55 protein-coding genes and 1 riboswitch (2 of these 56 cut by a window edge) are annotated in these 55300 nt (G+C 73.4%); of the genes, 27 read left to right on the top strand and 28 right to left on the bottom strand.

Features of this window, described 5'->3' with window-relative positions; genetic code table 11:
- Positions 1-222: the end of a DUF3830 family protein gene (locus JT1_RS14830; protein WP_068328166.1), read on the top strand. 273 nt of this gene lie to the left of the window's left edge; the window shows 222 of its 495 coding nt (coding positions 274-495); its start codon lies off the left edge, out of view; its stop codon occupies positions 220-222.
- A 72-nt stretch (positions 223-294) separates the two neighbouring features.
- Here JT1_RS14830 and JT1_RS14825 read toward each other — a convergent pair whose 3' ends face one another.
- Positions 295-1665: an amidase gene (locus tag JT1_RS14825; protein ID WP_068328160.1), complete on the bottom strand. Its 1371-nt coding sequence runs from the start codon at positions 1663-1665 to the stop codon at positions 295-297.
- Complete coding sequence (locus JT1_RS14820; protein ID WP_068328157.1) at positions 1662-2651, bottom strand: D-2-hydroxyacid dehydrogenase; 990 nt, start codon at positions 2649-2651, stop codon at positions 1662-1664. The genes JT1_RS14825 and JT1_RS14820 overlap by 4 nt, the downstream gene beginning before the upstream one ends.
- Before the next feature lie 70 nt (positions 2652-2721).
- Between JT1_RS14820 and JT1_RS14815 the strand changes: the two genes are divergently transcribed.
- The 3 genes from JT1_RS14815 to JT1_RS14805 are packed head-to-tail and all read left to right on the top strand — an operon-like array spanning position 2722 to position 4851.
- The gene (locus tag JT1_RS14815; protein WP_068328146.1) at positions 2722-3468 is read left to right on the top strand and encodes a maleate cis-trans isomerase family protein; all 747 of its coding nucleotides are present in this window, start codon (positions 2722-2724) and stop codon (positions 3466-3468) included.
- Positions 3465-4196 carry a maleate cis-trans isomerase family protein gene (locus JT1_RS14810; protein ID WP_211596852.1) on the top strand — a complete coding sequence of 244 codons (732 nt, stop codon included), beginning with the start codon at positions 3465-3467 and terminating at the stop codon, positions 4194-4196. The genes JT1_RS14815 and JT1_RS14810 overlap by 4 nt, the downstream gene beginning before the upstream one ends.
- On the top strand, positions 4183-4851 hold the full coding sequence (locus JT1_RS14805) for a GntR family transcriptional regulator (RefSeq protein ID WP_068328140.1): 669 nt from the start codon (positions 4183-4185) through the stop codon (positions 4849-4851). Before JT1_RS14810 ends, JT1_RS14805 begins: the two co-directional genes overlap by 14 nt.
- Positions 4852-4919: 68 nt before the next feature.
- Here the strand turns inward: JT1_RS14805 and JT1_RS14800 are convergent, their stop codons facing one another.
- Positions 4920-6122, bottom strand: coding sequence for a Glu/Leu/Phe/Val dehydrogenase dimerization domain-containing protein (locus JT1_RS14800; RefSeq protein WP_068328139.1), 1203 nt, complete (start codon positions 6120-6122; stop codon positions 4920-4922).
- A gap of 129 nt (positions 6123-6251) precedes the next feature.
- Here JT1_RS14800 and JT1_RS14795 point away from each other — a divergent pair, with 129 nt between their 5' ends.
- Complete coding sequence (locus JT1_RS14795) at positions 6252-7193, top strand: LysR family transcriptional regulator (protein WP_068328138.1); 942 nt, start codon at positions 6252-6254, stop codon at positions 7191-7193.
- Here JT1_RS14795 and JT1_RS14790 read toward each other — a convergent pair.
- The 3 genes from JT1_RS14790 to JT1_RS14780 are packed head-to-tail and all read right to left on the bottom strand — an operon-like array spanning position 7190 to position 9092.
- Complete coding sequence (locus JT1_RS14790; RefSeq protein ID WP_068328132.1) at positions 7190-7816, bottom strand: DUF998 domain-containing protein; 627 nt, start codon at positions 7814-7816, stop codon at positions 7190-7192. The two genes, JT1_RS14795 and JT1_RS14790, sit on opposite strands and share 4 nt — an antisense overlap.
- On the bottom strand, positions 7813-8157 hold the full coding sequence (locus tag JT1_RS14785) for a hypothetical protein (RefSeq protein WP_068328129.1): 345 nt from the start codon (positions 8155-8157) through the stop codon (positions 7813-7815). The genes JT1_RS14790 and JT1_RS14785 overlap by 4 nt, the downstream gene beginning before the upstream one ends.
- Positions 8154-9092: an alpha/beta hydrolase gene (locus tag JT1_RS14780; RefSeq protein WP_068328126.1), complete on the bottom strand. Its 939-nt coding sequence runs from the start codon at positions 9090-9092 to the stop codon at positions 8154-8156. The genes JT1_RS14785 and JT1_RS14780 overlap by 4 nt, the downstream gene beginning before the upstream one ends.
- Before the next feature lie 90 nt (positions 9093-9182).
- Between JT1_RS14780 and JT1_RS14775 the strand changes: the two genes are divergently transcribed.
- From JT1_RS14775 to JT1_RS14765, 3 genes are read left to right on the top strand one after another with little or no spacing between them, the layout of a single operon-like run.
- Complete coding sequence (locus JT1_RS14775; protein WP_068328122.1) at positions 9183-9824, top strand: thioredoxin-like domain-containing protein; 642 nt, start codon at positions 9183-9185, stop codon at positions 9822-9824.
- Positions 9821-10453: a DUF305 domain-containing protein gene (locus tag JT1_RS14770; RefSeq protein WP_068328116.1), complete on the top strand. Its 633-nt coding sequence runs from the start codon at positions 9821-9823 to the stop codon at positions 10451-10453. The genes JT1_RS14775 and JT1_RS14770 overlap by 4 nt, the downstream gene beginning before the upstream one ends.
- A 5-nt stretch (positions 10454-10458) precedes the next feature.
- On the top strand, positions 10459-11502 hold the full coding sequence (locus JT1_RS14765; RefSeq protein WP_068328114.1) for a threonine ammonia-lyase: 1044 nt from the start codon (positions 10459-10461) through the stop codon (positions 11500-11502).
- On the opposite strand, the gene JT1_RS14760 is transcribed toward JT1_RS14765, so the two are convergent.
- The 3 genes from JT1_RS14760 to JT1_RS14750 form a co-directional block, all read right to left on the bottom strand.
- Positions 11451-11999 (bottom strand): GNAT family N-acetyltransferase, encoded by a 549-nt coding sequence (locus JT1_RS14760; RefSeq protein ID WP_068328112.1) that lies wholly within the window; start codon positions 11997-11999, stop codon positions 11451-11453. The genes JT1_RS14765 and JT1_RS14760 overlap by 52 nt on opposite strands.
- Before the next feature lie 66 nt (positions 12000-12065).
- Positions 12066-12389, bottom strand: coding sequence for a PIN domain-containing protein (locus JT1_RS14755; RefSeq protein ID WP_218005608.1), 324 nt, complete (start codon positions 12387-12389; stop codon positions 12066-12068).
- Positions 12386-12634, bottom strand: coding sequence for a type II toxin-antitoxin system Phd/YefM family antitoxin (locus JT1_RS14750; protein ID WP_068328110.1), 249 nt, complete (start codon positions 12632-12634; stop codon positions 12386-12388). Before JT1_RS14750 ends, JT1_RS14755 begins: the two co-directional genes overlap by 4 nt.
- A gap of 94 nt (positions 12635-12728) precedes the next feature.
- Between JT1_RS14750 and recC the strand changes: the two genes are divergently transcribed.
- The 3 genes from recC to recD are packed head-to-tail and all read left to right on the top strand — an operon-like array spanning position 12729 to position 21504.
- A complete protein-coding gene (gene recC / locus JT1_RS14745; protein WP_068328098.1) occupies positions 12729-16367 on the top strand; it encodes an exodeoxyribonuclease V subunit gamma in 3639 nt (1212 codons plus the stop codon).
- Between the two features lie 14 nt (positions 16368-16381).
- Complete coding sequence (locus JT1_RS14740) at positions 16382-19732, top strand: UvrD-helicase domain-containing protein (protein WP_068329343.1); 3351 nt, start codon at positions 16382-16384, stop codon at positions 19730-19732.
- Entirely contained in the window at positions 19729-21504 is a 1776-nt protein-coding gene (recD, locus tag JT1_RS14735) for an exodeoxyribonuclease V subunit alpha (RefSeq protein ID WP_068328091.1), read from the top strand. Before JT1_RS14740 ends, recD begins: the two co-directional genes overlap by 4 nt.
- 27 nt (positions 21505-21531) lie before the next feature.
- On the opposite strand, the gene JT1_RS14730 is transcribed toward recD, so the two are convergent.
- The 4 genes from JT1_RS14730 to JT1_RS14715 all read right to left on the bottom strand — a co-directional run bounded on the left by JT1_RS14730 (position 21532) and on the right by JT1_RS14715 (position 25024).
- Positions 21532-22026 carry an ASCH domain-containing protein gene (locus tag JT1_RS14730; RefSeq protein WP_068328089.1) on the bottom strand — a complete coding sequence of 165 codons (495 nt, stop codon included), beginning with the start codon at positions 22024-22026 and terminating at the stop codon, positions 21532-21534.
- Positions 22027-22052: 26 nt separating this feature from the next.
- The gene (locus JT1_RS14725) at positions 22053-22559 is read right to left on the bottom strand and encodes a hypothetical protein (RefSeq protein ID WP_068328087.1); all 507 of its coding nucleotides are present in this window, start codon (positions 22557-22559) and stop codon (positions 22053-22055) included.
- A 217-nt stretch (positions 22560-22776) separates the two neighbouring features.
- Positions 22777-23574 carry a M57 family metalloprotease gene (locus JT1_RS14720; RefSeq protein WP_068328082.1) on the bottom strand — a complete coding sequence of 266 codons (798 nt, stop codon included), beginning with the start codon at positions 23572-23574 and terminating at the stop codon, positions 22777-22779.
- A 454-nt stretch (positions 23575-24028) separates the two neighbouring features.
- Complete coding sequence (locus tag JT1_RS14715) at positions 24029-25024, bottom strand: LLM class flavin-dependent oxidoreductase (protein ID WP_068329342.1); 996 nt, start codon at positions 25022-25024, stop codon at positions 24029-24031.
- Between the two features lie 92 nt (positions 25025-25116).
- Here JT1_RS14715 and JT1_RS14710 point away from each other — a divergent pair, with 92 nt between their 5' ends.
- From JT1_RS14710 to JT1_RS14700, 3 genes are all read left to right on the top strand, one after another.
- A complete protein-coding gene (locus JT1_RS14710) occupies positions 25117-25635 on the top strand; it encodes a SprT-like domain-containing protein (RefSeq protein WP_068328074.1) in 519 nt (172 codons plus the stop codon).
- Positions 25636-25720: 85 nt separating this feature from the next.
- Positions 25721-25942, top strand: a complete 222-nt coding sequence (locus JT1_RS14705; RefSeq protein WP_068329341.1) for a mycoredoxin — start codon at positions 25721-25723, stop codon at positions 25940-25942.
- Between the two features lie 2 nt (positions 25943-25944).
- A complete protein-coding gene (locus JT1_RS14700) occupies positions 25945-26739 on the top strand; it encodes a GTPase domain-containing protein (RefSeq protein WP_068328071.1) in 795 nt (264 codons plus the stop codon).
- Between the two features lie 13 nt (positions 26740-26752).
- Here JT1_RS14700 and JT1_RS14695 read toward each other — a convergent pair whose 3' ends face one another.
- The 5 genes from JT1_RS14695 to JT1_RS14675 are packed head-to-tail and all read right to left on the bottom strand — an operon-like array spanning position 26753 to position 32418.
- Positions 26753-28021 (bottom strand): SAM-dependent methyltransferase, encoded by a 1269-nt coding sequence (locus JT1_RS14695; protein ID WP_068328066.1) that lies wholly within the window; start codon positions 28019-28021, stop codon positions 26753-26755.
- Positions 28018-29400 (bottom strand): FAD-binding oxidoreductase, encoded by a 1383-nt coding sequence (locus JT1_RS14690; RefSeq protein WP_068329337.1) that lies wholly within the window; start codon positions 29398-29400, stop codon positions 28018-28020. Before JT1_RS14690 ends, JT1_RS14695 begins: the two co-directional genes overlap by 4 nt.
- A gap of 12 nt (positions 29401-29412) precedes the next feature.
- Positions 29413-30111, bottom strand: a complete 699-nt coding sequence (locus tag JT1_RS19005; RefSeq protein WP_068328064.1) for an alpha/beta hydrolase — start codon at positions 30109-30111, stop codon at positions 29413-29415.
- Entirely contained in the window at positions 30112-31374 is a 1263-nt protein-coding gene (locus JT1_RS14680) for a glutaminase (RefSeq protein ID WP_068328061.1), read from the bottom strand.
- A gap of 12 nt (positions 31375-31386) precedes the next feature.
- Positions 31387-32418: an Lrp/AsnC family transcriptional regulator gene (locus JT1_RS14675; protein WP_068328049.1), complete on the bottom strand. Its 1032-nt coding sequence runs from the start codon at positions 32416-32418 to the stop codon at positions 31387-31389.
- Between the two features lie 120 nt (positions 32419-32538).
- On the opposite strand from JT1_RS14675, the gene JT1_RS14670 reads away from it, so the two are divergent.
- Positions 32539-33765 carry a M20 metallopeptidase family protein gene (locus JT1_RS14670; protein WP_068328038.1) on the top strand — a complete coding sequence of 409 codons (1227 nt, stop codon included), beginning with the start codon at positions 32539-32541 and terminating at the stop codon, positions 33763-33765.
- Positions 33765-35075, top strand: a complete 1311-nt coding sequence (locus tag JT1_RS14665) for an MFS transporter (protein WP_255218336.1) — start codon at positions 33765-33767, stop codon at positions 35073-35075. The genes JT1_RS14670 and JT1_RS14665 overlap by 1 nt, the downstream gene beginning before the upstream one ends.
- Here the strand turns inward: JT1_RS14665 and JT1_RS14660 are convergent.
- The 4 genes from JT1_RS14660 to JT1_RS14645 form a co-directional block, all read right to left on the bottom strand.
- Positions 35064-35738, bottom strand: coding sequence for a MerR family transcriptional regulator (locus JT1_RS14660; RefSeq protein WP_174522860.1), 675 nt, complete (start codon positions 35736-35738; stop codon positions 35064-35066). The two genes, JT1_RS14665 and JT1_RS14660, sit on opposite strands and share 12 nt — an antisense overlap.
- Before the next feature lie 5 nt (positions 35739-35743).
- The gene (locus tag JT1_RS14655; protein WP_082807698.1) at positions 35744-36919 is read right to left on the bottom strand and encodes an endonuclease; all 1176 of its coding nucleotides are present in this window, start codon (positions 36917-36919) and stop codon (positions 35744-35746) included.
- Positions 36920-37037: 118 nt separating this feature from the next.
- Positions 37038-38075: an NAD(P)-dependent alcohol dehydrogenase gene (locus tag JT1_RS14650; protein WP_068328033.1), complete on the bottom strand. Its 1038-nt coding sequence runs from the start codon at positions 38073-38075 to the stop codon at positions 37038-37040.
- Between the two features lie 39 nt (positions 38076-38114).
- Entirely contained in the window at positions 38115-38612 is a 498-nt protein-coding gene (locus JT1_RS14645) for a MarR family winged helix-turn-helix transcriptional regulator (RefSeq protein ID WP_255218335.1), read from the bottom strand.
- 78 nt (positions 38613-38690) lie between these two features.
- On the opposite strand from JT1_RS14645, the gene JT1_RS14640 reads away from it, so the two are divergent.
- Positions 38691-39326, top strand: a complete 636-nt coding sequence (locus JT1_RS14640) for a maleylpyruvate isomerase family mycothiol-dependent enzyme (RefSeq protein ID WP_068328030.1) — start codon at positions 38691-38693, stop codon at positions 39324-39326.
- A gap of 27 nt (positions 39327-39353) precedes the next feature.
- Here JT1_RS14640 and JT1_RS14635 read toward each other — a convergent pair whose 3' ends face one another.
- Both JT1_RS14635 and JT1_RS14630 read right to left on the bottom strand, forming a co-directional pair.
- Positions 39354-40520, bottom strand: coding sequence for an amidohydrolase (locus tag JT1_RS14635; protein ID WP_211596855.1), 1167 nt, complete (start codon positions 40518-40520; stop codon positions 39354-39356).
- Positions 40517-41536 (bottom strand): pyridoxal-phosphate dependent enzyme, encoded by a 1020-nt coding sequence (locus tag JT1_RS14630; protein WP_068328028.1) that lies wholly within the window; start codon positions 41534-41536, stop codon positions 40517-40519. The genes JT1_RS14635 and JT1_RS14630 overlap by 4 nt, the downstream gene beginning before the upstream one ends.
- A 91-nt stretch (positions 41537-41627) precedes the next feature.
- Here JT1_RS14630 and JT1_RS14625 point away from each other — a divergent pair, with 91 nt between their 5' ends.
- Complete coding sequence (locus JT1_RS14625; RefSeq protein ID WP_169702022.1) at positions 41628-42011, top strand: hypothetical protein; 384 nt, start codon at positions 41628-41630, stop codon at positions 42009-42011.
- A 15-nt stretch (positions 42012-42026) separates the two neighbouring features.
- Here the strand turns inward: JT1_RS14625 and JT1_RS14620 are convergent, their stop codons facing one another.
- On the bottom strand, positions 42027-42434 hold the full coding sequence (locus JT1_RS14620) for an NUDIX hydrolase (protein WP_082807697.1): 408 nt from the start codon (positions 42432-42434) through the stop codon (positions 42027-42029).
- Positions 42435-42516: 82 nt separating this feature from the next.
- On the opposite strand from JT1_RS14620, the gene JT1_RS14615 reads away from it, so the two are divergent.
- From JT1_RS14615 to JT1_RS14585, 7 genes are all read left to right on the top strand, one after another.
- Positions 42517-43191 (top strand): GTP pyrophosphokinase, encoded by a 675-nt coding sequence (locus tag JT1_RS14615; protein ID WP_068328023.1) that lies wholly within the window; start codon positions 42517-42519, stop codon positions 43189-43191.
- A gap of 88 nt (positions 43192-43279) precedes the next feature.
- A riboswitch (cyclic di-AMP (ydaO/yuaA leader) is annotated at positions 43280-43467 on the top strand.
- The gene (locus JT1_RS14610; protein WP_068328021.1) at positions 43465-44466 is read left to right on the top strand and encodes a C40 family peptidase; all 1002 of its coding nucleotides are present in this window, start codon (positions 43465-43467) and stop codon (positions 44464-44466) included. It overlaps the preceding riboswitch by 3 nt.
- A 23-nt stretch (positions 44467-44489) precedes the next feature.
- Positions 44490-45536 (top strand): DNA polymerase IV, encoded by a 1047-nt coding sequence (locus JT1_RS14605; RefSeq protein WP_068328019.1) that lies wholly within the window; start codon positions 44490-44492, stop codon positions 45534-45536.
- Positions 45537-45568: 32 nt separating this feature from the next.
- Positions 45569-46213: a class I SAM-dependent methyltransferase gene (locus JT1_RS14600; RefSeq protein WP_068328016.1), complete on the top strand. Its 645-nt coding sequence runs from the start codon at positions 45569-45571 to the stop codon at positions 46211-46213.
- A gap of 1 nt (position 46214) precedes the next feature.
- Complete coding sequence (locus JT1_RS14595; protein WP_068328013.1) at positions 46215-47405, top strand: winged helix DNA-binding domain-containing protein; 1191 nt, start codon at positions 46215-46217, stop codon at positions 47403-47405.
- A gap of 23 nt (positions 47406-47428) precedes the next feature.
- Positions 47429-47851, top strand: coding sequence for an ankyrin repeat domain-containing protein (locus JT1_RS14590; protein WP_068328010.1), 423 nt, complete (start codon positions 47429-47431; stop codon positions 47849-47851).
- A gap of 30 nt (positions 47852-47881) precedes the next feature.
- Positions 47882-49297, top strand: coding sequence for a dihydrolipoyl dehydrogenase family protein (locus JT1_RS14585; RefSeq protein WP_068328007.1), 1416 nt, complete (start codon positions 47882-47884; stop codon positions 49295-49297).
- 6 nt (positions 49298-49303) lie between these two features.
- On the opposite strand, the gene JT1_RS14580 is transcribed toward JT1_RS14585, so the two are convergent.
- Complete coding sequence (locus JT1_RS14580) at positions 49304-50065, bottom strand: HEAT repeat domain-containing protein (protein ID WP_068328002.1); 762 nt, start codon at positions 50063-50065, stop codon at positions 49304-49306.
- Between the two features lie 56 nt (positions 50066-50121).
- Between JT1_RS14580 and JT1_RS14575 the strand changes: the two genes are divergently transcribed.
- Together JT1_RS14575 and JT1_RS14570 are read left to right on the top strand one after the other, a co-directional pair.
- On the top strand, positions 50122-50466 hold the full coding sequence (locus JT1_RS14575; protein WP_068328000.1) for a DUF2200 domain-containing protein: 345 nt from the start codon (positions 50122-50124) through the stop codon (positions 50464-50466).
- 186 nt (positions 50467-50652) lie between these two features.
- Positions 50653-51138, top strand: a complete 486-nt coding sequence (locus JT1_RS14570; RefSeq protein WP_068327997.1) for a pyridoxamine 5'-phosphate oxidase family protein — start codon at positions 50653-50655, stop codon at positions 51136-51138.
- Positions 51139-51176: 38 nt separating this feature from the next.
- On the opposite strand, the gene JT1_RS14565 is transcribed toward JT1_RS14570, so the two are convergent.
- Positions 51177-54461, bottom strand: coding sequence for a DEAD/DEAH box helicase (locus tag JT1_RS14565; RefSeq protein ID WP_068329311.1), 3285 nt, complete (start codon positions 54459-54461; stop codon positions 51177-51179).
- A 200-nt stretch (positions 54462-54661) separates the two neighbouring features.
- A protein-coding gene (locus tag JT1_RS18745) for an HNH endonuclease signature motif containing protein (protein ID WP_068327994.1) crosses the window boundary here: on the bottom strand, positions 54662-55300 show its final stretch. 738 nt of this gene lie beyond the right edge of the window; 639 of the gene's 1377 nt are visible here — the last part of the coding sequence; its start codon lies off the right edge, out of view; the stop codon is at positions 54662-54664.

Raw genomic sequence — 55300 nt, 5'->3', positions numbered from 1 at the left:
TACGGGTACGACCCGGGGTCGACGGCGCACGCCGAGCAGGGCGCCACCGACCTGGCGATCTTCTACGGCCGCAACAACCTGCTCATCAACGGCGACCTGGGCTGGGTGCCCGGCTCGGTCTTCGGCGCGATCGAGGAGGGGCTCACCGAGATGGCCGAGGCCTGCAACGACCTGTGGCGCCACGGGTTCGCCGGGGAGCGACTGGTCTTCGCCCGGGGGTGAGCCCCCCATCGGGTGGAGGTATGCGCGCGGATGTTTCTCCGGCGCGTTCACCTCCACCCAGCGCGAAGGGGGTCAGCCCGCGAGGACGCCCTCGACCCACCGCGCAGCGGCCAGGACCAGGTCGTCCGAGTGCCGCGGGCCGACGATCTGCAGTCCCACGGGCAGTCCCGCCGCGGTCGTGCCGCACGGGATGCTGATCGCTGGCTGCTGGGTCATGTTGAAGGGGTAGGTGAAGGGGGTCCAGTCGGGCCAGCCGCGCAGGCCGCTGCCCGGCGGCACGTCGTGCCCGGCCTCGAAGGCGACGATCGGCATCGTCGGGGTGAGCAGCAGGTTGTGCCGCTCGTGGAAGGCGCCCATCGTGATGCCGAGCTGCGCCGCCACGGCCCGCGCCTGGAGGTACTCGACACCGGAGCTGGTCTCCCCTTCGTCCCAGATGCGGCCGAGGCCGGGGTCGACCGTCTCGCGCGCACCGGGCATCCCGCGCAGGAGCGTCGCGGCACCGGTCGCCCAGAGCAGCTCGAAGGCCTCCCGCGGGTCCCCGAAGCCCGGGTCCTCGGCCTCGACGACCATCCCCGCGGCAGCGATCCGCGCGACGGCGGCATCGACGATCGAGCCGACCTCGTCGTCGACCTGCGCCCAGCCGAGGTCCCGCGAGTAGGCCACGTGCAGCCCGGTGAGGTCACGGGCCAGCTCACCGCGGAAGGTCCGAGTCGGTGGCGCGAGCGAGGTGGGGTCGCGCGGGTCGGGCATCGAGAGGATGTCCATGAGCACGGCCGCGTCCTCGACCGTGCGGGTCATCGGACCCGCGTGCGCGAGGGGGCCGAAGGGGCTCGCGGGGAACATCGGGATCCGCCCGTGCGTGGGCTTGAAGCCGACGATCCCGCAGAAGGACGCGGGGATCCGCACGCTGCCGCCGCCGTCCGTCCCCACCGCGACCGGGCCCATGCCGGCCGCGACCGCCGCAGCCGCGCCCCCCGACGACCCCCCGGCGGTCGTCGAGGGGTCGGCCGGGTTGCGGGTGATGCCGGTCAGGGGTGAGTCGGTGACGCCCTTCCACGCGAGCTCGGGCGTCGTCGTCTTGCCGACGAAGACCATCCCGTCCGCGCGCAGCCGGGCCGCGACGGGCGAGTCGACCGTCCACGGCTGGTCCGGGTCGATCGCCCTGGAGCCGCGAAGGGTGGGCCACCCCTCGGTGAGGAAGATGTCCTTGATCGAGATGGGCACCCCGTCGAGCAGGCCCTGCGGGTGCCCGGCACGCCACCGCTCCTCCGCGGCGCGCGCCTGGACGAGGGCCGACTCGCGGTCGACGAGGCAGAAGGCGTTGATCTCACCGTCGGCCGCCTCGATCCGGTCGAGGACCGCGTCGGTCGCCTCGACCGGGGAGAGCTCGCCGGACCCGTAGGCGGCGACGAGCTCGACGGCGGTCATCTCGGTGGGGTTCATGCACGGCTCCCGTCGGTCGGTACGTAGCCCAGCGAGGTGTCGACGACGTGGAGCAGCGGCTCCTCGTCGACCCACCGGGCGAAGTTGTCGGCGAAGAGGCGCACGAGCTCCTCGCGCCACCCGACGAAGTCCCCCGAGCTGTGCGGCGTGATGTGCACGCCCGGCATGTCCCACAGGGGGTGGTCGGCAGGGAGCGGCTCGGTGTCGAGGACGTCGAGGACGGCGCCGGCGATGTCCCCTTCGCGCAGGGCATCCACGAGGTCGTCGGTGACGACGGACTCGCCGCGCCCGACGTTGATGAGGCGGGCGTGGTCGGGCATCACGCGGAAGGCGGCGGCGTCGAACATGCCGCGCGTCGCGTCGGTGAGCGGGGCGATGCAGACGACCCAGTCGGCCGCGGCGAGCGCGTGGTGCAGCTCCTCCTGCGCGGTGACGGTCCCGAAGTCGGGGTCGTCGGTGCGGGCGCGGCGCCCCGACCCGCTCACCTGCATGCCGACCGCCCGCAGCAGCCGGGCGATGGCGCGCCCGATCCGGCCGGTGCCGACGACGAGGACGCGGGAGCCCGCGACCCGCTCGGACTCGCGGTGGACCCAGCGGTGCGCCTGCTGCAGCTCCCAGGAGCGCGGCAGGTCCTTGGCGATGCTCACGACCTGCCCGAGCACGTACTCGGCGATGGCCTCGTCGAAGACCCCGCGCGAGTTGGTCAGCACCACGTCGCTGCCGCGCACCTCCGGCGAGAGGATCGCGTCGACGCCCGTGGAGGCGACGTGGATCCACCTCAGGGCGTCGGCCGCGTGCCAGGCCTGGGGGATGGCGCTGGAGAAGAAGTCGTAGGCGAAGAGCACGTCCGCCCCCGCGAGCGCCTCCGGCAGCTCCTCGGCGCTCGCGTAGCGCACCTCGCGCGCCCGCTCGCGGACCGGCGCCATCGCCTGCTCGCTCGGGAGATCACCGTCGTGGAGCACCACGACCACGGACTGCCTGGGCATGTTGACAACGTATGAGCGGGTTCCTAGATTGTCAACAATCTGGCAATCCCGGTCGAAGGGAGGTCCTCGCGTGGAGCTGACCGGCACCGAGTACGACGGTCCGCTGGCCCAGCGCGGCATCGGGGTCATCGCCCCCTTCGACCTCGCCCTCGAGCGGGAGCTGTGGCGGTGGGCGCCGCTGGAGGTGAGCTTCCACCTGGCGCGCACCCCCTTCGAGCCGGTCCCGGTGAGCCTGGAGATGGCGCAGCGTGTCTCGGACGTGGCGGCGCTGCAGGCGGCGACCCGTGAGCTGCTCGGGGTCGAGCCGGAGGTCGTGGCCTACCTGTGCAGCTCGGGCAGCTTCGTCCACGGGCGCGAAGGTGAGGTCGCCCTCGGTGACGCGATCCGCGCGGCAGGCGCCCCCGACGCCGTGACCTCCTCCGGTGCCCTCGCCGAGGCGGTGACCGCCCTCGGACTACGGCACGTCTCGGTCATCACGCCCTACGACCAGCCGCTCACCGAGCGGCTCGTCGGCTTCCTCGGCGAGCTCGGGGTCGAGGTCGTCACGGCCCAGCACCTCGGGCTCGGCGGCGGCATCTGGCGGGTCAACTACCGCACCGTGGCCGAGCTCGTCTGCGCCGCGGACGACCCCGCGAGCGAGGCGCTCTTCGTCTCGTGCACCAACCTGCCGACCTACGACATCATCGGTCCGCTCGAGCGGGACCTCGGCAAACCGGTGCTCACCGCCAACCAGCTGACCGTGTGGGCCTGTCTGGCCCGCATGGGGCTGCCGACGACGGGGCCGGGCCGATGGCTCCGGGAGGTGTTCGGCCCGTGAGCGCACCCACTGCCGGGATCATCTACCCGGACCACGCGGCCGAGGACGAGTACCCCTGGGCTGCCGCGCTGCTCGGCGTGCACCTGCCCGTCACGCACGTCTACGGCACCGACCTGCACGCCGTGCCCGAGCTGCTCGACCTCGGCCGGCCGGACCGCCTCGCCGCGGGCGCTGCGGCGCTGGCCGAGCACGCGCCCCAGTCGGTGGTCTGGGCGTGCACGTCGGGCAGCTTCGTCTACGGGCCGGAGGGTGCGCAGCAGCAGATCGACCAGCTCGCCGCTGCGACAGGCGTGCCCGCATCGAGCACGAGCGCGGCCTTCGTCGCGGCCCTCGCCGACCTCGGCCTCACCCGGGTCGCGGTCGCCGCGAGCTACCCGCGCGAGGTGGCCGCCCTCTTCGTGGACTACCTCGCGGCCGCGGGCATCGAGGTCGTCGCGATGGGCAGCGCCGGCATCGACACGGCCGCGGAGGTGGGGGGCCTGGCCCCCGAGCAGGTCCTCGAGCTCGCCGTCGCCCACGACCGTCCCGAGGCGCAGACGCTCCTCGTGCCCGACACGGCGATGCGTACCCTCGCGGTCATCCCCGACCTCGAGGCGCGGCTGGGCAAGCCGGTGCTCACCGCCAACCAGGTGACGATCTGGCAGGCGTTGGCCCTCGCCGGGTCGAGGCCCACGTCCTCCGTGCTGGGGGCCCTCTTCGCGCAAAGGCAGGACCATGCCCGTCAGTGACCTGACCCCCAACCCGCGCCGCTCGACGGTCGAGTACCTCGCCGACGAGCTGCGCGGCGCCGTCATGACCGGGCGCCTCGAGCCGGGTGAGCAGCTCGGCGAGGCGGACCTGGCCGCGCACTTCGAGGTCTCGCGCGGCCCGCTGCGCGAGGCCATGCAGCGCCTCGTCTCCGAGGGCATCCTCCACGCGATCACCAACCGCGGCGTCTTCGTCAGCGAGCTGACCCTCGAGGACGTGCGCGACGTCTACCGGACCCGCTCGGTCATCGAGCGGGGCGCCCTCGAGGTCGTCCTCGACGAGGGCCGCCGCGAGGCCACCGCCGGCGAGCTCGACGAGGTCGTCCGGCGGATGCGTCAGGCCGCCGCGAAGGGGGACGGCCCGGCCGTCTCGGACGCCGACCAGCACTTCCACGAGGTGCTCGTCGAGGCCTCCGCCAGCCCGCGCCTCATCCGGGCGATGCGCACCCTGCTCGTCGAGACCCGGATGTGCCTGGGCGAGCTGCGCACGACCTACACCGAGCTCGAGACCCAGGTCGACGAGCACGAGGCCCTGCGCCGCACGATCCTCGAGGCGACCCCTGCCCGCGCCAAGGCGGCGCTGCAGGCCCACCTCGACGATGCCGTCGAGCGGCTCGTCGCCAAGCGCACGCCCTGACCGCGCCGACACTCGGGTGATGGCTCCTATCCGGACCGGATAGGAGCCATCACCCGAGTGTCAGGACGTCAGGGGATGACGATCTGGGCGCCCTCGAGCAGCCGCAGGTTGGTCGCGGCGAGTGCGAAGGCGGTGTCGCGCATCGGCGTGCCCTCCTGCCTCCACGCCCGGGCGAGCACCGCGACCTTCGAGCGCATCTCGGTCGACAGCCGCCGGAAAGAGTCCTGCGGATCGGTCCCGACCTGCCCCTGGAGCAGCCACCAGGCCCAGGCCGCGGCCCCCGTGTTGGCGATGAAGTCCGGCACGACCGGGATGCCGCGCGCGGTGAGCGTGTCCTCGGCCCCCCAGGTGGTCGCGGCGTTGGCGGCCTCGACGACGACGCGGGCGGCCACCCCTTCGACGTTGTCCTCACGGATCGCGTACGAGACCGCCGCCGGCACGAAGACGTCCGCGGTGATCTGCAGGATCGCGTCGCGGTCGAGCTGCTGCACGTGGGACGGCACCCGCGAGCGGTCGATCTCCCCGTACTGGTCGCGCAGGTCGAGCAGCGTCGGGATGTCCAGCCCGGCGGGGTCGACGAGCGTGCCGCGCGCGTCGGCGATCGCCGTGACCCGGGCGCCCGCCTCGTGCAGGTACCACGCGGCGCCGCCACCCATCGTCCCGATGCCCTGGATCGTGACCTCGGTCTCGGGCACCGCCCAGTCGAACCCCTCGGCGACGCCGAGGCAGGCCTGCGCCACGCCGTAGCCGCCGATGATGTCGCCGAGCGGCAGCCCGTCGGTCATGACCGCCAGTCCCGCGTGCACCCGCTCGAGGGTCGCCTCTGGGTCCGGGGAGCGGGTGATCGCCGCGTGGAAGGACTGCGACAGGCCGATCTCCTCGAAGACGTCGTCGATGAGCTGCTGGGTCACGCCGAGGTCCTCCGCGGTGACCCAGTGGCCGTCGAGCCACGGGCGCATCGCGTCGAAGAACCTCGAGAGGACACCGAAGGCCCGCGGGTCCTTCGGGTCGAAGTCGATGCCCCCCTTCGCCCCGCCGACCGGCAGACCGAAGGCGGCCGTCTTGGTCGCCATCCCGCGCGCCAGGTCCGCGACCTCGTCCCGCGTGCAGCCGGGACGCATCCGGGTGCCACCCGTCGCGATGCCGCAGACGAGGGTGTGGACGACGAGGTACCCGTGGGCCCCGGTCACCGGATCGACCCAGGTGACCTCGTGGGCCGCGGCGTGGTCGACGAAGGCGTGGGACGGGTCGGTGCTGTGGGTGAGGGTCACGGGGAACCACCTTCTGCGTCAGGAGCGATGGCCCCAGCGTCAGCGTGTGACGCCGTTGACGTCCAGTTACGGAAGGTGCGCCTGATCGTGCACCTTCTGTGCACGATCCGCGCCGCCTACTGTGGGCGGATGGAGCTGTCCCTGCGACGACTGCAGATGCTGCGCGAGCTGCACCGGCGCGGCACGATCACCGCTGCCGCCCAGGCCCTGCACTACAGCCCCTCCGGCGTCTCCCAGCAGCTCGCCCAGCTCGAGCGCGAGGTGGGCGTCAAGCTCATCGAGAAGCACGGTCGGCGGGTGCAGCTCACCGAGCTCGGCCTCCTCCTGTCCGAGCACGCCGAGGAGATCCTCGGCTCCGTCGAGCGGGCGACCGCGGCCATCGAGCAGGCCCAGTCCGGCATCACCGCGCGCCTCACCGTGGGCGTGTGGGCGTCGGTCGCCTCCGGCCTGCTGCCGCGGGCCCTCTCGGCGCTGGCGCTCGAGCACCCCGGCATCGCGGTGCGCACCACCGAGCTCGTCCCGGAGGAGACCGCCGACGCGGTGCGCGACGGGCTGCTCGACATGTCCTTCGTCATCGACTACTCGGGCCACCCCGTCGACTGGGACCCCGCGGTCCAGCGGTCGGTCGTCGCCGTCGAGCGGCTGCACGCAGCCGTCCCCGAGGGTGTCCTGCCCGGCGACAGCGTCTCCCTCACCGAGCTGGCCGAGTACCCGTGGATCCTCTCGGGGCCCCGGTCGCACTTCGGCCGCGCGGTCCGGGTGGAGTGCCACGCGCACGGTTTCGAGCCGCGCATCGTGCACACCGTCGAGGAGCAGTTCACCGCCCTGGCGATGATCGCCGGCGGCCTCGGGGTCTCCCTCGTCTCCGACCTCGGCCTGACGCTGCTGCCGCCGGGCGTCGACGTCGTGCCGCTCGAGGAGACGATCCTGCGCACGGTCTCGGTCGCGCACCGGGCCAGCTCGACGCCGCGCCCGTCGATCGACCTCTTCGTCGAGGCGGTGCGCACGGCTGCGGACGAGCAGGGCCTCACCGTCGCTGGCGTGCCCCCGGAAGAGGCGAGACCCTCCTAGGGCTGGGCGGGCGGGCGGGCGTGCAGCAGGAGCACTGCCCCGGCCACGACCTGCCAGACGATGACCGCGTCGACCGCGAGCCGCTCGGCCAGCCCGAAGCCGACCACCCCGGTCCACATCAGGACGATCCCCGCGCACGACACGAGCGCGCAGACCGCGGCCCAGCCGGCGAGGGCCGGGTACCGGCGCGCGAGGGCGATCGTCAGCGCGACGAGCAGCAGCGTGCCGCCGACGATCGCGAGCACCGCGCCGGTCCCGTGCCCGTTGGCCCGGTCGGAGGTCAGGCCCGTGGGCACGAGACCGACGACGACGACCCCGAGCCCGTGCACGACGGCGAGAGGGAGCACCGCCCAGCGCCACCGCGGGACCCACGGGGCGAGGACGAGCGCGGCGAGCGCGACCCGCACACCCGAGACGACGAAGGTCGCGTTCATCGCCCCGTGCCGCGTCGACTCGGCGCGGTCGGCATCGGTCCACATGACCTCGGGCACGCCGAGCGCGCTGATCGCGTCACGGGTCCAGCTGTACGGACGCCCCTGCCAGCCGCCGACGGCCCAGGCCTCGCCGAGCAGGTAGAGCACGGCGAGCAGGAGCAGCAGCCCGCCGAGCCGCAGTCGCGTCACGCGTCGGGCGAAGGGGGGCTCGCCGGCGGCTGGTCGCCGCCCGGCTCCTGCCCGCCCGGCTTCTGGTCGGCCACGAGGTCGACGCCCGCGGCCAGCCCCGAGCGCACCTTGCCGAGGAACCCGGCGCCCGTGCCACCGGTCACCCGAGCGACCTCGCTCTCGGCGCGATCGAGGAACCCGTGGGCCTGCTCGCGGTGGTCGGCGGCGAAGGTCCCGACGAGTCCCACCGCGTCCTGGGCGATCTTCGCCGCGGCCGCACCGGCCTCGCCGAGCCGCCGCTCGAGCTCGAGGTCCTCGATGGCCCGGCGGGCATCACGCTTGTCCTCGGTCACGTCAGTCACACTCCCTTCGTCACGGGCAGGTGGGCATCGAGCCAGCCGATGACGTCCGCCGTGACCTCGTCGCGGTTGATCTCGTTGAGCAGCTCGTGCCGGGCACCGGGGAAGATCTCCACGGTGACGTCCCGGACGCCGCCGGCACTGAAGGCCTCGGCCACGGCACGCGCGCCGCGGCCGTCCTTGCCGCCGACGGGGTCGTCGGAGCCGGAGACCACGAGCAGCGGCAGGTCGTGCGGGACCCGGGCGGCGAGGCCCTGCAGGCGACCGACCCCGCCCAGCAGGTCGGCGAAGAACCCGGCGGTGAAGACCTCGCCGCAGCGCGGGTCGTCGACGTACTTGCGCACCTCGGCCGGGTCGCGGGAGAGCCAGGCGAAGTCGCCCTCGTCCTTGAAGGGCTTGTTGTAGGCGCCGAAGGTCAGCGCGTCCATGAGCCGGGACGTCGTGCGGCGACCGCGGATGCGCGCCTGCAGGGTCGCGACCACCTGGCCGACCTTGCCGAGGAGGCCCGGGTCGCCGGCGGTGCCGGAGAGGACCGCGCCGGCGAGGGTGTGCCCGTACCTGGTGATGTAGTCGCGGCCGAGGAGCGAACCCATGGAGTGCCCGAAGAAGAAGACGGGCAGGTCGGGGTGCCGCTCGGCGATGGCGTCCGAGATCGCGTGCAGGTCCTCGACGACCGTGTCCCAACCGTTGTCGTCGGCGTAGTAGCCGCGGTCCTCGACACCGCTCGAGGTCTCCCCATGTCCTCGGTGGTCGTGCATCCACACCGCGTAGCCGGCGTCGGTGAGGGCCTGCGCGAAGCGCTCGTAGCGACCCGAGTGCTCGGCCATGCCGTGGGCCATCTGCACGACCCCCTTCGCCTGCGCGTCCGGGAGCCAGATGCGGACGAAGAGCGGCAGACCGTCCTGCGGGGAGGTGATGGTGGTCGTCTCGGAGCGCATGGCGCCAGACTAGTGGCGAGAGCCCCCAGTGGACTTTCAGTTGACGGTGCAATAATCGGCCCAGACCCGCCCCCCGACCCCGAGGGACCCATGAGCAGCAAGAAGTCCACCAACCTCTCCGCCCGCGAGGCCAAGCTCGCCGAGGCCCGCAAGGCTCAGCAGTCGGCCGACCGCCGCCGGTCGCTCCTCCTCGCCGGCGCCGCCGGCCTGGTGATCGTCTTCATCGCCGGCGCCGTCCTCTGGGCGATCCTCGGTGAGCGCGACGAGCGCGCGGCCGCGGGCGACCTCGGGTCCGTCAAGACCTTCGACTACAAGGGCGGCAACCACGTCAACGGCCGGGTCGACTACAAGGAGTCGCCGCCGGTCGGGGGCGAGCACAACGGCGTCTGGCTCAACTGCGGCACCTATGACGAGGCGGTGCCCGACGAGCACGCGGTCCACTCGCTCGAGCACGGTGCCGTCTGGATCACCTACGACCCGTCCCTGCCCGAGGCCGACGTCGACAAGCTCGACGACACCCTGCCGGACACGTACACCATCCTCTCCCCGTACGAGGGCGACATGCCGAGCAAGATCGTCCTGTCCGCCTGGGGCACCCAGCTCGCCGTCGACTCGGCGGACGACCCGCGGATCAAGGGCTTCATCAAGGAGTACCGCCAGGGGCCGCAGACCCCTGAGCCCGGCGCCGCCTGCACCGGCGGGGTGACCCCCGAGACGAGCCTCGTCAAGTGACCCCCCGGGTCGTCCTCGCCGCCGTCGTCGCGCTGGCCGTCGGGCTCGTCGCCGGGCTGCTCGTCAGCCGCGCCGGCGGGGACGACCTGCCGGCCGACGACAGCGTCGCGGCAGGCTTCGCCCGCGACATGCAGACCCACCACGACCAGGCCGTCGAGATGTCGTGGATCATCTACGACCGCACCGACGACCGGTTCGTGCGCTCGCTCGCCTACGACATCGCCCGCACCCAGTCGCACCAGTCCGGCCAGATGGCCGGCTGGCTGCAGACGTGGGGCCTGAGCCCGACCGGGCCCGGCAAGCCGATGGACTGGATGAAGGGCCTGGGCCACTCCCACGGCGACGAGGCCTCCGAGCTCACCGACGACGGGCTCATGCCCGGCATGGCGAGCCAGGAGGAGATCACCAGGCTCGAGGGCCTGGAGGGCGAAGAGGCGGAGGTCTACTTCCTCCAGCTGATGATCCGCCACCACGACGCCGGCGTCCCGATGGCCGAGGCAGCTCGCGACTACGCCAAGAACGAGGCCGTCGAGACCCTCGCCACCTCGATCATCAACAGCCAGACCAGCGAGGTCGAGACGATGACGACGATGCTGCGGGAGCGTGGCGCGAAGCCGCTGGCAGAGTGAGTCCCATGGACTTCGGCATCGACACGATCAGGGCCGCGGCGCGGCGGCTCGACGGACGCGTCCGACGGACCCCGCTGCTCTCCTCACCGATGCTCGACGAGCTGGTCGGCGCGACCGTGCTCGTCAAGGCCGAGGCGCTGCAGCTGACCGGCTCGTTCAAGATCCGCGGCGCGCTCAACACGCTGCTCTCGCTGGACGACGAGGAGCGGGCGGCCGGCGTGCTCGCCTTCTCCACCGGCAATCACGGCCAGGCGGTCGCGGCCTCGGCGAGGATGACCGGCTCGACCGCGACGATCGTCATGCCGCAGGACGCCCCGCGGATCAAGGTCGACGGGTGCCGCTGGTGGGGCGCTGAGGTCGTCTTCTACGACCCGGCGACGCAGGACCGCGAGGAGGTCGGGCGCGGCCTCGTCGCCGAGCGCGGCCTGACCCTCGTGCACCCCTACGACGACGTCCGCGTGATGTCGGGCCAGGGGACCGTGGGCCTGGAGATCGTCGACCAGCTGCGCGAAGGGGGCCACTCCCCCGACGCCGTCGTCCTCCCGTGCAGCGGTGGTGGGTTGTCGTCGGGGGTCATCGAGGCGGTCCGCTCGACGTACGACGTCGCCCCCTTCGTCGTGGAGCGCCACGGGTACCCCAAGATGGCGCGCTCGCTCGCCTCCGGCCGGGTGGAGAAGGTGCCGGCGGTGCCGGTCTTCCTCGACGCGATCGGGTCGCCGACCGTCGGTGAGCACACGCTCGCCGCGCTCTCGCGGCACCCGGTCACCGCGCTCGAGGTCACCGACGACGAGGCGCGGGTCGCGATGCGCGAGGCGGTGCGCACGCTCAAGCTCGTCGTCGAGCCGGGCGGCTCGGCCGCGCTGGCAGCGGTGCTGGCACAGCGGGAGCGGTTCGCCGGTCAGACCGTCGTCGTCGTGGCGAGCGGCGGCAACGTCGACGCCCCGGTCCTCGCCGACGTGCTGACGGCGAGCCTGTCAGGCCCGCCCGGCAGCGGCCCTCAGCCGAGGCGTGCTGCCAGCTCCTCTGACGTGACCTCCCGGTCCGCGTAGACGAGTCGGACGGCGTCAGGGGCCCCCTCAGCGGGGCCGCGGTGGACCAGGGTCATCCCGAGCCGCTCGGCGACCCGACGGGAGGCGGTGTTGTGCTCGAGGAGCCGGGCGAGGACCGGGCCGTCGGGCCTGACCTCACGCGCGGCGGTGAGCGCGGGGGCGCAGGCCTCCGTGGCCAGGCCCGCGCGACGGGAGTCGGGGGCGATGGCGTAGCCGAGGTTCCACCAGCCACCCGGCCGCAGCCAGCACCCCGCGTTGCCGAGGAAGGTGCCGTCGTCGAGCGAGCGCACGATCCACGGTCCCAGCCCGTCGCGCTCCCACCCGTGCAGCCAGCCCGCGAGCATGACGAAGGTCGTGCGCTCATGGGTCTGCAGATCTTCTGGGGAGTGCGCCCAGGTCCGCGGGTCCGAGTAGATGGCGTGCAGGTTCGACAGGTCTTCGATGGTCGGGATGTCGAGCCGGAGCCGCTCGGTGCGCACGTGCTGCAGGTCGCCCATGTCAGGTGGGAGCGATGACGGTGAAGCCGAGGTCGCGTGATGCCTCAGCCATGCGGTGATCGTAGGTCACGACGGCATCGGCCCCGATGCGTACGGCTGCCGCGAGTGCAGGGCGTCGAGCGACCTCGGGCGAGGACCGCCGAGCAGCCCCGCCTCGCGGAAGAGCGAGGCCGGCATCTCGAAGAGGTTCACCCGCTCGACCAGCTGGGACACCACCTCCTGGGTGAGGTCACCCCTTCGCTGCGCTGCCCGACGCAGCTCCGTCTCGAGCAGCAGGCAGGCCACGAGGTCGGGTGTCTCGGTGTCCAGGTGATCTGCCGGGACGCTCGATTCCCGCGCCTCGATCACGAGCTTCAGAGCCGCGGAGGTGTCGAGGTACCAGCAGCTCACCGATCGCCGCGCACGTCGTCGAGGATCTCTTGAGTGGACTCGGTGGCGTGGGCCCGGCGGATCTCGGCGAAAGGCGATCGCTTGGTCGCCGGCCGCAGCCACTGCAGGTCCGTCTGCTCGGTGAAGGGTGACAACGTCGCCACGGGGACTCCGCGACGCGTCACGGTGTAGCTCTCGCCCCGCTCGACGCCGCGCATGATCTCCGCGTTGTCGTTGCGCAGCTGCCGCTGGCTGATGGTGCTCATGGATCACCGTAGCGCGCTGTAGCACATGACCGCGGACGTCGAGCATGTGGATGGTCCACCACGCGCTGTCGGTCGGCGCGGATACGGTCTGCATGTGGCCCTACACCTCCACCGCGCGCAGCGCACCGACACCCTCGCCGAGGACCTCGGTGGGCTGCTGGCGAGCCCGCTGCCGGACCCCTTCGCCCAAGAGGTCGTCGTCGTGCCCGAGCAGGGCATCGAGCGCTGGCTCGCGCAGCGGCTCTCGCACCGCCTCGGCACAGGCGAAGGGGGTCAGGACGGGGTGTGCGCGGGCGTCACCTTCCTGCGGCCGCGCTCGCTCGTCACGATGCTCACCGGCCGTGACGACGACGACCCCTGGCTGCCGCAGCACCTCGCCTGGCCGCTCCTGTCGGTCATCGACGACGCGCTCGGCGAGCCGTGGTGCACGGCCCTCAGCCGGCACCTCGGGCACGGCACCGAGGACCCCGACGGCGTCCGGGCCGGGCGGCGGTACTCCGTCGCGCTGCGCCTCGCCCGACTCCTCCACCGCTACGCGCAGAGCCGACCGACGATGCTCACCGACTGGCGCGAGGGGCGGGACACCGACGGCGCCGGCGCCGCCCTGGACACCGACCTGGCGTGGCAGGCCGAGCTGTGGCGGCGGCTCGTCGCGCGGGTCGACGCTCCCCCGCCGGACGTGCGCCACGCCGAGACGGTCGCGTCCCTTCGAGACGGCGCTGGCGCGCCTCCTCAGGGAGCGGATGGAGACGGCGCTGGCGCGCCTCCTCAGGGAGCGGATGGAGACGGCGCTGGCGCGCCTCCTCAGGGAGCGGATGGAGACGGCGCTGGCGCGCCTCCTCAGGGAGCGGATGGAGACGGCGCTGGCGCGCCTCCTCAGGGAGCGGATGGAGACGGCGCTGGCGCGCCTCCTCAGGGAGCGGACGGAGATGGGCTCGAGCTGCCGGAGCGGCTCTCGCTCTTCGGCCACACGCGCTTGGCGGTCACCGACGTCGAGCTCCTCCGGGCGCTCGCCCTCTCCCGCGACGTGCACCTGTGGCTGCCGCAGCCCTCGCCCGACCTGTGGGAGCGGCTCGCCCCCTTCGCCGACGAGGGCGTCGTGGACCGCGCGGACGACCGCACGAGCGACCTCGTGCACCACCCCCTCCTGGCCTCGCTCGGGCGGGACTCGCGCGAGCTGGTGCGGGTGCTGGGGAGCAGCGGGAGCCCGGCCGCCCTTCGAGACGGCGCTGGCGCGCCTCCTCAGGGAGCGGGTGACGGGACGCCTCCTCAGGGAGCGGGTGACGGCGCGCCTCCTCAGGGGGCGGGTGACGGGGTGCCGGCGCCGCCGAGGAGCGTGCTCGAGTGGCTCCAGGCCGACATCCGCGACGACCACGTGCCCGACGAGGACGAGCGGGCGGCGCGCCAGGTGCCCGCTAACGACCGGTCGATCCAGGTGCACTCGTGCCACGGCCCGGCGCGGCAGGTGGAGGTGCTGCGCGAGGTGCTCGTCGGCCTGCTCGAGGACGACCCGGGCCTCGAGCCTCGGGACGTGCTCGTCATGTGCCCCGACGTCGAGACCTACGCGCCGCTCATCGGGGCGGCCTTCGGTCTCGGTGACCACGGGACCGACGCCGAGGGCGTCGACACCCACCCCGCCCACCGCCTGCGCGTCCGCCTCGCCGACCGCTCGTTGCGCGCGACCAACCCGCTCCTCGACGTCGCCCACCGTGTCGTGGCCCTCGCCGGTGGTCGCCTGACCGCGAGCGAGGTCCTCGACCTGGCAGCGAGCGACGCGGTGCGGCGCCGCTTCCGCCTCGACGACGACGACCTCGCCACCATGACCCGCTGGGTCACCGACTCCGGGATCCGGTGGGGCTACGACCAGGCGCGGCGGGCCCCCTTCGCCATGGAGGTGGAGCACCAGGGGACGTGGCGGTTCGGTCTCGACCGGCTCCTGCTCGGCGTCACCGTCTCCGCCGACGGGCCGCTCGAGGTCGGCGGGGTCATGCCGCTCGACGACGTCGGCAGCGGCTCCGTCGATCTCGTCGGCCGGGTCACCGAGATGCTCGGGCGCATCGGCGCAGGGCTCGACACCCTCGAGGGCGCCGGCACGGCCGAGCAGTGGATGACCGGGCTCACCGAGACCGTCCTGTCGCTCACCGACGTGCCCACCCGCGACCAGTGGCAGGTGGGCGACCTGCGGCGCACCCTCTCCTCGGCCGCCCGGCATGCCGGGGACGACGTGCCGCTGCGCCTCGCCGACGTCCGCGTGCTGCTGCGCGACCAGCTGGCCGGGCGGCCGAGCCGCGCGAGCTTCCGCACCGGCGGCCTCACCGTGTGCACGATGACACCGATGCGCTCGGTCCCCCACCGCGTCGTGTGCCTGCTCGGGATGGACGACGACTCCTTCCCGCGGCAGCAGACGGTCGACGGTGACGACGTGCTCGCCCGCACCCCGCTCACCGGCGAGCGCGACGCCCGCAGCGAGGACCGGCAGCTCCTCCTCGACGCCGTCCTCGCCGCCCGGGACCGCCTCGTCATCACCTACACCGGCGCCGACGAGCACAGCGGCGAGCCCTGCCCGCCCGCCGTCCCCCTCGGCGAGCTCATCGACGCCGCCCGCGAGACGACCACCGCGCCCGTGCCGGTCCGCCAGCACCCGCTGCAGCCCTTCGACGCGCGCAACCTCTCGGGTGGGCAGGGTGACGACGGACCGTTCAGCTTCGACCGGGCCGCGCTGCAGGCCGCCCGGGCCAGTCTGGGCGAGCGCACCCCGCCCGGACGGTTGCTCACCTCGCCGTTGCCCGCCCGCGCCGTCGACGACATCTCGCTCGCCGAGCTGATCTCCTTCTACGACAACCCGGCCCGCGGCTTCGTGCGCGAGCGGCTCGGCGTCGGTGTCTCCCGGGAGGTCGACGAGGTGAGCGACCGGTTGCCGATCGACCTCGACGGCCTCCAGAAGTGGGCCATCGGCGACCGCGCCCTGCGCGCCCGGGTCGCCGGGCACGACCCCCACGCGATCTACCAGGCCGAGCTGCTCCGCGGCGAGCTGCCGCCCGCCGGCCTCGGCCACCTCGCGCTCGAGGAGATCGGACGGGCCGTCGAGGGGCTCATGGCCCAGGTGGCGCAGGGGCCGGCCGAGGAGCCGCGCTCGTTCGACATCGAGGTCGCCCTCCCCGGCGACCGACGGCTCACCGGCACCGTCGACGGTGTGCGCGGTCACCACCTCGTCGACGTCACCTACTCGCGCCTGGCCCCCAAGCACCAGCTCGCCTCGTGGATCCGTCTGCTCGCCCTCACCGCCGCCGGGTCGGACGACGAAGGGTGGCAGGCCAGTGCCCTCGGCAAGGGCAGCCGGGGCTCTGTGGCCCGCACGACCCGCGGGCCCCTGCCGCAGGCCGCTGCCCGGTCGCACCTCGCGGCCCTCGTCGACCTGTACGCGCTCGGGTTGACCGCGCCCTTGCCGCTGCCGGTCAAGACCGCCTTCGCGTGGGCGGAGGTGGTGCAGCGCAACGGCTCCCGGCACACCGCTGCGACGAAGAAGGCCGAGGCGGACTGGTCCGCCAGCCACCTCAGGAACGGCACGGTCATCCCCGGCGAGCGGGACGATGCGTGGTGGCGGCTCGTCCACGGGAGCGAGGCTCCCTTCGCCGTGCTCCTGGAGGACGTCGCCGGCCCCGGGACCGACCTGGCCACCCTCGCGCCCAGGGTCTGGGGTCCGGCCATCGACAACATCGAGAGCTCCGCATGACCGAGGTGACGGGCATGAGCACGCTGACCCCCTTCGACATCACGGCGGACCTGCCGACGGGCACGGTCCTGCTGGAGGCGAGCGCCGGCACCGGCAAGACGTGGACGATCGGCGCTCTTGTCTCCCGATACGTCGCCGAGGGGCAGGTGCGGCTCGAGGACATGCTCGTCATCACCTTCGGCCGCGCGGCCTCCCGGGAGATGCGCGAGCGCGTCCGCGAGCACCTCCGACACGTCCACCGGCACGTCGCCGACCCGAGGATCGCGAGCGAGGACCCGGTCGTCGCGCTGCTGCGGACCGGGTCCGAGCACGAGGTCGCCGAGCGGGCGCGGCGACTGCGTGACGCGCTGACCCACTTCGACGCCGCGACGATCGCGACGACCCACCAGTTCTGCCAGATCGTGCTGCGCAGCCTGGGTGTCGCGGGCGACTCCGACGCCCACGCGCGCCTCGTCGACGACCTGTCGGACCTGCGCGAGGAGGTCGTCGACGACCTCTACGTGCGCGGCTTCGCGGGCGGCGGCGAGCCGGCCTTCAGCCGGCAGCGCGCCGGCGAGATCGCCCGCGCCGTCACCGAGAACCCGCATGCCGTGCTCGACCCCGGCGAGCTCGAGGGGCAGGGCGCCGACGCGCGGGCCCTGCGCTTCGCGCACCTCGTGCGACGTGAGATGGACCGGCGCAAGCGGCGGCTCGGGGTGCTCGGCTACGACGACCTGCTCTCCCATCTCGCCGACGCCCTCGAGGACGAGGACTCGCCGGCCCGCGAGCGGATGCGGCACCGGTGGCGCGTCGTGCTGGTCGACGAGTTCCAGGACACCGACCCGGTGCAGTGGCAGGTGCTCGACCGGGCCTTCTCCGGGCACAGCACGCTCGTGCTCATCGGCGACCCCAAGCAGGCGATCTACGGGTTCCGCGGCGGCGACGTCGACACCTACCTCGCCGCCTCCGCCACCGCGACGACCCGGCACACCCTCGACGTCAACCACCGCTCCGACGGCCCGCTCGTGCGCAGCCTCGGGGTGCTGCTCGGAGGTGCCCAGCTCGGCGACCCGCAGATCGTCGTCCACCCGGTGAGCGCGGCCACGCAGGGGTCCCGTCTCGGGACCTCCGGCGGCGTCGCACCGGACGGCCTCCTCGACCCGGTGCGCCTGCGGGTCGTGCCGACCGAGCTCGTGCAGCCGCCCGGCGAGCGGTCCGTGGCCATCGCCGCGGTGCGACCGCTCGTCGCGCGCGACTGCGCCGCCGAGATCACCCGGCTGCTGGCGCGGGGCACGACCTTCGTGGGGAAACCGCTGCGCGCCGGTGACGTCGCGGTCCTCGCCCACACCCGCAAGCAGCTCGACGAGGTGCGCAGCGCCCTCACCGAGGTGGGCCTGCGCTCGGTCATCGTCTCCAGCGACAGCATCTACGACTCCCCCGCCGCCGCGCACTGGCTCACCCTGCTCGAGGCGATGGAGCTGACGCACCGCACCGAGCGGGTGCGCGCGGCGGCGCTGACCCCCTTCGTCGGGGCGAGCGCGACCGACCTCGACGAGCAGGGCGACGACCTCACCGAGGAGGTCGCCCACCGGCTGCGGACCTGGGCCGCGCTGCTCGGTCGCCGAGGCGTCGCCGCCGTGCTCGCCGCCGCCTCCGCCGACGGGCTCGACGCGCGGGTGCTGCGCCGCACCGACGGCGAGCGTCTCCTCACCGACCTGCGACACGTCGGCGAGACCCTGCACCAGCGCGTCGTCACCGAGGGTGAGGGGCTCGCCTCCCTCACCGCGTGGCTGCGCGAACGCATCGCCGCCGCCCGCAAGGAGGAGCGCGCCCGCCGACTCGACAGCGACGCCGACGCGGTGCACCTGGCGACGATCCACGCGAGCAAGGGGCTGCAGTACCCGATCGTCATGCTGCCCTTCCTCGCCGACCGGTGGCTGCCCACGCCCGACGTGCTGCACTTCCACCGCGAGGACCGCACCCGCGCGCTCGACATCGGCATCACCTCCGACGAGGGCCGCCGCGAGCGCCTCGACCGGGCCGCCGCGGAGGAGAGCGGCGAGTCGCTGCGCCTGCTCTACGTCGCGATGACCCGCGCCCAGAGCCAGGTCGTCGCCTGGTGGTTCCCCTCCGCCCGCAACACCGCGCCGTCCCCCCTGCACCGGATGCTCCTCGGGCGCAGCGCAGGCGAGGGGCCGGTCCCCGTGACGCACCCCGTCCCCGGGGACGAGCACCTGCGCAGCCAGGTCGAGGCCTGGGAGGCCCGCGGGGGTCTGCGGGTCGAGGTCGTCGAGGCCCGGCCCGTCGCCGAGACCGTGGCCCGGCCCGCGCCGGTCGGCGACCTCTCGGTGCGGGAGTTCACCCGCACGATCGACGAGGAGTGGCGACGCACCTCGTACACCGCGCTCACCCGTCCCCTCGACGAGGCGCACCGCCCCGCGACCGAGGAGCTCGTGGCGAGCGAGGCCGAGGACGTCGGGCACCAGGACGACGAAGGGAGTACCCCGCTGCCCGTCGTGGCGGGCTCCGGACCGGGTGCGGGTCACCTCCCGTCGCCCATGGCCGAGCTGCCGGTGGGCGCGGGCTTCGGCTCCCTCGTGCACGCCGTGCTCGAGGAGGCCGACGCTCAGGCGGACGACCTGCTCGTCGAGCTGCGCACGCACGTCGAGGAGCAGGTCGTGCGCTGGCCCGTGCCCGACCTCGACCGCGACGGCCTCGCCGAGGCGCTGGTCCGGGTCATCGACAGCCCGCTCGGGCCAATCGCCCCGGGCACGACGCTGCGGGACGTCGGGTCGCGGGACCGGCTGTGCGAGATGGACTTCGAGCTGCCGCTGGGCGGCGGGGACGCAGCAGCCGGCAGCGCCGCGGTGCTCGGCGACCTGGCCGAGCTCATGCGCGAGCACCTGCCGGCCGACGACCCGGTGCTGCCCTTCGCCGACGTCCTCGACGACCCGGTGCTCGGCGACCAGGCGCTGCGCGGGTACCTCACCGGCTCCGTCGACATCGTCCTGCGAGTCGGCGGACGGCACCTCGTCGTCGACTACAAGACCAACTGGCTGGGCCCCGTCGACACCCCGCTGACGACCGAGCACTACGGGCCAGACGCCCTGCGCGCGGCGATGAACCACTCCTCCTACCCGCTCCAGGCGATCCTCTACGGGGTCGTGCTGCACCGGTTCCTGCGGTGGCGGCAGCCGGGGTACGACCCGCACGAGCACTTCGGCGGCGTGCTCTACCTCTACCTGCGCGGGATGGCAGGCCCCGAGACGCCCGTCGTCGACGGGCACCCGACCGGGGTCTTCTCCTGGCAGCCGCCCATCGCGCTCATCGAGGGCGTGTCCGACCTGCTCGACGGGCGCCGCCCCGGCACGAAGGGAGCCGCATGACCACCGTGGCCACCGACCCGTACGACCGCCGGCTCGCACTCGCCGCGACGGGTGACCTCGCCGACCTCAACGCCGCGGGGGTCATCGAGGCGGCCGACGTCCACGTCGCCGTGCGGCTCACCGAGCTCGTCGAGGAGAGCGACCCGCTCGCCCGGCTGACGCTCGCGCTCGTCGTGCGCGCCGCCCGCGAGGGCTCCACCAGCCTGGACCTCGAGCACGCGCGCGCGCTGCTCGAGCCCGTGGACCAGGTGGACCCGCCCACCTCGACCCCGCTGCCGGCGCCGCAGGAGTGGCTCGAGAGCGTCCGCACGAGCGCGCTCGCCACCGCCGGGGTGCTGCGCGTCGAGCACGGCCTGGTCTACCTCGACCGCTACCACCGCGAAGAGGTCCAGGTCGCCGCGGACCTCGCCCGGCGGGCGGCCGCCGCGCCTCCTGCGGTCGACGAGCCCGTGCTCGAGGCCGGCCTGGCGCGCGTCTTCCCCGGGCAGACGTGGGCCGAGCAGCGCGCGGCCGTGCACGCGGCCGCCCACCGACTGACCACGGTGCTGGCCGGCGGCCCGGGGACGGGCAAGACCTCGACCGTCGCCGGGCTGCTGACACTCCTGCTCGAGCAGGCCGAAGCGAGTGGCCACCGCCCGCGCATCGCCCTCGCCGCGCCGACCGGCAAGGCCGCTGCCCGCCTGCGCGAGTCGGTGCTCGGGGCCCTCGGCGACCTGCCCGCGGTCGACCGGGAGCGGCTCGGCACCGACATCGAGGCCGTCACCGTGCACCGTCTGCTCGGCTGGCGCCCCGACAGCGGCAACCGGTTCAGACGGGACCGGGGCAACCCCCTTCCGCACGACGTGGTCGTCGTCGACGAGGCGTCCATGCTGTCGCTCACCCTCACCGCGCGCCTGCTCGAGGCCCTGCGCCCGGGCAGCCGGCTGCTGCTGGTCGGCGACCCCGACCAGCTGGCGTCCGTGGAGGCCGGCGCGGTCCTCGCGGACCTCGTCGCCGGGTACGCGGGCCGCGAGGACGGTCCGGTGTCGCGGCTGAGCACGTCGCACCGTTTCGGCCGGGAGATCGGTGCCCTCGCCGAGGCGGTGCGGGTGGGCGACGACGACCGGGTCGTCGAGCTGCTCGCCACGGCCGTCCCCGGTGGACCGGTCGAGCACCTGCCCGTCGACGACGTGCTCGGTGCCGACGCGGCGCTGCGGCCACGTCTGCTCGCCCACGCCCTGCGGCTGCGCGAGCTCGCGCTCGCGGGCGACCACGCGGGCGCCCTGCGCCAGGTCGCCGAGCACCGGCTGCTGTGCGCGCACCGTGACGGCCCGTGGGGCGTCGGGCCGTGGAACGACCGCGTCGAGCGCTGGCTCGGCGAGGCGACCGACTACTCGGGCCGCCAGGTCGTCGGGCGTCCCCTGCTCGTCACGACCAACGACCGCGGCCTCGGGCTGTACAACGGCGACACCGGCGTCATGTCGCTGCGCGCCGATCACCGGGTCGTGGGGGTCTTCGGCGAGCCGGGTACGCCCGTCGTCCACCCCGCGAGCACCCTCGGCGAGGTCGAGACCGCGCACGCGCTGACGATCCACAAGAGCCAGGGCAGCCAGGCCCGCGCCATCACGGTCGTCCTGCCCGACGAGGACTCGCGCCTGCTCACCCGCGAGCTGCTCTACACCGCGATCACCCGCGCGCAGGAGTCCGTGACGCTCGTCGGCTCCGAGGCCGCGATCCGCGCCGCGGTCCGACGGCCGACCCAGCGGGCCACCGGTCTGCGCCACCGCGTCTGACCCGCTGAGCAGGAGCTCTTCCTGCGACTACCGCGCCGGCTCGGCGTGCAGCACCCGCAGCTCCTCCAGCACCACCGGCATGTCCGGGGCGAAGCCGCGGTCGTGGCTCGCGTGCCGCGCGAAGAAGTCCTGGTGCACCGCCCGCCAGTGCTCCAGGGAGAGGTCGCCCTCCCCCTCCGCGCGGGCGTGCTCGGCGTCCACCTCGTCGAAGGGGACGACCCGCACCCGGGTCGTCACGACGAGGGCCCGCGGTGTGCCCGACCCGTCGACGACGATGCCGAGCGTCCCCTCCTCGGGGAGGTCCTCCCCTTCGGCCTCGTAGTCCCACAGCGCCGACGCGGTCGCGGTCTTGGTGCCCGCGAGCACGAGCCCGAGCAGCTCGTCCGCCTGCTCGGGCGTGGCGCCGAAGCCCCAGGCCGGCGGGCGCAGCACCGCCAGCGGGTTCACCCCGGTGTACGAGCTGACCTGCGCGAGGTCGGCGTGCTGCTGCGCCCGCTGCCAGAAGGCTTCGATGTCGTCCATCCGGCCAGTGTGCCCGCCGTCCGGGGTCAGAAGCGGCGGCACTGGCCTTCCTTGTTGCCCTGCACCTTGTTGCGAGCACCCTTGGGCGCCGGGTAGTTGCTCTTGCACTGGAGGTTGCCGGCGACCCGGTTGTCGTAGATGTTCTTCGACCCGCTGCGGTTGCTGAAGACCTGGATGTCACCGTCGACGTAGTTGGTGCGGATGCTCGCGCCGCCGCCCGCCTCGACCTGGATGTTGCCGTCGATCCGCACACCGCTGATGGCGATGGACCTGTGGCCCTGGGTCTGGATGTTGCCGTCGACGCTCAGCTTGTTGGCCTTGAGGAGGGCGCCGGAGTCGACCTTGATGTTGCCCTTGACCCGGGTGCCGTACATCGAGCACGTCGCGCCCCGCGGGACCAAGATGTCGTCGACGACGACCTTGCCGATGTAGCCGCGGCAGACCCGTTCGTCGGCGGAGGCGCCGGGGGCCACGGCTGCGGCGGCGGTGAGGATCAGACCGCTCACGGCGACGGAGGAGAGAAGACGCTTCATGGTGGCGTGCCTTTCGACGTGGCCCGCCCCAGCGGCGCGCCTCACCGAGGAAGCTACGGAGTGTCGATGAGCTCTCGATGAGACGGACATGAGGATCTCCTCATCCGACGTCCGACCTCCCGGGCGCAGCGACCGGACGCGGGACACGCCCTTCGTCACCGGCGGAGGAGTCCGGGACGAAGGGCGTGCCCCTCCCTGCGTGGTCCTGGGCCGGGGCTCAGGAACCGTAGACCGAGCGGATGCCCTCGCGATCCGCCGCGGTCATGCTCAGGTCGTCGCTCGAGCCGTTGCACTGCGGGTAGTGCATGATCGACGCCGAGTCGTACGGGGTCAGCGGGCGCCAGCTGTTGTCCTCGAAGCAGGTGCCGGCCTCGGGGCGGGTGTGCTCGTGGCGGAAGCCGAGGGCGTGGCCCAGCTCGTGGGCCATGATGTTGGAGGGCGTCCACGAGCCGGCGGTGAAGAGCTGGCTCGTGCTGACGAGGACGTTGCGGCTGCGCTTGGGTGTGCTGGGGAAGAAGGCACGGGCGATGTAGCTCGTCGTGTTGGTCGGCTCCACGGAGAAGACGATGTTGTTGTTGCGGGTGGTGCACTTGCCGTCCTGCGACGAGACGTAGGTGAAGTCGACGCCGGAGCTCGCGGCCTCCCACTGGTTGCCGCCGTCCTGCATGGCCTGCACGACCCTGGCGTGGTCGGTGCCGAACCTGGTGCTCACGCAGTAGGTGAGGTTCTTGGCCTGCGTGGCGCTCCACACGTCGTCCTTGCCGTAAACCGTGTTGACGATCAGGGCGGAGTCGTTGCCGGGGTTGACCAGCTCGTCGTAGAACTCGCGCAGCTGCTTCTCGCCGGACAGGGGGATGTCCCCGTTGACGATGTACTGCTTGTCGGTGTCCTGGACAGTCTGCGACCGGAAGTCGGTGTAGCTCGGGTCGTCAGCGGTCCCCGCGGCGTGGCCGACGCTCGAGGCGCCGAAGGAGACGGTGGCGGCGAGCGCCAGGACGGTTGCGGCACGCTTCATGCGATTCACCCTTCGATGAGGTCCCGTGACGCGGTCGCGCCGACCGGGTGAAGGGAATGTATGACCGTGGAGCGGCCCGCTCGGCCGGGATCTCGTCAGGGTTCGGGAGGCATCGGCCTCTTCTTTGGTCAGCGCCCTGCCAGCCCGTCGACCTCCGGCCGTGGGAGCGCGGCGAGGCACTGCCCCCGGACGCAGGACACCCCCTCCGCGCCGGGGGAGGAGTGGCGCGAAGGGGGGTGTCCCTTCCCAGGGTGGTCACGAACCGGGGGGAGCGGTTCGACGACCGGGACCGAGCGATCCCCTCATGATCGGACTCGGCCACGTCCAGCGGGAGCCGGGGCTCCTGACGTCCACGCTAGGTGGCGCCCGCCCCACGACTCCACCCCCGGGACGTCAGGGTTTCGTCAGTGTCGACGAAGGCAGTGTCGACGACATCACTGCCGGCGAAGGGAGGTCAGCTCGCGTCCTCGCGCAGCCCGGCGAGGATCTCGAGCGTGCGGATCCGCAGGTCCAGCTCGGGCGCCGGGTTGGTGAGGATCAGCTCGTCGGCGTCGGCGAGGGAGGCGAAGTCGCGCAGGCCGGCGGCAACCTCGGCCGCGTCACCGGCGATGGTGTGGGTGAGCATGTGCCGGGCCTGGGCCCCGATGGCGGTGTCCATGAGCGAGTCGACCATCGCGTCGTCGATGTCGCCGCCGCCGACCCGGCCGGCGAGCATCCGCACCCGGGCGCGCAGCACGCGCTGCCGCGCGTCATGGGCCGTCGCGGAGTCGTCGGCGGCGATGACATTGGCCGCGGCGATGACGTGCGGCTCGGCCAGCTGCTCGCTCGGGGTGAACCGCTCGCGGTAGACCCGCACCGCCTGCTCGAGGGCGTCGGGCGCGAAGTGGCTCGCGAAGGCGTACGGGAGGCCGTAGGCGGCGGCGAGCTGGGCCCCGAAGAGCGAGGACCCGAGGATGTACAGCGGCACCCGGGTGCCGCGCCCGGGGTAGGCGTGGATGCCCTCGACGAGGGACTCGTCGGCGAGGTAGCCCTGCAGCTCGCGCACGTCCTGGGGGAAGGACTCGGCCGCCCTCGGGTCCGTGCGCAGCGCGCGCATCGTCTGGCCGTCGGTGCCGGGGGCCCGCCCGAGGCCGAGGTCGATGCGGCCGGGGTGGAGCTCGGCGAGGGTGCCGAACTGCTCCGCGATGACGAGCGGCGAGTGGTTGGGCAGCATGACGCCGCCGGACCCGACGCGGATGCGCTCGGTGCGCGCGGCCACGTGGGCGATGAGCACGGAGGTCGCCGCGGAGGCGATGCGCCCCATGTTGTGGTGCTCGGCGAACCACAACCTCTCGAAGGCGCCGAGCTCGTCCGCGCGTTGCGCGAGGGTGACGGTGTCGGCGAGCGCCTCGCTCACGGGCTGGTTGCGGCCGACGGTGGCCAGGTCGAGGAGTGAGAGCTGTGGGTGCACGTCCTCCACAACCCCGCACTCCCGCACCGGTATTCCACAACGCAGCGGGACGAAGGGGGAGATGTCACCCCCTTCGCCTAATCTCGCCTGCCATGGACCTCGGGGAAGCGCGCACGATGGCGCGGGCGCTCATGGACGAGCACGGGTTGGCGGACTGGCAGCTCGTCCTCGACCGCGCCAAGAAGCGGGCGGGCGTGTGCCGCGCCTCGACGTCGACGATCGGGCTGAGCGCCCCGCTCACCCTCCTGCACACCCGGGAGCAGGTGCGCGACACCGTCCTGCACGAGATCGCCCACGCCCTCGTCGGTCCGCGGGCGGGCCACGGGCCGCGCTGGCGGGCGATGGCGGTGCAGGTCGGCGCCCAGCCCGACCGTTGCCTGCCGGAGGATGCCCCGACGATCCCCGGGGCCTGGGTGGGGACCTGCCCCGCGGGGCACCGCGTCGAGCGCCACCGCCGGCCGAGTCGGGTCCTGTCCTGCCGTGAGTGCAGCCGCCGCTTCGACCCGGGAGCGGTCTTCACATGGACCCACCGGGGTCGCCCGACCCCGATGCTGGCCACCTACGTGAGGGAGCTCGCGGCCATCGAGGGCCGTGCCCGAGGGAAGGGTTGAGGACGAAACGTGGTTGGCTGGAGTCGTGAACGTGCGCGAGATCCTGCCCCCCGGAGTCGACCTGCCCACTGACGGCACGGTCACGATGTTCTCGACCTCGTGGTGCGGCTACTGCCGCCGCCTGAAGTCCCAGCTGGACCGCGAGGGCATCGGCTACACCGAGATCAACATCGAGGACACGCCCGGCACCGCCGAGCTCGTCGAGACGATCAACGCCGGCAACCAGACGGTGCCGACGGTGCTCTACCCCGATGGCTCGTCGGCGACCAACCCCTCGCTGGCCGACGTCAAGAAGGCGCTCGGCTGACCATGGCGCGCCTCTCCTCCGCGACCCGCACGGCCGTCGGCACGAGCCTCGCCGGGGGCGCCCTCACCGCACTCTCCGGGGCCCCGCACCAGCTGGGCCACCTCCTGCGCGGCCGCTTCCCGACCGTCGCGGTCACCGGCATGACCGGTGTCGGCAAGACGCGCCTGGCCGACCGGCTCGCCCGGCGCGCCTCCGCCCAGAGCACCGTGGAGGTCGGCTCCGCGACGATGGAGCGCCGCACCCGCCGCTCGGCCAAGGGTCGTGGGTTCCGCTTCCGCGTCGTCCCCGGGGACAACGCCGCGACCCGGCTCGGTGCCCTCGACGACGTCTTCCACGACGACCCGGTCGACGGGGTCATGCACGTCGTCGCCAACGGCTACGCCACCCCGCGCCGCACGGCCGGCACGAGCGGCAGCGCGCTCGCCACGCGCGAGGAGCAGCTCGCGGCCGAGCTCGAGGACTGGGTCATCACCGCCCACCGCATCGCCTCGATGGCGCTGCGCCGCGACAAGCCGGTGTGGCTGATCATCGTCGTCACCAAGACCGACCTCTACCCCGATGACGTCGACGAGGCGGTGCGCTACTACTCCCCCGGCAGCGGCTCCCCCTTCGCCGACAAGCTCGACGAGCTGCGCTCGCTCGCCGGCGGCGCCCGGCTCTCCGTCGACGTGCTGCCGATGTGCAGCGAGCCGGACCAGTCCGGCAGCAAGGCCGCGCGCAAGGACGACACCAGGCGTTGCTCCGCCCTGCTCACTGCCCTCGAGGCGCGCATGGCCCAGCTCGCCGGTCACCTCTGACCGGACGCGTCCCTCACCAGTCCGGACGCAGCGGGTAGTCGCTCGCCCCACGATCTGCGACCTTGGTCGCGAGCACGTGGTCGAGCTGGACGTCGTAGCGCTCGAAGCCCACCCGCGAGCCGGCCATGTACAGCCCCCACAGCCGGGCGGTGTCCTCGCCGACCTCGGCGACGGCCTCGTCCCAGTGCGCGACGAGGTTGGCATTCCACGCGGCGAGCGTCCTGGCGTAGTGCAGGCGGAAGTTCTCGGCGTGCTGCACCTCGAGGCCGACGTCCTGCACGGCCGCGACGATCGTGCCGACCCCGGCGAGCTCGCCGTCGGGGAAGACGTAGCGGTCGATGAAGGCGCCGGTGCGCACGGGGCGGTTGTGCGGGCGGGTGATGCAGTGGTTGAGCAGGCGCCCGCCCGGCCGGAGCCGGTCCCGCAGGAAGCCGAAGTAGGCGGGGTAGTTGGCGATGCCGACGTGCTCGGTCAGGCCGATCGAGCTCACCGCGTCGAAGTCGCGCGCGGAGACGTCCCGGTAGTCCATGTGCCGGACCTCGGCGAGGTCACCGAGCCCCTCGCGCTCGATGGCCGCGCGCGCCCAGTCCGCCTGCTCGCGCGAGAGCGTCACCCCGAGGACGCGCACGCCGTGCTCGCGCGCCGCGTGCAGCACCATGCCGCCCCAGCCGCAGCCGACGTCGAGCAGCCGCGACCCGGGCCGCAGCGCGAGCTTGCGCGCGACGAGCTCGTACTTGGCGTGCTGGGCCTCCTCGAGCGTCGCGTCGGGGGTCGGGTAGACCGCGCAGGTGTAGGTCATCGACGGCCCGAGGACCAGCTCGTAGAAGCGGTTGGACACGTCGTAGTGGTGATGGATCACCTCGGCGTCGCGGGTCCGGCTGTGCCGCACGCCCTCGACGACCCGGCGCCAGCGCGGCAGGTGCTCCTGCGGCGGGGGCGGCGGCGGGGCGAGGTGTCGGACCCCGAGGCCGCGGACGAGCTCGACGGCCTGCCGCGGGCCCGGGGTGCGCCAGCGTGCGGTGCTCGACATGAGGTCGAGGACCGGGTACGGGTCGCCGGGGTGGCAACCGGTCACCGCGAGGTCGCCGGTGATGTACGCGCGGGCGACACCCAGGTCGCCGGGCGCCGTCATGAGGTAGGCCAGCCCCCGCTCGGTCCGCAGCTCGATGTGGAAGGGGGCGTCCTCCGGTCCCGCCGTGCTGCCGTCGTACGCCGTGAAGCGGACCGGCATCCCCTCGGGCAGGTAGCCGGCGAGGGCGTCGGCGATCCTCATCACGCTCATCTGCGGTGCACCACCTTGTCGTACAGGGCGACCAGGCGGTCGTCCGGGTCGTAGCGTGCCTTGACCCGCGCGAGGTCGTCACCGCCGTACAGGCGGTCGAACTCGTCGCGGGAGTAGTAGGCCTCCGAGTAGAGCGACTTGTGGCCGCCGAGCCGGCCGAGCTCGGCCTCGACGGCCCGGTTGGTCGGTCCCTGCGGCGCGTCGTCGCCGACCGGCACGGTCCCCCAGAACCCGACGTTGACGTACGTCGTGCGCGGCTGGAGCGGGTAGGACGGCCACGTGCGCGGGCCGTCGGGCCCCTCGCGCAGACGAAGGGGGCACAGCCAGACCGGTCGCATGCCCACCTCGGCGTCGAACCACCGCAGGAAGTCGGCCAGCCGGTCGACGGTCACCTCGACGTCCTGGATGACCCGCTCCCGCTGGGGCCGCCCGGCCCACCGGTCGAGCCGGTCGACGAGACCCAGGCGCCGGTCCCAGGCGACCAGCCGGTGGTAGACGTCGGAGCGGCGCCGGCGCCGCGGCCACAGCCGGCGCACGAGCGGGTGCTGCGCGCCGAAGGCCCGCGAGCACCAGAACCAGTCGGTGTCCCACCGCCACAGGTAGTCGTGCATCGTCAGCAGGTCGGTGGAGCGCTCCCGCAGCGAGCGGTAGTAGATGCGCTGCCCGGTGTAGTCGCTCGTCGACCCCGTCTCGTGGGTCCACGTCGCGAGGGTCAGGTAGAGCTCGTCGGGCGCGAAGGCGACCCCGTCGAGCCCGTCGACCCGCACCCCTTCGTGCTCGCGCTCGGTGACGATGCGCTCCAGCGCCTCGGCGAGCGCGTCCACGTCGCCGAAGCGCAGGTGCCGCAGGGCGACCCTCGCGGGGACCGGCTCGAGCTCGATCTGCAGCCGGGTGGCGTAGCCGAGCGAGCCGTAGGAGTTGGGGAAGGCCGCGAAGAGGTCGGCGTGCTCGCCGTCGGGCCGTGCGGTGACGACCTCGCCGGAGCCGGTGAGCACGTCCATCTCGAGGACCGACTCGTGCGGGAGGCCGTTGCGAAAGCTCGTCGACTCGATGCCCAGGCCGGTGACCGCACCACCGAGGGTGATCGTGCGCAGCTGCGGGACGACGAGGGGGATGAGCCCGTGCGGCAGCGTCGCGGCCACGAGGTCCTCGTAGGTGCACATGCCCTGGACCTGCGCGGTGCGCCCGTCGGCGCCGATCTCGATGACCCCGGTCAGGCCCGAGACGTCGAGACCTGGGGCGCCGGTCTCGGCTCGGGGACGGAAGAGGTTGGACGTCTGCTTCGCCAGGCGCACGGACGACCCGGTCGGGATCCCGGCATGCGAACGGACGAGCCGCTGGACGGCCGCCTCGTGGGCGGGCCAACCGGTGACCTGCATCACGCCGACATCCTAGACCCGGGCGAAGTCCGCGACGAGGTCGAGGCACTCGCTCGGCGCCTCCCACAGGTCGTTGTGCGTCCGTCCGGGGACCACCACCCGGCGCACCTCGCCGATCGACCCGGCGAGCGCCTCGCTCATCGCCGGCGGGACGAGCGTGTCCCGCTCCCCGTGGACGAGGAGGGTCGGGACACCGATGCGCCCGACGACGGCATCGGTCTCCCAGCGGTCCGGCACGAGCTGGCGGGGGAAGACCCGCACGACACGACGCACCATGGCGACCATCGAGGTGAAGGGCGAGACGAGCACGAGGCGACCGGTGCCCTCCGCGTCGTCGAGGACGCCGTCGGCCGCGAGGTGGGCCGCGACGGAGGACCCGAGCGACTCGCCGACGAGCACGGTGCGCTCGGCCGGCAGGGCCAGGTGGGCCAGCCCGTCGTGGGCCGCTGCGAGGATCGCGCGCTGGCTGGTCCGGGTCCCGGCGGCCGGCCCGTAGCCGGGGTACTCCACCGCCGCGAAGCCCAGGTGGTACCGGGCGAAGAGGCCCGCGAGCGGCGCGACGGAGGCGAGGTCGGAGCCGTTGCCGTGCAGGTAGACGATCGTGCGACCCCCTTCCGGCGCGGGGCGATGGAGGAGGTGGGTGCCCCCCTTCGTCGTCTCGTGGTCGGTGGCTGTGTACGGCGGGACGGGGTAGATCAGGCGCCGCAGCATCTACAGCTCCGCGGGGAGCTGCTCGAGCAGGCGCCCGTCGCCCGGGTCGGCGTCGGGCAGCACGCCCTCGGTGTCGATGAGGTAGACCTCGTGGCCGTCGAGACGCAGGCGGCGGATCGCCTCGAGGAGCATGACGCGGGCGGGGCCCTCGAGGGAGTGCACCCCTCCCAGGTCGACGGCGACGAGCCGCTCGGCCGGCGGGTCCTCGGCGAGCCGGCGCAGCACGCGCTCGGCGCCGGTGAACCCGATCGTGCCGGAGAGCTCGAAGACGCGCACCGCGTCCTCGCCGCTGCCGACCACCCGGGTCGCGTGGACGACCGAGCGGGCGGGCGGCGCGACCTCCATGAGGTGCAGGCCCATGTCGCGCGAGAGCCGCTCGAAGACCTCGACGCCGCGCACGCTGTTGCCGTGCGCGTCGAGCCGCGGGGAGAACGTCGCGATGCCGACCTGGCCGGGCAGGGCCCCGATGATGCCGCCGCCGACACCGCTCTTGGCGGGGATGCCGACGGAGGAGACCCAGTCACCGGCCGAGTCGTACATGCCGCAGGTGAGCATCACGGACAGGAGGTGGCGCACCTGGCCGCCGCTGAAGACCCGCTTGCCGGTCACCGGCTGCACGCCGGCGTTGGCCAGGGTCGCGGCCATCATCGCGAGGTCCTCTGCCGTGACGAGCACGGAGCACTGGCGGGCGTAGGCGGAGACGACGTCCTCGGGCGAGTCGGTGATGATGTCGTGGCTGCGCAGCAGGTGGGCGATCGCCAGGTTGCGGTGGGCGGTGTCCATCTCGGAGCGCCACACGTCGTCGTCGACGGCGAGCTCGCGCCCGGCGAGGTCGCACAGCAGCCCGTGGATCGCCTCGAAGCGCCCCATCGGGCTGGCGTCCGGCCCGCCGACGAGCGCGTGGGTCGTGATCGCGCCGGCGTTGATCATCGGGTTGCGCGGTCGCCCGGTCGTGGGCTCGAGCGAGAGCTCGTCGAAGGGGTCACCGGACGGCTCGACGTCGACCTTCGCCAGCACCGCCTCGAACCCCAGCTCGCGGACGGCCAGCCCGTAGACGAAGGCCTTGGAGATCGACTGGATCGTGAACTCCCGCCGGGCGTCGCCCACGGAGTAGAGCGTCCCGTCGACGGTGGCCATGGCGACGCCGAAGAGGTCGGGGTCGACGGTGGCGAGCTCAGGGATGTACGTGGCGGGCTCGCCCGTGCGGGTCGCGGAGCACGCCTGCGCGACCTCGGTCAGGTAGTCGGGCACGGGGGAGTGCATGTCCCGATCCTGTCACGCACCGGGGCGCCGCTCGTCGCCGATGACGACGGGCGCGACGACTTCGCCCGTCGCGCGGCCGCGGTCGTCGACGAGCCACCCGAAGCGCTTGAGCGTGCGCAGCATGACGACCGACTCGACGAGCGCGAGCCATGGCAGGCGGTCGGCGAGCAGCCGCTCCAGGCGCATGAGGTCGGACGGCGAGCGCGCCCACACGGACACGAGCAGGTTGCTCTCCCCCGTCGTGGACACGCACAGCCGCAGCTCGGGGAGGGTGGTCAGTGCGGCGACCGTGCGCTCCTTGGCCTCCTCGGGCACCCGGGCGAACCACGTGCAGTGCAGCGCCCAGAGCGTCGGGTCCTGCGCGATCTCGCAGCGGAAGGCCAGCTCCCCCGTCGCGATGACCCGCGCGAGGTGGCGCCGGACGGTCGCCGGGTTGCGGCCGGTCGCGCGGGTGATCTCCGCGGCGCCGACCCGCCCGTCGGCGACGAGCGCCTCGATGATCGGCCCGGGGTCGCGCGGCATGGTGGCCGGTCCGGGGGGGGTCTGGCGCCGGGCGCTCGCGAAGCCCTCGCGCTGGGCCTGGTCGAGCGACTGGAGGCGCCAGTCGCGCCCTTGGCGGTGGATCTGCAGCGCGAGCGAGGTCCGCTGCCGCTGCACCCCGGGCAGGGCGGGCAGCTCGTCCAGGAGGTAGCCCCCGAGGGCGGTGAGGTCCCGAGCCATGACGGTGACGAGCAGGTCGCGACCGCGAGCGCTCTGCTCGATCGACAGGGCCCGCGGGTCGCGCATCAGAGCCGCGAGCGCCCCGGCGTGCCGGCCGGGCTCCAGGTCGACCTCGACGAAGGCGGTGAGCACCCCGCCGCCCTCCCCGGACGGGTGGGTCACGACCCAGGCGAGCCCCTCGCGGCGCAGCCGGTCCCACCGTTGCATGAGCGTGACCGGGCTGGTGCCGAGGATGCGGGCGGCCTGCGCCCACGGCACCCGCGGGGCGATCTGCAGCCCGTGCAGGAGCTGCAGGTCCAGCTCGTCGAAGGCCGTCGTCTGCACAGATCCTCCTCGATCCTCCGGCTGACGTCACGAATCCGTACGTCTAACCGCTCGTTGCGCTCGAGGATCCCACACTGGTCGGCAGCCCCAGGGACCGAGCAACGACGCCGGAGGAACCACATGACCCTGCTGGACGACGCCGGCACGCTGCGCGATGAGATGACCCGTCTGCGCCGCGACCTGCACCGCGAGCCAGAGATCGGGCTCACCCTGCCCCGGACCCGCGACCGGGTCCTCGCCGCCCTCGGCGGCCTCCCGCTCGAGATCACCACCGGGCGCTCGACGACCTCGGTCACCGCCGTCCTACGCGGCACCGTCCACGACGGGACGAAGGGGGCCGCCCCGGCCGTGCTGCTGCGCGCCGACATGGACGGGCTGCCGGTGCAGGAGGCGACGGGCCTCCCCTTCGCCTCCCGGGTGGACGGGGCGATGCACGCCTGCGGGCACGACCTGCACACCGCGATGCTCGTCGGCGCCGCCCACCTGCTCGCCGACCGGCGCCACCGCCTCGCCGGTGACGTCGTCCTGATGTTCCAGCCCGGCGAGGAGGGCTGGGACGGCGCCGCGCACATGGTCCGCGAGGGCGTCCTGGACGCCTCCGGCCGACGGGTCGAGGCCGCCTACGGGCTGCACGTCTTCTCCTCGCTCGACCCCGCCGGGCAGTTCCGCACCCGGCCGGGGCCGATGCTCGCCGCCTCCGACGGCCTCTTCGTCGAGGTGCACGGCGCCGGCGGTCACGGCTCGGCGCCGCACCTGGCCCAGGACCCGGTCGTGGCCGTCGCCGAGATGGTCACCGCGCTGCAGACCCTCGTGACCCGGCAGGTCGACGTCTTCGACCCCGCCGTCATCACCGTCGGACGGCTCGAGGCGGGGACGCGGCGCAATGTCATCCCCGACACCGCCTCCTTCGACGCGACCGTGCGCACCTTCTCCGCCCGGACCCGCGAGCTGCTCGTCACCGCAGTCCCCCGTCTGCTGGAGGGCATCGCCCACGCACACGGCGTCGAGGTGACCGTCCGGTTCGAGGCCGAGTACCCGGTGACCGTCAACGACGTCGACGAGACCGCCTTCGCCGCCACCACGATCACCGAGCTGCTCGGCGAGAGACGGGGCGAGGAGATGACCCACCCGCTCACCGGGTCCGAGGACTTCTCCCGGGTCCTCGACGAGGTGCCGGGCAGCTTCATCGGCCTCGGTGCGACCCGCCGGGGCGCCGACCCGGCCACCGCCCCCTACAACCACAGCCCCCGGGCTGACTTCGACGACTCCGTCCTCCCGGACGGCGCCGCCCTGCTTGCCGAGCTCGCCACCCGACGGCTCGAGACCACCCCCGCCAGGAGCGCCTGATGTCCACCCCCATGACCACCCCGACCACCGCCCCCGCGACGCCGCAGCAGAGCCGGGCCAAGACCGTCGTCGGCACCGGCGTCGGCAACGCCCTCGAGTGGTTCGACTGGGGGATCTTCGCGATCTTCTCCCCCTTCTTCGCGACCCAGTTCTTCAACCCCGACGACCCGGTGTCGGCCTTCCTGTCGACGCTCATCGTCTTCGCGGTGGGCTTCGCCGCCCGCCCCTTCGGCGGCTTCCTCTTCGGCTGGATCTCCGACAGGCGGGGGCGCAAGTTCGCCATGGCCGCGACCGTCGGCGCCGCGGCCCTCGGCAGCATCCTCATCGCGGTCGCGCCGACCTACGGGCAGATCGGGGTCTTCGCCTCCCTCGTCCTCGTCCTCGCCCGGCTCATCCAGGGCCTCGCGCACGGCGGCGAGCTGCCGTCGGCGCAGACCTACGTCTCGGAGTTCGCCGACAACCACAACCGCGGCCTGTGGGCGAGCCTCATCTACGTCTCGGGCACCCTCGGCAACGTCCTCGGCGTGCTCGTCGGCGTCGTCCTCACCGGGATGCTCTCGACGGCGGACATGCAGTCGTACGGGTGGCGCATCCCCTTCGTCATCGGCGGGCTCTTCGGCATCTACGCGCTCGTCATGCGCAGCCGGATGCACGAGACCGTGCACTTCGAGGCGGAGATCGAGCCCACCGCGGACGGCGGGCCGAGCCTCTGGTCCGAGATCTGGACCCACCGGGCCTCCGCCGCCAAGGTCATCGGCCTCACGGTCGGCCTGACGATCGCCTTCTACACGTGGGCCATCGCGGCCCCCGCGCACGCGATCGCCACCCTCGGCATCGACGCCCAGCACGCCCTGTGGGCCGGTGTCGTCGCCAACCTCGTCTTCATCGCGATCCTGCCGGCGTGGGGTGCCCTGTCGGACCGGATCGGCCGCAAGCCGGTCTTCATGGCCAGCGCACTGGGGATGGCCGCGGTGTCCTTCCCGCTGAACTCCTACCTCCAGGACTCCGCCGTCCAGCTCGCCGTGTCGATGATCGTGGCGCTGGTCTTCGTCGCCGCGGCGGCCGCGATCCTGCCGGCGGTCTTCGCCGAGATGTTCCCCACCCGGATCCGCACCATCGGCGTCGGCATCCCGTACTCGATCGCCGTGGCCCTCTTCGGCGGGACTGCGCCCTACCTCCAGGCGTGGATGGGCAAGGAGATCGGCCCCAACGCCTTCGTCACCTACTCCGTCGCAATGCTGCTCGTCTCGGCCGCCGTCGTCCTGACGATGAAGGAGACCAAGGGCACGGACCTGCGCTCACAGGCGTGAGGGACGCACACCTCTGTCACGGACTCCACGGGCGTGGCCTGCCAGGGGTCGACGAGGTACCGGTTGAAGCCGAGGACGGCGACCGGGTCGTCGACGCCTCCCCGAGCTGCGAGGGTCAGCCCCTCGGAGCGGACGAGCTCGCCGATGCGGGCGTGTGCCTCGCTGATGAGCGTGCAGGTGCCCTGACAGCGTCGGGTCGGACTCCCGGTACTCCGGGTCGTGCTCGAAGACGCCGCACGGGGCGCTCGGCATGATGCCCTGGCGGGCGATCTCCGGCATGAGCTCAGCCCAGAGCCGGCCCTCCTCGTCGTAGGCGGGCACGGTGCCGCGCAGGGCGACGACGGTGCGGGTGGGGATGGTCTCGCGGGTGACGGTGATGGCAGACATGGTGGAGCCCTCCTCGTCGAGGAGCTGGTTGATGAGGGCCAGTCGCTCCACGGCCGCGCGCAGCTCGTCGCCGAGGGACTCCCGCTGCACGGCGAGCGCCTGACGGTAGGTCTCGGTGCCGTGGGCGGCGAGGAGGACCGAGATGGCGGACACCGTGAACCCCACGTCGCGCAGTCGGCGCACGTGCGCTGCCTCGACGGGTACGAGGATGCCGTGATCGCCGTAGTGGCGCAGCATCCGGACGCTGAGCCGGGGCGGGAGGAGGACTCGGGTCAACCCCCTCACCAGATCGACTCGACCCACTCCGGGTGGTCGATGAAGGGGTTGCGGTTGCCCTGCCAGTTGGCGTGGATCCGCTCGTTGCGGCGCTGCTCGAAGGCGTCCGGCGGGTCCTGCTGGCTCCACTGCTTGAGCACCGAGACGCGCCCCATGTACGGGGTGGAGCCGTTGCCCACGCGGTCGTTGACCTCGAGGTCGACCACGTCGCCGACCTCGTAGCGCACCGACATGTAGAAGATCATCCGGGCGACGTCACCCTTGACCGCGTCCCGCGGCTCCCAGGAGTCGCCGTCGGAGTAGTTGCCGGGCGCCTCGGTGCTCTCGCTGCCGCCGTCGTCGAAGTCGAGGTTGCCGCGGGCGCTGTTGACCGTCACGTCCGTCGGACGCAGGTGGTGCAGGTCCGTGCCGGGTCCGGCGGTCGTGCCGAAGTCGCCGTGGCTCTTGGCCCACACGTGCTCACGGTTCCAGTTGTCCACTCCCCCACCGTTGTTCGACTTCGGTGAGCTCGTGCCCTTGTAGAGCAGGACGACGTTGTTGGTGTTGCGCGGGTCCTCGTCGACGTCCTTGATGCCGTCCCAGACCTGGTCGTAGGACAGGACCCGGTTGTTGCTGATGATCTGGTGCAGCCGCGCCTCCAGCTGGCTGCCGGTGAGGCCGGCGGTCCCGTCATAGTAGCTGCCCGGGTCGGTCGGCTCGCCGGGGTCGGTCGGGTCGCCGGGGTCGCTCGCGCCCGCGGGCGAGATCGCGCTCGTGCTCTTCATCCCCGGGTGCGAGAAGTACGCCGACAGCGCACCGGTCGCGTCGATCTGGTCGCCCATGCGGTCGGGGTTGGACGCCAGCCCCCACTGCGAGCGCAGCGCGCTCGGCAGCTGCACGTAGAGCATCCGCGCGGTGTCGGTCTCGGACGGGCTGGCCGCGATGGCCAGGGCGTAGTCGTTGGGGAAGCCGCTGCGCACGACGGTGCTGGTCGCCGTGGGCTGCCCGACGACGTACCCGCGCGCGGTCTGGGTCGACCCGTCCTGCCGGCCGATCGCGTCGGCGACGGTGAGCAGGGTGGTCGCGACGGCCACGGCCGAGGTGGGTGCAGCCGGGGTGACGGCCTGCGAAGGGAGGGACGGGACGGCGACGAGCAGCGCGGCGGCGCCGACACCGGCGAGCCGAGCGAGCATGCGGGACATGGGTGGACCTCACGGGTGGGGGCTGGGGTGTGCCCAGCCTCACCGCCCGTGAGGTCCGGTGGGTGAACTCCTGGTCAGGGACGGGTCGAGGTTCTCCCCCTTCGTCCCCGGCGCGGGATCAGATCGTCGCCGCGTCGATGACGAAGCGGTAGCGCACGTCCGAGGCGACGACCCGCTCCCAGGCCTCGTTGACCTGGTCGGCGGAGATGACCTCGATCTTGGCGCCGATGCCCTGCTCCGCGCAGAAGTCGAGCATCTCCTGGGTCTCGGGGATACCGCCGATGTTCGAGCCGGCGAGCGAGCGGCCGCCCGCGATGAGCGAGAAGGCCGGGACCTCGAAGGGCTCGACCGGGCCGCCGACGTTGACGAGCGTGCCCTCGGGCGCGAGCAGGCCGAGGTACCGCTGGATCGGCAGCTGCGCACTCACGGTGTTGAGGATGAGGTCGAACTGCCCGGCCAGGTCCTCGAAGGTCGACTCGTCGCTCGTCGCGCGGTAGTCCGTGGCGCCGAGCGCGAGGCCGTCCTCCTGCTTCTTCAGCGACTGGGACAGCACGGTGACGTCGGCGCCGAGCGCGACGGCCAGCTGCACGCCCATGTGGCCGAGGCCGCCGAGACCGACGACGGCGACCTTCGAGCCCTCACCGACCCCCCAGCGGCGCAGCGGCGACCACGTCGTGATGCCGGCGCACAGCAGCGGCGCGGCGACGTCGAGGTCCAGGCCCTCGGGGATCTTCAGCGCGAAGTCTTCCGTGACGACGACGTGCGTCGAGTAGCCGCCCTGGGTGATGGTGCCGTCACGGTCGGTCGCGTTGTACGTGCCGATCGACTGCGGGCAGTACTGCTCCTTGCCGGCCTTGCAGGCATCGCACTCGCGGCAGGAGTTGACCAGGCAGCCGACGCCGACGCGGTCGCCGACCCGGTGCCGGGTGACGTCGGAGCCGACCTCGGCGACGGTGCCGGCGATCTCGTGGCCGACGACGAGCGGGTACGGGGCCTGGCCCCACTCGCTGCGCGCGGTGTGGATGTCGCTGTGGCAGATGCCGGCGTAGGCGATCTCGATGAGGACGTCGTTGGGTCCGACGTCACGTCGCTCGATGGTGGTGGCGGACAGGGGGGCGGTGGCGGACGTGGCCGCCCATGCCTTCACGGTGCGCACGGGGGTTCCTCTCGGACGACGAAGGGGGGACCCGCCCAGTCAACTCCTGCCCTCCCCCTGCGACCAAACGACCGCTCCCGACCCGGCACTGCCCCGGGGCAGTGCGGACTCGGGGTCGACGACGTCGCGGAGGTCGTCGAGGGCGGCGCGCAGGGCGCGAGCACGGCTGGCACCGAGGACGGCGGTCCACTCGTCATCGGTCTCGGCCTCCGCACGGCGGGCGTGCGGGATCAGCCCGCGGCCACGCTCGGTGAGCACGACGAGTCGGGCGCGTCCGTCGCTCGGGTCGAGCTCGCGCGTGACGTACCCCGCCCGCTCGAGGCGGTCGACGAGCGCGACGGCGGTCTGCTTGGCGACCCGGGCGCGCTCGGCGAGGACGACGAGGCGGGTCCCCCCTTCGTCCATCCCGGCGAGCAGGCGCCCCTGCGCGCGGGTGATGTCGTCGTGCCCGGCCTCGGCGAGGCGCGCGAAGACCCGGTCCTCGGCCGCACGGTGGGCGAGGAACATCAGCATGCCGAGCGGCAGCTCACGGGGCACGGGCACCTCCTGGTGGGTCTCCTCAGGGACCAGATGTAGTCCTATGATCGTACTATCACGTCGCGAGAGGGGACGGCCATGGACACCGAGAGCATGTGGAGGGCCGTCGACGAGGGCCGGACCCGGCTCGCGGGCCTGGTGCGGCCGCTCACCGCACCCCAGTGGGCCACGGGCTCGCTGTGCACGGGCTGGACCGTCCGGGACGTCCTCGCGCACGTGACCATGCCGCTCATGGGCAACGGGGCCCTGGCCGCGATGGCGCTGCGGCACCCGGGCGGGATCAACCGGCTGATCCGAGAGGGCTCCCGGGAGATCGCGCGGCGCCACACCCCGGAGCAGCTCGTGGACCGCCTGGAGCAGCTCGTGGGCAACCGCCGCACCTTCCCCGGGCTCAGCGTGCGCGAGGTCCACCTCGACCTCCTCGCCCACACGCTCGACATCGCGCTGCCGCTGGCGCTGGACCCCGACCTTCCCGTCGACCACCTCCGGGTGGCCGCCGACCACGCCCTGCACCTGGCCGGGGGCAGGAAGGGCAAGGTCTTCGAGCACCTGCCTCTCGACCGGGTGCGCCTGCAGGCGACCGACACCGACTGGTCCCACGGCAGCGGCCCCGAGGTCACCGGCGCGATGTCCGACCTCTACCTCCTCGTCACGGGCCGGCGGGCGGGCCTCGGACGGGTCACCGGACCCGGGGTCGCGGCGCTCAGTCCCTGAGCCTCCCCGAAGAGCGTCCCCGTCGCGTCACGGCGCCTGCCGCAGCTCCTCGAGCGCGACCGCGACGAGGTAGCGCACGCCGTCGGCGAGGATGTCGTCGTTGATGTCGTAGTCGCTGCTGTGCAACGGGGTCCCCCCACGGCCGGGCTGTGTCCCGTTGCCGAGGAAGACGAAGCACGCGGGGACGTGCCGGGCGAAGACGCCGAAGTCCTCGCTGGGCATGGCCGGGTCGCAGTCGCCGTCCACCCGCTCGGCGCCGAGGACCGCACGGGCCGCCGCCACCGCCCGCGCGGCGGCTGCCGGGTCGTTGAGCGTCGGCGCGAACTCGTGCGTGTACGTCACCTCGGCTCTCGCCCCGTGCGCGGCGGCGATGCCCGTCGCGAGGTCGTGGATGCGCCGCTCGAGCAGCTCCTGCACCGCGGGGTCGAAGCTGCGCGTGTCCCCGCTGATCCGCACGGTCGTCGGGATCGCGTTGCGGGCCCCGTCGGTGACGAACCCCGTGCAGGACAGCACTGCTGGTGCCGCCGGGTCGATGCTGCGTGCGACGACCGTCTGGAGCGCGAGCACGATCTCGGCGCCCACGACGAGCGGGTCGACGACTGCGTGGGGCCGGGCGGCGTGGCCGCCGCGGCCGGTGACGACGATCTCGAAGTCGTCCTCGCTCGCCATGAACCCACCCGCCCGCGTGTGCAGGTGACCGGCCGGGATCCCCGGCATGTTGTGCAGCCCGTACATCGCGTCGACGGGAAAGCGCTCGAAGAGTCGGTCGTCGACCATCGACTGCGCGCCCCGGCCGGGTTCCTCCGCGGGCTGGAAGACCATCCGCACCGTCCCGTCGAAGTCCTGGGAGGCGAGCGCCGCCGCAGCCCCCAGCACCATCGCCATGTGCCCGTCGTGCCCGCAGGCGTGCATGCGACCGGTGGTGGCGGACCCGTGCTCGCGGCCGGCGACCTCGGTGATCGGCAACCCGTCCATGTCGGCCCGCAGCCCGACGGCCCGCGGCGATTCCCCCTTCGTCAGGGAGGCGACGAGACCGGTCCCGCCCAGGCCCCGCACGACGTCGTAGCCGAGGTCGGCGAGGACGGCGGCCACGCTGTCGGAGGTGACGGCCTCCTCGAAGGCCGTCTCGGGGTGGCGGTGCAGGTGGTGGCGCCACGCCCGCAGCTGCTCCTCGTCCACGCGAAGGGGGTTCACGCCGGCATCCCCTCGGTGCTGAGCAGGACGATGGTCGCGTCCTCCGGCAGGTCGAGCTCGGCGCGCCGACCGGGGTCGAGGAGCGCTGCGCGCACCCCGGCGAGCGTCGACGACCCGGAGGGGCCCGACGAGATCCCGAGCGCGGCCAGGTCCCGCGAGGCCGCGAGCGCGGCCTCGTCGGTCACGGTCACCGCGGCATCGCACCCGTCGCGCAGCACCGGCCACGCGAGCGTGGAGACCGTGCCGCAGTTGAGGCCGGCCATGACCGTGCTGCCCGTCTCGACGGAGACCGGCGCCCCCGCCTCCAAGCTGGCGAGGACGCACGCCGCCGTGTCCGGCTCGACGCTGAGCACCCGGACCGACGAGCCGCGCCGGTAGTGCGCGACGACGGCCTGGATGAGCGACCCCACGCCCACCCCGACGGCGACGAGGTCGGGCTCGCCACCCAGCTGCTCGTCGATCTCGAGCAGCAGCGTGTCGTACCCGTCGACGATCCACCCGGGCACGTCCTCGTAGCCCGGCCAGGCCGTGTCCTGGACGAGCTCACGCCGGGGGTCCTCGGCGGCGTACCGCGCCGCCACCCGGACCGTCTCGTCGTAGTCCGCGTCCGCCCGGACCACCTCGGCGCCCTGGTCGACGATGCGCTGCTCGGCCCCCGCTGTCATGACCGCCGGGACGAAGACCGTCGAGGACGTCCCGAGCAGCCGCGCCAGCCAGGCCACGGCCCGACCGTGGTTGCCGTCGGTCGCGGTGACGAGCTGTGCTCCGGGTGTCCTGTCGAGCACCTGGTGGCAGGCCCACGAGGCGCCGAGCACCTTGAAGGCGGCGAGCTCGAGCCGCTGCGACTCGTCCTTGACGAGGACACGTGCGACCCCGAGCTCCGCGGCGAGCGCCGGCAGGTCGACGAGGGGCGTCGGCGCGTAGCCGGGCAGGGTGCGGTGGAACGCGCGCGCGCCCTCGTGGACGACACCGCCCGTCCACTCACGGGCGGCGGGGTTGCTCCTCCAGGTGCTCATGCCGCCAGCATCGACCGCACCCGATCACCACGTCCAGCGCGGCTCGCCCGGCCACCACCCGCTCGCCCGGTCCACGGCCTACGCTCTGCGGGTGCCCGATGACCCCGAGACCGCCCGGCTCACCCTCTTCGTGTGGGCGGCCTGGGGCTTCGCCGCCCTCGTGGTCCTCCTCCTGCTGACCCTGCTCGCCGGGGGCTGGTGGGTGACCTCGCGGCGGGTCCTCGTCGACTTCGCGCGGGCCCGCGCGGCGGGCGACCTCTGGGCCCCGCTCATGCGCGACGAAGGGGGCGAGTGGGGGCGCATCGTGCGCAGCCAGAAGCAGTCGGTCTTCCGCGCCGAGAGCCGCGGCGATGCCCGTGACCTGTGGCTGCGGTGGGGCCCGCTCCTCGTCCTGCACGGCCTGCTGACGCTCGTCGTCGTGGGCGCCATCGTGTGGATCCCGCTCGCCCTGGCCCGGGTCGCCCTGTCGCTCTAGCGGATCGTCGGGACGTCACCGACGCGCCTCGACCACGAGGTGCAGCAGCGGCGCCGAGTCGTCCGGCAGGGGTTGCGTCGGGTCGACCCAGCGCACCTCCTCGATCTCCGCGGCCGGGGTGATCCGCGGACGGCGAAGGGAGGTCAGGTGCGGGTGCCGGAAGACGGTCGCGACGAGCGCCCGGCCGGGCTCGTTGGCGGCATCGGTGTGGTGGACGGCGACGAGCTCGAGGTCCGCGGGGTCGAGCGCCAGCCCGAGCTCCTCGGCGACCTCACGGATCGCGCAGTCGGCCGCGGACTCGCCCTCCTCGGGCTTGCCGCCAGGGTGCATGAAGGAGGTCGTGCCGCGCTTGCGGACGGTGAGGACGCTCCCTTCCGCATCCTGCAGCTCCACCGCGCTCACGACGATCGGGCCCTGGTCCACGCCGTCACCCTACGGCCGTCCCGGCCGACGCTCAGGCTGGGTCCCTACCCTGTCCGCGATCCCGGACGCCAGGAGGAGGGACATGACCAGCCCGGTCGACCTGCCCGCCGATGCGGTGCAGCGCTTCGCCCGCATCCGCGAGGACTTCACCCGCATGATGCTCGGCTACCGGTTCGGCATGGAGCTCGTCGCGACACGGCTGGAGATCCTGCGCGAGGAGTTCGCCGAGCTGCACCGCGACAACCCGATCGAGCACATCTCGACCCGCGTCAAGAGTCCCGAGAGCATCATCGACAAGGCCGCCCGGCAGGGTGTCGACCTCGAGATCTCCGCGCTGCGTGAGCACATCACCGACATCGCGGGGGTGCGGGTCATCTGCTCCTTCGTCGCCGACGTCTACCGGCTCGTCGACTCGCTCACCGCGCAGGCGGACATCACCGTGCGCGTCGTCAAGGACTACATCGCCCACCCCAAGCCCAACGGCTACCGCTCGGTCCACGTGATCCTCGAGATCCCCGTCTTCCTCTCCTCAGGGCCGGTGCAGGTGCCCGTGGAGGTGCAGTTCCGGACCGTCGCGATGGACTTCTGGGCGAGCACGGAGCACAAGATCTTCTACAAGTACGAAGGGGACGTCCCGCCCCACCTGCGGCAGCGGATCGCCGACGCCGCGGTCACCGCGGCGCGCATGGACGAGGAGATGGCCGAGCTGCACCGGGCGGTGCACGGGCAGCCGCACCCGCCGCCGCGGGGCACGTAGGCAGGCGCGCCCGAAGTATCCACAGGCACCGTGACCATTTCGTGTCCTGATGGCCTAGTCTTCTCGCGACCCCACCACACGAGGGGTCGCTCACGGGTCGCCGAGTCCTGCCAGCCCGTGAGTCCCTGAGGAGGAGTGGCAGGAGCGGGGGACCCACCAGATCCACGGCCCCAGTGCCTCGGGGTGAAGTCCTCGGCGGTCGAACCAGACCGCCAGGGCGGGGTGATCTCCACTCCAACCCGACAGCTAACTCCGCAGGCGTAGGAGAGTTCGATGTCGAAGTTCTACGCCGGGCGTCACCGCGCCCCCAGGACCACCAACCCCCTCGCGCGCCACACGGGCGCCGCCCTCGCCGTCGCCGCCATCGGGCTCGGCACCACCACGGTCGGCGCCTCGTCCGCCACCGCCGCCCCCTCCGTCCAGTCGGCCGGGGCCACCGCGACCTTCACGGGCACCCTCTGGCAGGGTCACCGCGGCGGGCTGGTCAAGCAGGTCCAGCGCGTCGTCGGCGTCACCGCCGACGGCGTCTACGGCCCCGCGACCAAGGCCGCCGTCAAGCGCTGGCAGGCCCGCCACGGCCTGACCGCGGACGGCATCGTCGGCGCACGCACCGGCACCAAGATGCGTCTGGGCTCGACCACCCGTTCCACACGCACCTCGACCCGCACGAGGGCGGCGGCCGCCCCCGCCCGGTCCCGCTTCACCGGCACCCTCTGGCAGGGTCACCGCGGCGGGCTGGTCAAGCAGGTCCAGCGCGTCGTCGGCGTCACCGCCGACGGTGTCTACGGCGCCGGGACCAAGGCGGCCGTCAAGCGCTGGCAGGCCCGCCACGGCCTGACCGCCGACGGAGTCGTCGGTCCCCGCACCGGGTCCGCCATGGGCATCAAGCGCACGAGCACCCCGCAGCGCACCTCGCGCACCTCGGCGCGCACCCCGATCTCGAGCGGCAACGTCCTCGGCACCGCCTCGCGCCTCGTCGGCACCCCCTACCGGATGGGCGGCACGAGCCCCTCGTCCGGCTTCGACTGCTCGGGGTTCACCAGCTACGTCTTCCGCCAGCATGGCACCTCCCTGCCGCGCACGGCCGAGCAGCAGCGCCAGTCGACGACCCGTGTCTCCTCGCCGAAGGCCGGGGACCTCGTCTTCTTCGGCTCGCCCGCCTGGCACGTGGGCATCTACGCGGGCAACGGCAAGATGTACGACGCCGGCAACTCGCGCGTCGACACCACGCACCGCCCGATCTGGACGAGCGCCGTCTCCTACGGCCGCGCCTGATCGGCCGCGCCCCTCGGGGGGACATGACGCGCTGGGTACTGCACGTCGACATGGACCAGTTCCTCGCTGCCGTCGAGATGCTGCGCCGACCCGAGCTCGCGGGCCTGCCCGTCATCGTCGGCGGGCGCGGCGACCCGACCGAGCGGGCCGTCGTCTCGACGGCGTCGTACGAGGCGCGCGAGCACGGCGTCCGGTCCGGCATGGCGCTGAAGATCGCCGTGCGCAAGTGCCCCGACGCCGTCTTCCTCCCCGTCGACTTCCCCGTGTACGAGGCCGCGTCGCGACGGGTGATGGACACCCTTCGCGCCGTGCCGGGTGCCGTCGTCGAGGTGCTCGGCTGGGACGAGGCCTTCGTCGGGATCGAGACGGATGACCCCGAGGCGGTCGCCCGGGAGATCCACGACGCGGTCCTCGCCGCGACCGGCCTGCACTGCTCGGTCGGGATCGGCGACACCCGCGTGCGGGCCAAGACCGCGACTGACTTCGGCAAGCCGCGGGGCATCTTCCGGCTCACCCGCGGGAACTGGCTCGAGGTCATGGGGGCACGACCCACGACCGCGCTCTGGGGTGTCGGCCCGCGGACCGGGACGCGCCTGGCGGGCCTCGGGCTGCGGACCGTCGCCGAGCTCGCCGCCGCGGACGTGGACGGGCTCGTCGCCGAGCTCGGTCCGCGCACCGGGCCGCACGTGCTCGCTCTCGGCCGCGGCGAGGGCAGCTCGCAGGTCGACGACACCCCGTGGGTCGCCCGCGCGCATGGCCACGAGATGACCTACCAGCAGGACCTCGTCGGCCCCGAGACGATCGAGGCCGCCCTGCGCGCCCTCGCGGAGCAGGTCGTCACGGACCTGCAGGGCGAAGGGAGGGCCTGCGCCCGCGTCCACCTCAAGGTGCGTTTCGCCCCCTTCTTCACGGTCGTGCGGGTGCGCAAGCTGGCCGAGCCGACCTTCGACCCCGCGGTCGTCGCGGGGACGGCGATGGACCTCTACCGGGCGCTCGACGACGAGCGGCCGGTGCGGCTGCTCGGCGTGCGCGGCGAGATGGTGCCGCCGGAGGGCGGCTACGACCGGTGACGGCTGTCCCCGGTCGCTGGCAGGGTGGTCCCATGGGCCACGACGCGCGACACGACCACCCCGGCAGCAGGCGCTTCGACGACAAGGCGGCGACCTGGGACGACGACCCGGACAAGATCCGGCAGTCCGGTGAGGTGGCTGCCGCCATCGCCGAGGCCGTCCCGCTCGCACCCCGCACCAAGCTCCTCGAGTACGGCGCCGGCACCGGCCTGGTGACCATCGCGCTGCTGGAGTCCCTCACCGAGCCGACGATCACCCTCGCCGACAACTCCTCCGGGATGCGGCAGGTCCTCGCCGACAAGGTCGCGGACGGGGTCCTCCCCTCGCCGACCCGGGTGTGGGACCTCGACCTGGAAGCCCATCCCGTGCCGTCCGAGCGCTTCGACCTCGTCGTCACCTCCAACGTCATGCACCACGTGCACGACCTCGACCGCGTCCTCGCCGCCTTCGCCGAGGTGCTCGAGGACGGGGGCCACCTGTGCATCGCCGACCTCGACCGCGAGGACGGCAGCTTCCACGACGGCGACTTCGACGGCCACCACGGCTTTTCCCGCGAGGACCTCGCCACCCGGCTCGGCGCCGCTGGCCTCACCGAGGTGCGGGTCGGCGACGCCGGCACCGTGCTCAAGCAGGGCCGCGACTACCCGGTCTTCCTCGCGGTCGCCCGCAAGGCCTGAGGTGCGGCTGGTCGACGACCGCGAGCGGCGAGCGCGGCTCGCGACCCGGCACGGGCTGCATCCCGCCCACCGGGCGAGCGACCCCGTCACCGCGGCCCGGTCCGTCGTCTGCCTGCACGCGACCGAGGCGGCGACCGTCCACCTGGCGGTCGGCGCACGGACGTCGGGGGTCACCCCCTTCGCCGTGGACGAGGCCATGTACACCGACCGCAGCCTCGTCAAGCAGCTGGCGATGCGTCGCACCCTCTTCGCCTTCCCCCGCGACCTGCTGCCCGCCGCGCTCGGGGTCGCCGTCGGACGCATCGCGCCCGAGCAGCGCCGCCTGGTCTCCCGCGACGCCGCCAGGCACGGGGTCGCCGGCGACGGCGGTGCGTGGCTCGACGCAGCGGGCGCGGCGGTCCTCGCGCACCTGTCCGGCGGCGGGGCGATGAGCGCCAAGGAGCTGCGCGAGGCGCTGCCCGAGCTCGCCGGGGCCATCACGGTCAACGAGGGCAAGCGGTACGGCGGTACCTTCAACCTCGCGCCGCGCGTCCTCGGCTGGCTCGGGGCGGAGGGCAAGGTCACCCGCGGGCCCAACGCCGGCCACTGGCGGCTGTCGAAGCCCGCGTGGACCCTCATGGACGCCTGGCTCGGCGGACCCGTCGCGCCGCTGCCGCTCGACGCGGCCTACGCAGAGCTCGTGCGGCGCTGGCTGGCGCGGTTCGGGCCGGGCACGCTGGAGGACGTCCAGTGGTGGCTCGGCGCGACGAAGGGAGCGACCCGCACCGCCCTGGCGACGGTCGGCGCGGTCGAGGTCGCCCTGGAGCGCGACCGCACCGGGTGGGTGCTGCCCGACGACGTCGAGCCCGCCCCCGAGGTCGGGCCGTGGGCGGCCCTGCTGCCGACGCTCGACCCGACGACGATGGGGTGGAAGGAGCGCGACCACCACCTCGACCCGGACCACCGGCGGTGGCTCTTCGACAGCAACGGCAACGGCGGCACGACCGCCTGGTGGGACGGCCGGGTCGTCGGCGCGTGGGTGCAGGACGAGGACGGTGTCGTGTCGGTCGTCGAGTGCCCGGGGGTCGACCCAGGGAGCGAGGCGCGGGGGGCGCTGGCGCTCGAGGCCGAGCGCCTGACGGCCTGGCTCGACGGCGTGCGGATCGCCAACGTCTACGCCTCGGCACTGATGAAGGGCGAACCCCTCCCCTGACCCGCACCCGGCAGACTGGGCGCATGAGCGACGAGATCGACGACGCGTACGCGGCAGCGACCGGGGCCGACCAGCCCCGCGACGAAGCGGTCCAGCTGGCCCACCGTCTCCTCGACCTGGCCCGGGCCGGCGACGCTGCCGGGCTCGTGCCCTACCTCGAGGCCGGCGCCCCCGTGGACCTCGCCGACGAGGCGGGCAACACGCTGCTCATGCTCGCGGCGTACCACGGGCACGCCCCGCTGGTGCGCGACCTCGCCGACCGCGGCGCCGACGTCGACCGCGTCAACGGCCGCGGTCAGTCACCCCTGGCCGGTGCCGTCTTCAAGGCCGAGACCGAGGTGGTCGCCGCACTCCTCGACCACGGGGCCGACCCCGACGCGGGCACGCCCTCCGCCCGCGCCACCGCGCAGATGTTCGACCGAGCCGACCTGCTGCCGCCGGTCTGACCCCCTTCCACGACGAGCCAAGGAGCCCACATGCCCGAGGTCCACGAGTACGACGTCGTCGTCATCGGCGCCGGCCCCGTCGGTGAGAACGCCGCGCAGTACGCCATCGAGGACACCGACCTCACCGCGGCCCTCGTCGAGGGCGAGCTCTTCGGCGGTGAGTGCTCGTACTGGGCGTGCATCCCGAGCAAGGCGCTGCTGCGGCCGGTCGCCGTCGCCGACGCGACCGCCCACCTCGAGGGGGTGGGCACCGCCGAGGTCGAGCCCGCGGGCCTGCTCGCCCGCCGCGACACCTGGGTCGGCGGCCGCGACGACAGCGGGCAGGTGACCTGGGCCGAGGGACTCGGCATCACGACCGTCCGCGGCCACGCGCGCCTCGTCGCCGACCGCGAGGTGGAGGTCGACGGCGTCGACGGCACCCAGCGACTGCGCGCTCGGCGCGCGGTCGTCATCGCCACCGGGAGCGCGCCGGTGGTCCCGGCCCCCTTCGCCGACGTCCGCCCGTGGGGGTCGCGCGACGCGACCGCCGTGACCGAGGTCCCCGACCGCCTCGTCATCATCGGCGGCGGGGTCGTCGCCTGCGAGGCCGCGACCTGGCTGACCGCGCTCGGGAGCCGGGTGACGCTCGTCGTCCGCGGCGCCGGCCTGCTCGAGGGCCAGGAGCCCTTCGCCGGCACCATGATCGAGGCGGCCCTGCGGGCGAAGGGGGTCGACCTGCGCCTGTCGACGTCGGTCACCGCGTGCCACCGCTCCGACGCGAGGGACACCGGCGTCGGGCGCGTCCACGGCGGCCCGGTCACGGTCGTGACGGACCACGGGTCCATCGAGGCGGACGAGGTGCTCGTCGCGACGGGCCGCCGCCCACGCCTGGATGACCTCGGCCTGGACGCGGTCGGGCTCGGCCCCGACGACGTCCTCGACGGGCGCCTGCCGGACTGGCTGCACGCGGTCGGCGACGCCAGCGGGGAAGCCCCCCTCACCCACTGGGGCAAGTACCGCGCACGCGTCCTCGGCGACCGCATCGCGTCGACCGCCGGTGGGGTCGATCCCGTGCCCGTGCCCGAGGACGTGCCGGTGCCGCAGGTCGTCTTCACCGACCCGCAGGTGGCGCGGGTCGGCCTGACGAAGGCCCGGGCGGTCGAGGCCGGCCATGACGTGGTCGTCGCGAAGGTCCCCTTCGACCAGGTCGCCGGCGCGGCGTTGCTGCGCGACGACGCACCGGGCGCGGCGCAGCTCGTCGTCGACCGGGACAGCCGGCTCGTGCTCGGCGCGACCTTCGTGGGCACGGACGCCGGCCAGCTCCTGCACGCGGCGACGGTCGCGATCACCGGCCGGGTGCCGGTCCACGTGCTGCGGCACGCGGTCCCGAGCTTCCCGGACGCCAGCGAGGTCTGGTTGCGGCTGCTCGAGGAGCTGCCGCACGAGCTGCGACGGGCTGCCGGCTGACCCGGCTCAGGCCCGGTCGGCGCGGTCGGCGAGCAGCCAGCCGGCCGTGATCGACAGCCAGGCGTCATCACCGTCGCGCAGTCCCTGCAGGGTCGCGTCGACGTCGGGCAGGTCCAGCTCGGCGAGGGCCTCGATCGCCGGGAGCACGACCTCCTTGTCGTCGTGCTCGATGACGTGGAAGAGGGCCGAGGCGGCCGGACGGGCTGCCGGCTCGCCGATGCCGAGCAGCGCCTCGGCGGCGTGGCGCCGCACCGACGGGACGGGGTCCTCGCGGAGTCGCTGGGCGAGCCCCTCGACGGCTGCCCCTCCGGCCTGCTCGAGGGCGCGGGTCAGTTCGCGCCGACGGAACGTGTCCTCCACACCGAGGTGCCCGATGAGCGTCGCCACCGCTCCCGGGGTGCCGATGCGTCCGAGCGCCCACCAGGCCTTGGCGGCCACCGCGTCGTCCTCGTCGTCGGTGAGTGGCAGGATCGCGGCGACGGACTGCGGGTTGCGGATCTTGCTCAACGCGTGGAGCACCTGCACGCGGGCGGGTCCGTCACCGTCGAGCTCGACGAGGAGCAACGGGTACGTCGCCTCGGCGCGGGTGACGACGGCCCAGGTGAGCGTCTCGCGGACGTAGAAGTCCGCCTCGCCCACGAGCAGCTCCACGAGCTCGGCGGCGATCGAGGCGTCGCCGTACGTGCCGAGGTGGAGCGCGGCCTGCTGGCGGACCGACGCGTCCCCGTGACGTGCGGCCCGCAGGGCCCGCTCGATGCTGCTGCTCATGGCCGTCGACGCTACCGGGCGACGGCGAGAGGCAGGCGGCGACCTAGGCTCGACCCGTGAGCCACCGGATCTTCACCACGCCCGTCGCCTCGGTCTACCCGCACTACGTGACCAAGGTGGAGAAGAAGGGGCGCACCGTCGCCGAGCTCGACGAGGTCATCCGCTGGCTCACCGGATACGACCAGGCGAGCCTGCAGCGGCACCTCGACAAGGGCACGACCTTCGAGGACTTCTTCGGCGCGGCAACCCTCAACCCGCACGCAGAGCTCATCACCGGGTCGGTGTGCGGGGTGAAGGTGCAGGAGGTCGAGGACCCGCTGATGCGCCGGATCCGCTACCTCGACAAGCTCGTCGACGAGCTCGCCAGGGGCAAGGCCATGGCCAAGGTCCTGCGCGGCTGACCCGCTCCGAGGGTCTGCCCTCCCTCGGTGCCGTCGGAGAGAGCGGCGCGGGCGCCCCCTTCGTCCTCCTCGAAGGAGGCGAGCGGTGAGGGACGCTGCTGCGTGCGCGTGCACGGAGGCTGACCCGGCCCCCCCGGCCTGCCCACCCACCCGGCTGGGACGGCCCGATCCTGCGCTAACCTCGAGATGTCCCCCCAGGAGGCGGTGCAGATGGTCCCCACGACCCCGGTCGAAGTCCTCACCCACGACACCTGCTGGTCGCTGCTGCGCACGACCACGGTGGGCCGCCTGGCGGTCCTGGTCGAGGACCATCCCGACCTCTTCCCGATCAACTTCGGCGTCGACCACGGCACCGTCGTCTTTCGCTCGGGTCAGGGGACCAAGCTCTTCGCAGCCCTGTCCACCGCGCGGGTCGCCTTCGAGGCCGACGGCTTCGACCCCGACACCGGTCGCGCCTGGAGCGTCGTCGTCAAGGGTGCTGCGCGTCCCATCAGCGAGATCGACGAGCTGACGGACACCGTGGACCTGCCGATCTTCCCGTGGCAGGCCGGCGACAAGGGCCACTTCGTGCGGATCACCCCGAGCGAGGTGACCGGCCGACGGTTCACCGTCGCCGACCCGGACGTCTGGCGCACGCCGGCGACCCGGGCCCCGCGCAGCGCCACCGAGTGAGCGCCACCGAGTGAGCGCCACCGAGTGAGCGCCGGAGCTCACTCGACGTCGAGCAGCGCCCGGATGTCCTCGTTCGTGATCGCGCCGGACAGCGCGCCTCCGTCGTCGACGACCCGCTGGAAGAGGTCACGCTTGCGTTCCTGCAGGGCGAGCACCTTTTCTTCGATCGTGCCGGTCGACACGAGCCGGTAGACCATCACCGGTCGCTCCTGGCCGATGCGGTGGGCCCGGTCGATCGCCTGCGCCTCGGCCGCGGGGTTCCACCACGGGTCGAGCACGAAGACGTAGTCCGCCTCGGTGAGCGTCAGACCGACGCCGCCCGCCTTGAGCGAGATCAGGAAGGCCGTGGAGTCACCGGTCCGGAACTCGTCGATGACCCCGGCGCGGTCGGTCGTGGCGCCGTCGAGGTAGCTGGTCGTGATGCCCTCGGCGTCGAGCCGCTCACGGACGAGTCGCAGGTAGCTCGTGAACTGGCTGAAGACGAGCGCCCGGTGGCCCTCGTCGCCGAGCTCGCGCAGCTGCTCGACGAGCAGCTCGATCTTCGCCGACGTCACCTGGCCGCGGTGCTCGTCGTCGACGAGCCCGGGGTCCAGGCTCAGCTGTCGCAGCCGGGTGATCGAGGCGAGGATCGCGACCCGGTTGGCCTCGGGGTCGGCGAGCAGGCCGAGCACCCGCTTGCGCTCGCGCTGCAGGTGCCTGTCGTAGAGCCGCCGATGGCCGGGCGTGAGGTCGACCGGCAGCACCTGCACCTGCTTGGGCGGCAGGTCGAGCGCCACCTGCTCCTTGGTGCGGCGGAGCATGAGCGGCCGGACCCGGCGCCGCATCCGGTCGAGCAGCTCGGGCCGCTCCCCCGACTCGATCGGCTTGCGGTAGTCCCGGACGAACCGCTCCCTGTGCGGGTACAGCCCGGGCGCGGCCAGTGCGAGCAGGGACCAGAGGTCCATCAGCGAGTTCTCCAGGGGCGTGCCCGTCACCGCGAGGACGAAGGGGGTCGACAGCCGCCTGATCGCCTGGTGGGCCTTGGCCCGGTCGTTCTTGACGAACTGGGCCTCGTCGATGACCACGCCGCGCCAGTCGACGGCGGCGAACTCGTCCGCGTCGATGCGCAGGACGGCGTAGGAGGTCACGACGAGCTGTGCCCCGGCGACCGCCTCGGCGACGTCCTGGCCGCGGGTGCGGCTCGTCCGGCCCAGGGTGCGCACCTCGAGATCGGGGACGAAGGTGTGCGCCTCGCTCGCCCACGTCCCGACGACGCTCGTGGGCGCGACGACGAGGACCGGCCGGTCGAGCTCGCCGGCTGCCGCGGCCCGGGCGAGCAGGGCCAGGGTCTGGACGGTCTTGCCCAGGCCCATGTCGTCGGCGAGCACCCCACCGAGCCCGGCGTCCCACAGCGTGGTGAGCCAGTGGTAGCCCTCGAGCTGGTACGGCCGCAGGGTCGCCCGCAGGCCATCGGGGACCGGCGGCGGCTCGGTGGTGTCGAGGTCCCGCAGGGCCTCGACGCGGGCCCGCCAGTCGTGCTCGCGGGGCACCGCGACGTCGGCGATGCCGGAGAGGTCGTCCCAGAGGCCGACCTGGTAGCGACTGAGGCGCAGCTCGCCCGCCTCGGGCTCGGTGATCTCGCCGGCCTCCTCGATGAGGGCGCGCAGGTCCGTGAGCACCGGGTGGTCGAGACGGAACCACTCACCGGACTCCAGCAGCATGATCTCCTCACCCCGCACGAGAGCGGCGAAGAGCGGCTCGAAGGGCACCGCCACCTCGCCGATGGTCACGCTGACCCGCAGGTCGAGCCAGTCGGAGCCGGCGGCCTGGCCCGCCTCGTGCACGGCGATGACGGGTTCCTCGTCGAGGTGCTCGTACGCCGGCACGTCCTCCCCGTGCTCGACGACGACCCGCTCGTCGACCTCGAGCGCGGGCAGGACCTCGGTGACGACGGCGATCGCGGTGGCGCCGCGCAGCAGGACCTGCGGCACGAGGCGGCGCTGGGTGCTGCCGGTGGCGCGGACGACCGCCCCGGGGACCTCGCGGAGGTCGCCGAGCGCGGTCAGCAGCGCCTGCTCCCCCTTCGCGTCCCGCGGGACGGCTCCGCCGGCGCCCGCCGGGACGACGTGCTCCTGGCTGCCCGCCGCGTAGACGAACCCGAGGTCGAGGCGCAGAGCCTCCCCTTCGCCCCCGACGCGGATGTGCAGGCGAGGCGGGGTCGGCTCGGGCAGGTCCACGCTGCCGTCCGACGAGATGACCGTGACCTGCTCGCGAAGCCGACCGAGGTACATCGCGAGGAAACGGTAGACGTCCGCCGCGGGGACGAGCACCTCGCCGCCGCGCAGCAGGTCGGTGGTACCCGTCCCCAACGTCGCGGCGAAGGGGGCGAGGACCAGCTCCCCGTCCACGCTCGCCGAGAGCCCGTGGACGGGGTCACCGAGGAGGTGGACGTCCTCGGGCTCGACCGTGGGGTCGGGCCACACGATCTTCGGCGTCAGGCACACACCGTCCGCGTCGCGGGTGGCGTCGACGACCGCCTCGACGGGCTCGGCCAGGAGCCGCGCCGGGCGCCCCTCGTCACTCGCGAGGAAGGCGATACCGGCCTGCTCGGCCCGACGCAGAGCGATCCAGACCTCCCCGCCGAAGGCGTCGAGATGGACGGCTGGCTCCTTGACCGCGTAGGACCGGGCCCTGGCGGCGGCCGGGTGCTGCAGGGCGAGGAGGAACCGCACCGCCCGCCGATGGCTCCGCTTGATGGCGACGGCGTTGTAGGACTCGCTGTCGGCCTCCGCCCAGGAGAACTTCTTGGCCCACCGGCCCAGTCGCGTCCACCGCGTGGGCCGGACGAGGAGCTTGCGGGAGTCGGCCGCCCCCCTCCCCCGCCCGGGTTCGATGACCGGCTCGAAGACCAGCGCCAGCACGTCGCCGTCGCGCAGGGGCTCGACCGGTGCGGGCGCGGACAGCCGCTCGAGGGTCGCCTCCCACGGGGCGGCGGGGGCGGTGTCGATCCCCGTGGGGCCCCCGAGGACGTCGCGGACGGTGAGGAGGACGGCCACCGCATGCTTGCAGCGCGCGCCGACCGGGCAGCTGCACCGGGAGCTCCACTCGGTGCGGGGAGCCCGGGAGTCGCCCTCGAGGGAGACGATCGTCTGGTAGGACTCGTGGCCGGACCCCAGCACCGTGGCGACGACGACGCGACCCCGGTTGAGGGCCGCGGCCTGGGTGACCATCTCGTCCTCGGCGTAGCCATACCCCCGGTCGAAGGTGCCCTCGTCCGTGGCCGCCTCGATGTCGTCGTCCGTCAACGACAGCACCCAGTCGGCGGACTCGACCTTCCAGACCACGTCGTTGCTCCCTTCGCCCACTGCCTGTAACCCACCCTAGGCAGGCCGTCCGTCAACGCTCGGCCCGACCGCTCCGTGTGGACGAAGGGGGCGTGCCGCCGGGTCTGGGGACGGCACGGCATGCCTGTGGCCCGGCCCGTGGGGGCCGGGGCGGGGCCCTTCGAGGCTCCTTCGTCGCACCTCAGGACAGCGCGTGGTCGCTAGGTGTGCCAGGTGACGCCGCGGGGGGTGGTGGTGGCGGTGAGGTCGTGTTGGTGGACGTGGGTGTGGTGGCGTTCGCAGAGGAGGGCGGCGTTGGACAGGTCGGTGGCCCCGCCTCGTGCCCAGTGGGTGATGTGGTGGGCGTCGGTCCATTGCGGGGGCATGGTGCAGCCGGGGTAGGTGCAGCCGCCGTCGCGCAGCCACAGGGCTTTGCGTTGGCCGGGGGTGAACAGTCGGGTGGTGCGGCCGAGCTCGAGGGGTTCGTGGTCGGTGCCCAGCAGGGCGGGGATGATCCCGGCGGTGCAGGCCAGCTTGCGGACGGTGGTGGGGGTGAGGACCTGGCCGGTGGCGGTCAGGCCGCCGGCGTGGCCCCCGCTGGGTGGGTCGAACGCTGCCCCGCCGAACACTTGGCCGGTGGCGTCGGGGGCGTGGCCGGGCAGGTCCTGCCCGCAGGCGACGCACCGGCCGTGCGCTGAGGAGAGGGCTTGGAGGCTGATGGTCACCAGGATCTGGGCCTTGTCGGCCCGTGGGACGCCTTCGGGGGCGGCGACGCCGCGGCTGATGATCGACAGCAGCGCGTCGGCGCGGCGCCGGGCGGGGGTGCGCTCGTCCGGGGCGCCGTCGGGCCCCTTGACGGG

The organism is Janibacter terrae NBRC 107853, from assembly GCF_001591405.1.
Taxonomy (GTDB): Bacteria; Actinomycetota; Actinomycetes; order Actinomycetales; family Dermatophilaceae; genus Janibacter; species Janibacter terrae.
Note: the sequence above shows the minus strand (reverse complement) of the source record. Positions and strands in the feature narration are given on the sequence as shown.

What these genes read in the sequence shown, in the direction of transcription:
- JT1_RS14805 (WP_068328140.1), top strand. Translation starts at nt 4,183, where the DNA reads ATGCCCGTCAGTGACCTGACCCCCAACCCGCGCCGCTCGACGGTCGAG.
- JT1_RS14720 (WP_068328082.1), bottom strand. Translation starts at nt 23,574, where the DNA reads ATGAAGCGTGCCGCAACCGTCCTGGCGCTCGCCGCCACCGTCTCCTTC.
- JT1_RS14670 (WP_068328038.1), top strand. Translation starts at nt 32,539, where the DNA reads ATGACCCTGCTGGACGACGCCGGCACGCTGCGCGATGAGATGACCCGT.
- JT1_RS14630 (WP_068328028.1), bottom strand. Translation starts at nt 41,536, where the DNA reads ATGAGCACCTGGAGGAGCAACCCCGCCGCCCGTGAGTGGACGGGCGGT.
- JT1_RS14775 (WP_068328122.1), top strand. Translation starts at nt 9,183, where the DNA reads ATGAGCAGCAAGAAGTCCACCAACCTCTCCGCCCGCGAGGCCAAGCTC.
- JT1_RS19005 (WP_068328064.1), bottom strand. Translation starts at nt 30,111, where the DNA reads ATGCTGCGGCGCCTGATCTACCCCGTCCCGCCGTACACAGCCACCGAC.
- JT1_RS14610 (WP_068328021.1), top strand. Translation starts at nt 43,465, where the DNA reads ATGTCGAAGTTCTACGCCGGGCGTCACCGCGCCCCCAGGACCACCAAC.
- JT1_RS14825 (WP_068328160.1), bottom strand. Translation starts at nt 1,665, where the DNA reads ATGAACCCCACCGAGATGACCGCCGTCGAGCTCGTCGCCGCCTACGGG.
- JT1_RS14695 (WP_068328066.1), bottom strand. Translation starts at nt 28,021, where the DNA reads ATGAGCGTGATGAGGATCGCCGACGCCCTCGCCGGCTACCTGCCCGAG.
- JT1_RS14700 (WP_068328071.1), top strand. Translation starts at nt 25,945, where the DNA reads ATGGCGCGCCTCTCCTCCGCGACCCGCACGGCCGTCGGCACGAGCCTC.
- JT1_RS14665 (WP_255218336.1), top strand. Translation starts at nt 33,765, where the DNA reads ATGTCCACCCCCATGACCACCCCGACCACCGCCCCCGCGACGCCGCAG.
- JT1_RS14820 (WP_068328157.1), bottom strand. Translation starts at nt 2,651, where the DNA reads ATGCCCAGGCAGTCCGTGGTCGTGGTGCTCCACGACGGTGATCTCCCG.
- recD (WP_068328091.1), top strand. Translation starts at nt 19,729, where the DNA reads ATGACCACCGTGGCCACCGACCCGTACGACCGCCGGCTCGCACTCGCC.
- JT1_RS14795 (WP_068328138.1), top strand. Translation starts at nt 6,252, where the DNA reads ATGGAGCTGTCCCTGCGACGACTGCAGATGCTGCGCGAGCTGCACCGG.
- JT1_RS14705 (WP_068329341.1), top strand. Translation starts at nt 25,721, where the DNA reads ATGTTCTCGACCTCGTGGTGCGGCTACTGCCGCCGCCTGAAGTCCCAG.
- JT1_RS14585 (WP_068328007.1), top strand. Translation starts at nt 47,882, where the DNA reads ATGCCCGAGGTCCACGAGTACGACGTCGTCGTCATCGGCGCCGGCCCC.
- JT1_RS14605 (WP_068328019.1), top strand. Translation starts at nt 44,490, where the DNA reads ATGACGCGCTGGGTACTGCACGTCGACATGGACCAGTTCCTCGCTGCC.
- JT1_RS14655 (WP_082807698.1), bottom strand. Translation starts at nt 36,919, where the DNA reads ATGTCCCGCATGCTCGCTCGGCTCGCCGGTGTCGGCGCCGCCGCGCTG.
- JT1_RS14615 (WP_068328023.1), top strand. Translation starts at nt 42,517, where the DNA reads ATGACCAGCCCGGTCGACCTGCCCGCCGATGCGGTGCAGCGCTTCGCC.
- JT1_RS14600 (WP_068328016.1), top strand. Translation starts at nt 45,569, where the DNA reads ATGGGCCACGACGCGCGACACGACCACCCCGGCAGCAGGCGCTTCGAC.
- JT1_RS14750 (WP_068328110.1), bottom strand. Translation starts at nt 12,634, where the DNA reads ATGAGCACCATCAGCCAGCGGCAGCTGCGCAACGACAACGCGGAGATC.
- JT1_RS14680 (WP_068328061.1), bottom strand. Translation starts at nt 31,374, where the DNA reads ATGCACTCCCCCGTGCCCGACTACCTGACCGAGGTCGCGCAGGCGTGC.
- JT1_RS14570 (WP_068327997.1), top strand. Translation starts at nt 50,653, where the DNA reads ATGTCCCCCCAGGAGGCGGTGCAGATGGTCCCCACGACCCCGGTCGAA.
- JT1_RS14640 (WP_068328030.1), top strand. Translation starts at nt 38,691, where the DNA reads ATGGACACCGAGAGCATGTGGAGGGCCGTCGACGAGGGCCGGACCCGG.
- JT1_RS14590 (WP_068328010.1), top strand. Translation starts at nt 47,429, where the DNA reads ATGAGCGACGAGATCGACGACGCGTACGCGGCAGCGACCGGGGCCGAC.
- JT1_RS14725 (WP_068328087.1), bottom strand. Translation starts at nt 22,559, where the DNA reads ATGAAGCGTCTTCTCTCCTCCGTCGCCGTGAGCGGTCTGATCCTCACC.
- JT1_RS14710 (WP_068328074.1), top strand. Translation starts at nt 25,117, where the DNA reads ATGGACCTCGGGGAAGCGCGCACGATGGCGCGGGCGCTCATGGACGAG.
- JT1_RS14580 (WP_068328002.1), bottom strand. Translation starts at nt 50,065, where the DNA reads ATGAGCAGCAGCATCGAGCGGGCCCTGCGGGCCGCACGTCACGGGGAC.
- JT1_RS14760 (WP_068328112.1), bottom strand. Translation starts at nt 11,999, where the DNA reads ATGGGCGACCTGCAGCACGTGCGCACCGAGCGGCTCCGGCTCGACATC.
- JT1_RS14765 (WP_068328114.1), top strand. Translation starts at nt 10,459, where the DNA reads ATGGACTTCGGCATCGACACGATCAGGGCCGCGGCGCGGCGGCTCGAC.
- JT1_RS14780 (WP_068328126.1), bottom strand. Translation starts at nt 9,092, where the DNA reads ATGCGCTCCGAGACGACCACCATCACCTCCCCGCAGGACGGTCTGCCG.
- JT1_RS14740 (WP_068329343.1), top strand. Translation starts at nt 16,382, where the DNA reads ATGAGCACGCTGACCCCCTTCGACATCACGGCGGACCTGCCGACGGGC.
- JT1_RS14730 (WP_068328089.1), bottom strand. Translation starts at nt 22,026, where the DNA reads ATGGACGACATCGAAGCCTTCTGGCAGCGGGCGCAGCAGCACGCCGAC.
- JT1_RS14690 (WP_068329337.1), bottom strand. Translation starts at nt 29,400, where the DNA reads ATGCAGGTCACCGGTTGGCCCGCCCACGAGGCGGCCGTCCAGCGGCTC.